Origin of the sequence: Mycobacterium sp. ST-F2 (genome assembly GCF_001905655.1) — a bacterium.
GTDB lineage: Bacteria > Actinomycetota > Actinomycetes > Mycobacteriales > Mycobacteriaceae > Mycobacterium.
Genome location: NZ_JMHT01000038.1, coordinates 55,478 through 109,701 on the forward strand (window position 1 = coordinate 55,478; position 54,224 = coordinate 109,701).

The following is a 54,224-nucleotide window of genomic DNA, read 5'->3' on the forward strand; positions in this document are numbered from 1 at the left end:
CCGACCGGACGAATCCGATGGGCTCCCCGGTCTTTTCTGCGACCACCCGGACGCACAACAGCCGCTTGCCGAGGCTCGAACCCGTAGTGCCCTGCAGATAGCCGTGATTCCACAGCATGAACAGCGTCGCGACCACGAGGCAGGCCACCCAGACCACGACGCCGGCCACCGAATTTCCGGTGGCGCAGTACGGACCGATGCTGTAGTCCGCTTGCTCGGCAAGGCATTTCGTCTCGCGCTGCGACCACTCGAACAGGGCGCCGCCGACCACGGCGAACACGGGCGGGACCCGGTCGATCAGACTGGCCGCCACGCGGGTCCACCAGGGTGCGTAGTTCACGTCGTCCTGTCACGTTCGATGCTGCCGTAAAACCGTTTGGGGGACGCGACCGACGGCCACGTCCCCCAATCAGGCTACGACGCTACGGCGTCAGCGGGGCGACCTGACCACCGCTGAGGCGACGGTAGGTGTACACCAGCATCAGCGAGGCAACCGGAGCCGAGACCAGAACACCCACACCACAGGCGAGCACGCCTGCCGCGGCGATGAGCCCGGCCACCAGCCAGACCAGGATGACCTGTCCGACATTGGCTTTCACGATCTCGATGCTGGCCTTCAGCGCGTCGATCGGTGGCAGATTGCGGTCGATGAGAGCCGCGTGCGAGAACATCGCGAACAATGCGACGATCAAACCGGGGATCACGCACAACACGTAGCCGATACCCACGAGCACGCCGACGATGAGCGTCAGCAGGATCATCGGGCCGATGTAGCGCGGCTTGAAGAACGAGCCGATGGTGGTCGGCTGTCCGTCAGCGATGCCGAGCAGGCCGACGTACTGGGCCGACGAGATCGCCGCTCCGACAACGAGTAGCACCAGATATCCGACGACCAGGATGGCGATGCTCGCCGCCCCGAGCGAGGTGACGCTGTAGGAGTAGCTGAAGCTCGAGTCGTCCGACGAGTAGCTCGACACCGAGGTGTCGGCCAGGCCGAAGGCGCTGAACTCCACGATGCCGGCGATCACCCCGACGATGAGACCGTAGACCAGCATCGACACGATCAGCGGTGCCGGATTCTTCGTGAACTTGTTCCACGCCCATGACACCGCGTCGCCGACGCTGAACGGGGCCGGACCGCCCGGTGCACCGTACTGGTACCCGGCCGGCGGGTACGCCCCGGGAGGCGGAGGCGCGAAACCACCCTGCGGCGGCGGAGGCGGCGGGTAGGCACCGCCCGGCGGTGGCGGCGGCGGCGCATATCCACCTTGAGGCGGCGGGTAGCCACCCTGCGGAGGGGGCGGGTAACCACCCTGCGGGGGCGGTGGGAAGCCTTGCCCCGGAGGGGGCGGGTAGCCACCCTGCGGAGGCGGCGGGAAACCTTGCCCCGGAGGGGGCGGCGGCGGGTAACCGCCCGGCGGGGACTGCGGGATGTACTCCGTCGGAGCGCCTCCCGGAGGCGGCGGGGGCGGAGCCCCTCCCGGAGGCGGCTGCGGGATGTACTCCGTCGGCTTGTTGGCGTCCGGCGGCGGAGTGCCGTCCGTCGGTTGGTCCGTCATGTTTCGTCCCTCCGAGCTATGTCGATGTGGCGTTTCTAGTTACAACCTGAACTACACGTACAACGAAATGAACGGCGCTATCGGCACATTGCGAATAACAAACCAAATGCACAGTACCGTCAAAACAACCGGAGCGGCCCAGCGACGATGCTGCCAACTGGTGATTTTTCGGCCCGCCACGCGACCGTAAGTCCATGCGCCGTATGACCAGACGAGCAGGATCAACGCCACCACGGCGACCGCGTTGAAGCGGAGCGCAGCCGAAATGTCGCCGTGCATAAGGGAATACAGCATTCGCATGCTGCCGCAGCCGGGACAGTCGGTGCCCAGCAACGCCTTCGTCGGACAGACCGGAATGGGGCCACCGGGCACCGTCGGATCGCTCAACCACACTGCACAGCACGCCACGCCGGCGACGGCTGCAACGCCGAGCGGCCCAAGGAGCGGGCCAACCGCTTTGGGCCGCTGCAGGTGTTGCATTGGTCTGCCTGGTCAGCCGGAATACGACGTCGAGAACGACACCGCGCCGATGAGCATCAGCAGGACGTAGATGACGGCCACGACGGCACCGGCGATGGCACCCCACATGGCCCACTTCTTGGCGTCGTCCGCCGCGGCTTGCGCGAGGTCGGGCCGGCCCTGCTGCCACAGTCCGGAGACCTGGGTGGCCTTGACGATCGACACGATGCCGAACGGCAGGCAGCAGAAGATGGTGACGAGGATGCCCCACACCAGGTTGTTGTCGGGCGGCCCGCCGGCGCCGGGATATCCACCGGGCGGCGGGTAACCGCCTGGCGGAGGCGGCGGGAAATTGCCCGGAGGCGGCGGCGGGAAATTCCCGGGCGGCGGAGGCGGGTACTCGGTCATTGTGGCCTTTCCAAAGGTGAACAGCGAGAAGCGAGCGGTCTCGCCCTACCGGAGAAGATAAGTCAATCCCCTCCCACTTACGCGGCTATTTACGCGAGCCGCCCTGCGACAGGAACCCGAGCAGATCGTGCCGCGTCAGCACGCCGACGGGCTTGCCGTCGTCGACGACCATCACGGCGTCGACCTCGCGCAGTTCCTTGGCCGCCGCGGAGGCCAGCTCGCCGGCACCGATGAGCGGCAGCGGCGGGCTCATGTGCTGCGCCACCGCGTCGGCCAGTTTGGCCCGGCCTTCGAAAACCGCTGAGAGCAGCTCACGTTCGGACACGCTGCCCGCGACCTCGCCGGCCATCACGGGTGGCTCGGCCCCGACGACGGGCATCTGCGAGACGCCGTACTCGCGCAGGATGCCGATGGCGTCGCGCACCGTCTCCGACGGGTGGGTGTGCACCAGGTCCGGCAGGGCGCCGGACTTGCCGCGCAGCACGTCGCCGACGGTGTGCTCCTCGGGCGTGCCGTCCAACCGGGTGCGCAGGAAGCCGTACGACGACATCCACTCGTCGTTGAAAACCTTTGACAGATAACCTCTTCCACCATCCGGCAGCAGGACGACGACGACGGCGTCGGGACCTTCGCGCTCGGCGACCTTGATCGCCGCGACGGCGGCCATGCCGCACGAGCCACCGACCAGCAGCGCCTCTTCGCGCGCCAGGCGCCGGGTCATCTCGAAAGAGTCGGCATCCGACACCGCGATGATCTCGTCGGGCACGCTCGGGTCGTAGGCCGACGGCCAGAAGTCCTCACCGACGCCCTCGACCAGGTACGGCCGGCCGGTGCCGCCCGAGTACACCGAACCCTCGGGGTCGACGCCGACGACCTTGACCCGGCCGTCCGAGACCTCCTTGAGGTAGCGGCCGGTGCCGGTGATGGTGCCGCCGGTACCCACGCCCGCGACGAAATGCGTGATCTTGCCGTCGGTGTCGGCCCAGATTTCCGGGCCGGTGGTCTCGTAGTGGCTTGCCGGGCCGTTCGGGTTGGAGTACTGGTCGGGCTTCCAGGCACCGTCGATCTCGGTGACCAGGCGGTTGGAGACGCTGTAGTAGCTGTCCGGGTGGTCGGGGGCCACGGCCGTCGGGCAGACGACGACGTCGGCGCCGTACGCGCGCAGCACGTTCTGCTTGTCCTCGCTGACCTTGTCCGGGCAGACGAAGATGCACTTGTAGCCGCGCTGCTGCGCGACGATGGCGAGCCCGACACCGGTGTTACCGGAGGTCGGTTCGACGATGGTCCCGCCCGGCTTGAGCAGCCCGGCCGCCTCGGCGGCGTCGATCATCTTGACCGCGATGCGGTCCTTCGCGCTGCCGCCGGGGTTGAGGTATTCGATCTTGGCCGCCACCACCCCCGACCCCGCCGGCACAACCGAGTTCAGTTGGACCAGAGGCGTATTGCCGATGAGTTCACTTACGTGGCGGGCGATGCGCATGGGTACATGTTGTCAGGCCGCTCCCGGGTTGCGCATGCGGGATTACCAGGTTGCCTCGCGGATGTACTCGCCGATCTGCTTCAGCGAGCGGTCGGCTTCCTTGACCAGCGGGGCAGCGAGTTGGAACACGTGCATCTGGCCGGGCCACACGTGCACCTCGACCGGCACGCCGCTGGCAGCCAGCATGTGCGCGGCCTTGCGGGCATCGTTGAGGAGGACCTCGGAACCCGAGACGTGGATCAGGGTGCGCGGCAGCCCGGGCTCGATGTGGTCCAGCGGCTCGTAGACCTCTTCGGGCTTTCCGTCGACGATGTGGCGCGACGCGGCATGCTCGATGAGCTCGATCAGCGCATCGAAGGCGTGCGCGGGGAACATCGCGTCGGACTTCATGTTCGGGTGCTGGGCCCGGCTGTCGTTGTCGATCTCGAACAGCGGAGACATGGTCGCCACGGCGGCCGGCAGCTCGCCGTCCTCCTGCAGCTTCTCGGCCAGGGCCAATGACAGGTAGCCGCCGGCCGAATCCCCGGCCAGCACGATCTGATCCGGCTCGTAGCCCTTCAGGCGCAGCCAGCGGTAGGCGTCGTAACAGTCCTCGATGGCCTGGCCGATCGAGTGCTTCGGGATCATCCGGTAGTCGACGACCAGGACGGGAGCGTCGGCGTACTTCGACAGCGCGCCGACCACGCGGCCGTGGGTGTGCACACCGCAGGTCAGGAATGCCCCGCCGTGCATGTAGAGGATGACGCTGCGCCTGCCGTCGGCCGGCAGCACGCCCTTGGCTCGAACGAGGTGCGCCGTACAGTTCGGCAAACCGATGGTCGCGCGGATGGTACCCGGCTCGGGCCTCATCACCCGGGCGACGAAGTCGACCATTCCCCACGGCCAGGGGGCCTTCGGAGCGTAGCTGCCGATGGTCAGAGTTGACTTGATGGCGAGGGTCGCGGCAACCGACATCAGCCGGCCGGCGAGGCTCGGACCGTCCTCGATGACCTCTACCGGCGCGCCGTCGCTGACCGGATAGCGGCGTGGTTTCCGCCCCTTAACAGGACTTATAGCAACACTATGGGTTCTGACAACCCTGCTCGGTGCGGTCATCGCCACCACTCCTACGCCTTTGTAGTTCCGGTGCACTTCGTTATTTACGTCACTTTTCAGACAACCCGCGTAACTTAGCTTGCCACTGGTACATAGATCAACAATCAAAGTCGCCGAATTGATGCCACAGTCGATATGTTTACGTAACCGAGGCGCCCGCGGTTCATCGACCTGCGAATCTCCGCAACCGACCTAAACTGAACGTCGTGGGCATACGTGCACCGCGCCGGACGACCATCGCTCTGGCGACCGCAGCCACCATTGCCTCGACGGGCTCGGCCTACGTCGGGGCACGAAACCTTTTGAGCGGCCAGGCGGCCAAGGCGCGCCGGGTCATCCCCAAGTCCTGGGAAGTCCCGCCCCGCGCCGACGGCGTCTACAGCCCCGCCGGCGGACCCGTCGAAAAGTGGCAGCGTGGCGTGCCTTTCGACCTCCACCTGATGATCTTCGGCGACTCGACCGCCACCGGCTACGGCTGCCGCGTCGCCGACGAGGTGCCCGGCGTGCTCTTGGCCCGCGGCCTGGCGCATCAGTCCGGCAAGCGCATCCGGCTGTCGACCAAGGCCATCGTCGGGGCCACGTCCAAGGGCCTGTCCGGCCAGATCGACGCCATGTTCGTGGCCGGTCCCCCGCCGGACGCCGCCGTCATCATGATCGGCGCCAACGACATCACCGCCGTCAACGGCATCGGCCAGTCGGCCCGCCGGCTCGGCAACGCGGTGCAGCGCCTGCATGCCAGCGGCGCGGTGGTCATCGTCGGCACCTGCCCGGATTTCGGCGCCATCGCGGCCATCCCCCAGCCGCTGCGTTTCGTCGCCCGCAATCGCGGCCTGCGCCTCGCCCGCGCGCAGGCAGGACAGGTCCGGTCGTACGGCGGCGTACCGGTGCCGTTCTCGGACCTGCTGGCGCCCGATTTCCTCAAGGCACCCGAGGTGCTGTTCTCCTCGGACATGTTCCATCCGTCGGCAGCCGGATACTCCCTGGCCGCCCAGCAGCTGCTGCCCGCCCTGTGTGAAGCGTTGGGCGAGTGGACAACTGACTCGCCTCCGGCATCCGCGCTGGTCTCCCGGACCGCGGACGTGACGAGCCTGCTGGCCCGGGTGGCCGGCGTGTCACGCCTGTGGCGGCGCACGACAGGCGTACCCGCGCCGATCGTCGCTCCCGTCACGGGATAAATTCGCCAGGAAGTATTTCCTGGATCCTTAGGAGCTCCGTCATGCCCGAAGCCGTCATCGTCTCCACCGCCCGCTCCCCCATCGGCCGTGCCGTCAAGGGCTCGCTGGCCACCATGCGGCCCGACGACCTCGCCGCCCAGATGGTGCGCGCCGCGCTGGACAAGGTGCCCGCGCTCGACCCGCGCGATGTCGCCGACCTGATGATCGGCTGCGGACAGCCCGGTGGTGAGGCCGCCTACAACATCGGCCGCGCGGTGGCCGTCGAGCTCGGCTACGACTTCATGCCGGGCACCACCGTCAACCGCTACTGCTCGTCGTCGCTGCAGACCACCCGGATGGCGTTCCACGCCATCAAGGCCGGCGAGGGCGACGTGTTCATCTCGGCCGGTGTCGAGACCGTGTCGCGCTTCGGCGTCGGCGCTGCCGACGGCGCCCCGAACAGCAAGAACTCGCTGTTCGACGACGCTCAGGCCCGCACCCTCAAGCAGGCCGAGGGCGCCACCGAGTGGCACGACCCCCGCGAAGACGGCGTCCTGCCCGACGTCTACATCGCCATGGGCCAGACCGCCGAGAACGTCGTGCTGCACACCGGCATCAGCCGTGAGGACCAGGACCACTGGGGCGTCCGCTCGCAGAACAAGGCCGAGGAAGCCATCAACGCCGGCTTCTTCGAGCGCGAGATCGTCCCGGTCACCCTGCCCGACGGCACCATCGTCTCCAAGGATGACGGCCCGCGCGCCGGCACCACCTACGAGAAGATCAGCCAGCTGCAGCCGGTGTTCCGCCCGAACGGCACCATCACCGCCGGTAACGCCTGCCCGCTGAACGACGGCGCCGCGGCCCTCGTGATCATGAGCGACGAGAAGGCCAAGGCCCTCGGCCTGACCCCGCTGGCGCGCATCGTCTCGACCGGGGTGTCGGGCCTGTCGCCGGAGATCATGGGTCTGGGCCCGATCGAGGCCGTCAAGCAGGCCCTCGGCCGTGCCAACATGGCCATCGGCGACGTCGACCTCTACGAGATCAACGAGGCCTTCGCCGTGCAGGTGCTGGGCTCGGCCCGTGCCCTGGGCATGGACGAAGACCGCCTGAACGTCTCCGGTGGCGCCATCGCCCTCGGCCACCCGTTCGGCATGACCGGCGCCCGCATCACCGCGACGCTGATCAACAACCTGCAGACCCACGACAAGCAGTTCGGCATCGAGACCATGTGTGTCGGTGGTGGCCAGGGTATGGCGATGATCATCGAGCGGCTTTCGTAAGTCTCTGGAGCAGTCTCTGAAGCGGCGTCCCGCCGCCTCGCGTTGACCCTGTACTCAGGGCGCAAAAGTTCAAGTGACTTGCGGCCCAGGTACAGGGTCAACGTGTTTCTGGGGGCGTCTTGCGTTCACCCTGAACCCACGGCTCAACTCAAGTCGGCGCAGGCAGAAATACCGCAGGGTTTCGTCGATAGAGTGCCCGCGCCCAGGCCCGATTCACCCACGCGATGATCTCCGCCCGGCGATGTCCGGCGGCCACTCTGACCACCGTCCACCCGACGCCGGCGATGTACTCGCTGCGCACGATGTCGTAGCCGATCTGGCCCGCATGCTGCTCGCCGTCGTACTCGACAGCCAGCATCATGTCCTCCCATCCCATGTCGAGGAAGTACTTGGCGCGGCCATCAGGGCCGGGCACCGGGATTTGAGTCTGAGGCCGTGGAAAGCCTTCCGCGATCAGCAATTGTCGAAGCCAGGATTCTTGCGGGGATTGGGCGCCCGGGTCGTAGAGATCCAGAGCCCGATCCAATTGGCGCAAACCCCGTGCGTGCCGGTGGCGCCCCGCCACCTCGAGCACTGCGTCGACATTGAATCCGGTGGCAGCACCGAGTGCGTCAAGTCGGGCAACCGCCTCAACGAACGACCCGCGTCGCCCGAGGTCGAACGCCGTACGGTGCGGCGTCGTCACCGGCAATCCGCCGAGCAACTGGCTCTCGTCGGCGAAGAGCAGGTCATCACGGGCGATGACGTTCCTGGGCGGCCTGGTATTGGCGTGGATGAGTTCTATCGGTGCGTCATCAGGCACCCACTTCGCCCCGTGAAGGGCGGCCGCGGCATGCCCGGCAATGGTGGCCTCGCGTCCAGACCACAGCCACGCGGCCTGGCTACGCTGGTAGAGCGACGGGTCAATTCGCTTGTCCACGTAGATGTTCGGCAGTATCGCCCGGTAGTAGCGGCGCAGCTCGTAGCGGGTGAGCGATCGACCTGCGAGCGCCTCGCTGCCGATGAATGGGTCCGATTCGGTGGTCATGACGCAACCGTCTGCCGCTCCGCTGACAGAAGTGTCTCGATAGCGCCGGCACCGCCATGGTGTGTGAATCAACTCCGAACTGTGGATAACTCACGTTGAGTCTGTATCCGCGGCGCATTCGTGCGAGTAGTTCGCGCCATCAGTACAGGGTCAATGCGCCGATGGGCCACCTGCAACTTGACCCTGAAACCACGGCGCAAAAGTACGAGAAACCTACACCCTCAGTACAGGATCAACGGGCCGGCGGACCACGACAGCGCCGACCTTGCGCAACTCAATTCGGACCCGAACCCATAGACTCTGCCCCCGATGATCACCATCGGAACCCCACTGTCGCCGAACGCGACCAAGGTAATGCTGCTCGGCTCCGGCGAACTCGGTCGCGAAGTGCTGATCGCACTGCAGCGCCTGGGCGTCGAGACCATTGCCGTCGACCGCTACGAGAACGCGCCGGGACACCAGGTGGCCCACCATGCGCGCACCATCTCGATGACCGACCCCGACCAGCTCAAGGCGCTCATCGAGGCCGAGAAACCGGACCTCGTGGTGCCGGAGATCGAGGCCATCGCGACGCCGACGCTGCAGGAACTCGAGGAGGCCGGCGTGGTGCGGGTGATCCCGACCGCCCGGGCCGCCCGCCTGACCATGGACCGCGAGGGCATCCGCCGGCTGGCCGCCGAGGAGCTCGGGGTGCCGACGAGCCCGTACAAGTTCTGCGATTCCCTCGAGGAACTGCAAGCAGCCATCGACGGTGGCATCGGCTACCCCTGCGTGGTGAAGCCTGTGATGAGCAGCTCGGGCAAGGGCCAGAGCAAGCTCGACGGACCGGACGACGTCGCGAAGGCCTGGGACTACGCCATGGGCGGGGCCCGCGTGACCAACACCCGCATCATCGTCGAGGGCTTCGTCGACTTCGATTACGAGATCACGCTGTTGACCGTCCGCGCTCGTGGCGCGAACGGCGAAGTCGAGACGCAGTTCTGCGAACCGATCGGGCACCGGCAGGTCTCCGGCGACTACGTGGAGAGCTGGCAGCCGCACCCGATGTCGGCCACCGCCCTGGCCAACGCGCAGCAGATCGCGCACAAGGTCACGGAAAACCTTGGCGGGCAGGGCGTTTTCGGCGTCGAGTTGTTCGTCAAGGGCGACCAGGTGTGGTTCAGCGAAGTCAGCCCGCGGCCGCACGACACCGGTATGACGACCATGATCACGCAGTGGCAGAACGAGTTCGAACTCCACGCCCGCGCCATCCTCGGACTGCCCGTGGACACGTCGCTCAAGAGCCCTGGTGCCAGCGCGGTGATCTACGGCGGCGTCGAGGCCGAGGGCATCGTCTTCGACGGTGTCGATGAGGCTCTGCAGGTGCCGGGCACCGACATTCGGCTGTTCGGCAAGCCGGAGAGCTTCCGCACCCGCCGGATGGGCGTGGCCCTGGCCCGAGCCGAGGACGTCGACACCGCACGCCGCAACGCTGCCGAAGCTGCCGGCCGGGTCAGGCCGCGCGCGGTCTGAGCACGACGCGAAGAAGGGGCGCCCGCCGAAGCGGACGCCCCTTCTCTGTCAACGGAGCTAGTCGTTGTTGAAGTAACTCAGCAGTTGCAGGATTTCCACGTACAGCCAGACCAGGGTGACGGTCAGGCCGAGCGCGACGCCCCACGCCGCCTTCGCAGGCGCACCGGCGCGGATCATCTGGTCGGCAGCGTCGAAGTCGAGCAGGAAGCTGAACGCCGCCAGCGCGATGCAGACCAGCGAGAAGATGATCGCGATGGTGCCACCGCTGCGCAGGCCCATGCCGGCGCCACCGTTGAAGAATCCGATGATCAGGTTGCCCAGCATCAGCGCCACGACACCGAACATGCCGGCGACGATCATGCGGGTGAACTTCGGGGTGACGCGGATGGCGCCGGTCTTGTAGACGACGAGCATGCCGAAGAACACGCCGAAGGTGCCGAGGATGGCCTGTCCGATCAGGGCACCGGCGTTGACGCCCGACACCGCGAAGTTGGCCATGATGAACGAGAAGGCACCGAGGAACAGGCCCTCGAGTACGGCGTAGGTGAGCACGATCGCCGGGTTGTCCTGCTTACGGCCGAACGTGGCGATGAGCACCGTCACCAGACCGCCGATCGCGCCGATCATGGCCAGCGGCCCGGCCAGCGCCAGGTTGCCCATGATCAGGAAGTACGAAATGGCCGCACTCGCCGTGACCGCCGCCAGCGTGATGCCGGTCTTGGTGACGACGTCATCGATGGTCAGCGACCGGGCGAACCCGGCCTGCTGCGGCGGGTACTCGGTGTATGGCTGGGCCATGGTCTGCTGGGCACCAAATGCGGCGGCGCCACTACCGAATTGCGCGTAACCGCCCTGCGACTTGGGCAGGGAACGAAATACCGGGTTGCTGCTCTCGCGCACCGTCGGGTTCCTCTCCTGAAGCTGTGGTCCGTCTGCTGACGAACACCCACACAACGTACGGCTTCGGGTGTTGGTTCCCGGCGAGACGGAAAAACTGGGAACTTACTGTGAAACGGTACCTGGTCGGCGCAGGCGACGCGCAACGATCTAGATTGCTTACCGTGGCGGAAAACGAGGATATCCTAGTAAATGTCGAGAACGGCGTCGGCGTCGTCACGCTGAACCGTCCGAAGGCCATCAATTCGCTCAACTATGCGATGGTCACGGGCCTCGCGGAGGCTCTCAACGCCTGGGAGGACGACGACAGCGTGCGCGCGGTCCTACTGACCGGGGCCGGCGAGCGCGGCCTGTGCGCGGGCGGCGACGTCATCGCGCTCTATCACAGCGCGAAGGCCCAAGACGACAACGCCAGGACGTTCTGGCACGACGAATATCTGCTCAACGCCCACATCGGCCGCTACCCCAAGCCGTACGTCGCTCTGATGGACGGCATCGTGATGGGCGGCGGTGTCGGCGTCGGTGCGCACGGCAACATCCGCGTCGTCACCGAGAAGACGAAGATGGGCATGCCGGAGGTGGGCATCGGCTTCGTCCCCGACGTCGGCGGCACGTACCTGCTGTCCCGCGCGCCCGGCCTGATCGGTCTGCACGCCGCCCTCACCGGCGCCCCGTTCTCCGGCGCGGACGCCATCGCCCTCGGCTTCGCCGACCACTTCGTCCCACAGGCCGACCTGCCCGCCTTCCGCGATCTGGTCATCAGCGATGGGCCCGACGCAGCGGTCAAGAAGTACGCTGTCGAGCCGCCCGCCAGTGAGCTTCTGGCGCAACAGCATTGGATCGACGAGTGCTACGCCGCCGACACCGTCGCCGAGATCCTGGCGAACCTGCGCAGCCGCGACGATGCCGCCGCCAACGCCGCGGCCGACCTGATCGCCACCAGGTCCCCCATCGCACTGTCCGCCACGCTGGAGGCCGTGCGCCGCGCCGCGAAACTGCCGACCCTCGAGGACGTCCTCGTTCAGGAATTCCGGGTCTCGATGGCGTCGCACAAATCCCACGACTTCGTCGAGGGCATCCGCGCCCAACTCGTCGACAAGGACCGCAACCCGCAGTGGTCGCCGGCCCATCTGTCGGACGTCACCACCACCGACGTCGATACGTACTTCGTCTCCGCCGACCCCGACCTCACCTTTTAGGATTCCCTGATGACTTTCGAAACCATCCTGGTCACCCGCGACGACCGCGTCGCCACCATCACCCTGAACCGCCCCAAGGCACTCAACGCGCTCAACAGCCAGGTGATGGCCGAAGTCACCACGGCCGCAGCCGAACTCGACGCCGACCCGGGCATCGGCGCCATCATCATCACCGGCAGCGAGAAGGCCTTTGCCGCGGGCGCCGACATCAAGGAGATGGCGAGCCTGACGTTCGCCGACGTGTTCTCGCAGGATTTCTTCGCGCTGTGGAACAAGTTCGCCGCGACGCGCACCCCCACCATCGCGGCCGTCGCCGGCTACGCGCTCGGTGGTGGTTGTGAGCTGGCCATGATGTGCGACCTGCTGATCGCCGCCGACACCGCGAAATTCGGCCAGCCCGAGATCAAGCTGGGTGTGCTGCCGGGCATGGGCGGCAGCCAGCGCCTGACCCGGGCGGTGGGCAAGGCCAAGGCAATGGACCTGATCCTCACCGGCCGCAACATGGACGCCGAGGAAGCCGAGCGCTGCGGCCTGGTGTCGCGCGTCGTCCCCGCCGACAAGCTGCTCGAAGAGGCCAACGCCGTTGCCAAAACCATTGCCGGCATGTCGCTTTCGGCGTCGCGCATGGCCAAGGAAGCGGTCAACCGCGCCTTCGAGAGCACGCTCGCCGAGGGTCTGCTCTACGAGCGCCGGCTCTTCCACTCGGCTTTCGCCACCGACGACCAGACCGAGGGCATGGCGGCCTTCACCGAGAAGCGCGCGCCGAACTTCACGCATCGGTAAAGTCGAGCGGTGGCCGACACCGTTCACGACGCCGATCCTGCCGACGACGACGGCACTGCCGTCGCGGTCGCCGAGCCGTCGAGTGAAGAGTCGCTCGTGGCGAAACTGGAAGAGCCACCGTCAGATTGGTGGGTTCGCCGCTACACGTTCTTCGGGACCGCGGTCGGCCTGACCTTCATCTGGCTGTCGATGACCCCGTCGCTGCTGCCGCGCGGGCCGCTGTTCCAGGGCATCGTCAGCGGCGCCGCCGGCGCCTGCGGCTACGGCCTCGGGGTCCTGGGTGTCTGGGCTGTGCGCTACATGCGGTCGAAGGACAGCAGCCCCAAGGCCCCACGCTGGGCGTGGCTGATCCTGATCGGGCTCGGCATCATCGGCCAAATCCTCGCGATCATCTGGTTCCACGTCTGGCAGGACGAGGTTCGCGACATGATGGGCGTGCCCCGGATGAAGTTCTGGGACCACCCGTTGACCGCGGTGTATTCGATCGTCTTCCTGTTCGGCTTCGTCGAAATCGGCCAGTTGGTCCGCAAATTGGTGCGTTTCCTGATGCGCCAACTGGAGCGGGTGGCACCGCCGCGGGTGTCGGGTGTGGTGGCCGTACTGCTGGTCGTCGCCGTGTCGGTGGAAGTGTTCAACGGCGTCGTGGGCAACTATGCGATGTCGTGGATCAACAACACCTTCGCCTCGGCCAACGATGAGGACGATCCCGACAACCCGCCTCCCACATCACCTTTGCGTTCTGGCGGGCCCGGCTCACTGACCAGCTGGTCCTCGCTGGGCCGGCAGGGCCGCATCTTCGTAGCCAACGGACCGAGCGTCGAGGAACTGTCGAAGTTCAACGGCAGCAAGGCAATCGAGCCCATCCGCACCTACGCGGGCCTGCATTCGGCGGACGGTATCCGGGCCACGGCCAAGCTGGCCGCGCAGGAACTCAAACGCACCGGTGGCCTCGAGCGCGCCGTCGTCGCCGTCGCCACCACCACGGGCACCGGGTGGATCAACGAGGCCGAAGCCGCGTCGCTGGAGTACATGTACAACGGCAACACGGCGATCGTGTCGATGCAGTATTCGTTCCTGCCCAGCTGGATTTCGTTCCTCGTGGACAAGGCCAACGCCCAGGAAGCCGGGCAGGATCTCTTCGAAGAAGTCGACGCGCTGGTGCGCCAGATGCCCGAGGCCAAGCGCCCGAAGCTGGTGGTGTTCGGCGAGAGCCTCGGTTCATTCGGCGGCGAGGCCCCGTTCCAGGCACTCAACAACCTGGTGGCCCGCACCAACGGCGCGTTGTTCTCCGGCCCCACGTTCAACAACCCCATCTGGACCGAACTCACGCGCTACCGGGACGCCGGTTCCCCCGAGAAGCTGCCGATCTACGACCACGGCCGCAACGCCCGGTTCGGTTCTCGCCCTGAGGATTTGAACCGTCCGGCGGATGCGCCCTGGGACCACCCGAGGGTCGTCTACCTGCAACACGCATCCGACCCGATCGCCTGGTGGAACCCCGACCTGCTGTTCGCCCGGCCGGACTGGCTGGAAGAGCCCCGCGGCCGCGACGTCTCACCGCGGATGGAGTGGATTCCCGTCGTGACGTTCCTGCAGGTGTCGGCCGACATGGCCGTCGCGGTAGACGTGCCCGACGGGCACGGCCACGTCTACATCAAGGACGTCGCGAACGCCTGGGCCGACGTACTGCAGCCGCCGGGTTGGACCCCGGAGAAGACGGAACGGTTGCGTCCGCTGCTACACCCAAGCGCCGGCACGTAGCAGCACCGCCGCGGCCGTCCCGCCCAGCAGGCCTTCGTCCACCAGCGCCCGGTACCCGCCGATGACGTCGGTGGCCCGGTACAGCCCCAGGTCCTGCAGCGCCGCCGCGGCCAGGCTCGAGGTGTAGCCCTGCGAGCACAGGATCACCCACTCGACGTCGTCGCCGGTGGCCTGGGGCAGGCGGGCGTCGCTGGTCGGATCGCAGCGCCATTCCAGGACGTTGCGTTCGACGATCAGCGCGCCGGGGAACTCGCCCTCGATGGCGCGCTGCGCGGCGGGCCTGATGTCCACGAGGACGGCGCCGCGGTTCAGTGCAGCGGGGATTTCGGCGGCGGACAGCCGGACCAGCCGCTCCCGCGCCGCGGCCAACAGGGCGTCGACTTTGCTGGTCACATTTCCCGTCGCTTCGCTCGCCCGGGTCACATTTCCCGTCGCTTCGCTCGCCCGGGTCACATTTCCCGTCGCTTCGCTCGCCTCGGCCGCCATCATTCCCCCTCGGGCTTGTCGGTGAGTTCGGTGTAGACGCGACGCAGCTTGTGACTGTCGGTGACGTCGTAGTACGACATGGCGGTCAGCGGCGGCGAGTACGCGTGCACGCTCAGGGTGGGCTGCGACACCGTCGCCTGATCGCCGGCCCGCACCACGTCGTGGACCCACCCCAACGGGAACGCCGCCTGGTCACCGGCCTCGAGCGTGCGCCGGCGCAGCCCGCGGCCGTCCCAGCGGGTTTCCTCCAGCGCCCCGGACACCACGGTCAGGGCACCCAGGGATCCACCATGGTCGTGCAGTTCGGTGCTGCGTTCCGGTACCCAGCTGATCAGCCAGAGATCGAGCTCATCGTCGCCGTACAACCGGCGGTACCAGCGTTCGTCGAGAGGCAGGCCATCGGCGGGTAACAGCCGGTCGTAGCGGCCGCTGAGCACATCGTCTGCGCACCGGTCGGTGGCGTGCAGGAGGTCGGGTAGACGCAATCGGGTCGGCGCGACCAAGGCAGGACCGGATACAGAAAAATCTGTCAGGACGGACATGACGGAACTCCAATGCAGAAACGAACGGTGGGCTTGGCGCCCTCACAGGGCCGGGCTCAAGCCCGACAACACTGCGCGTTCTGCATGTTCTGCACTGCCATGTTTCCCATCGTGACGGCGCCCCGGCCTGCAGGGAATGGTTAACGTCAGGGTGATCCTGAATGGCAACGCATCTAGATTGGCTGTCATGCAGACCGTCATCCGGGCAACGCTGCTCACCGCCACCGCTCTGACCGTGCTCACCGGCTGCGGGCCCGACAAACAGGCCGGCCCAGCGCAGACCCCCGCCGAGCTGCCGACGCAGGCGCAGGCGCAGACGAACGAAAAGCCGGCACCCGGCGGCGTCGCCGTCTCCCCGGGCGGCGTGACGACCGCCGTGGACGCCCCGTCGGCCGCGACGGAGTCCGAGTTCGGCCAGGCGTGCCACGCCGCGAAACTGTGGATGGACGCCCAGAAGACGGACCCGGCGACGCTCGTCGAGCCCTACCTGAGCATCCTGCAACAGCCGGAAACACGTGATCCCGGTAACTTCAACACCCCGTGGACCGAGCTCACAGCAGCCCAACAGGCCGGTGTGATCATGGCCGCGACCAGCGCATCCAGGGGTGAATGCGGCTGATCGCGGCCGTTCTCTGAGGATTCGCTGAGTCTGCGGCGTTGCCCTAAAATCGGGGTGCTGCCGTCCGGTCGCTGACGACGAATCCACGCGGGCCGCGGTGATACCGAACTCCGACCGCCGGATCCGACCGGCGGTCCTCACGTACCCGCGAGGCCGAAGCAACTGACCACGTCCGATCTCCAGCGCAGCGATTCCGCCCGCCACCGTCTTCCAGCCCGGCACCGCCGGAGCCGGCTGCAAAGCCTGCTTAGCGCCCGCGTGGGCTGGGACACCGTCGGCCGCGTGGTGCTCGCGCTGGTGACGGCCGTGGCGGTGGTGACGACGGGCCTGGGCTGGTGGACGGTGCGCGGCGCGCTGCACGGCATCACGGTCAGTGACGCGCTCGGGGCGGATGCACCCAAGTCGACCGGCGGGGCCATGAACATCCTGCTGATCGGCCTGGACTCGCGTAAGGACCAGCAGGGCAACGACCTGCCGCAGGCGCTGCTCGACAAGCTGCACGCCGGGGATTCCGACAACGGCGGCTACAACACCAACACGCTGATCCTGGCGCACATCACCACCGACAACCATGTGGTCGCGTTCTCCATCCCGCGTGACGACTACGTGCGGGTCACGGGCATCCCGGGCTACGACCACATCAAGATCAAAGAGGCGTACGGCCTGACCAAGGCCAACGCCATGCAGCACCTGATGGACAAGGGCGTCACCGATCAGGCCGAATTGGAGCGCAAGAGCCGTGAGGCCGGCCGCGCGGCGACGCTGGCCGCGGTCCGCAATCTGACCGGCGCGCCCATCGACTACTTCGCCGAGGTGAACCTCGCGGGCTTCTACGACATCGCCGAGAGCCTCGGCGGCGTCGAGATCTGCCTGAATCACCCCGTGTACGACGACTACTCGGGCGCCGATTTCCCGGCCGGCCGGCAGACGCTCGACGCCTCGCAGGCCGTCGCCTTCGTGCGGCAACGTCACGGCCTGGACAACGGCGATCTGGACCGGACGCACCGCCAGCAGGCCTTCCTGATCTCGGTGATGCACCAGCTGCAGAAGGACGGCTCGTTCAGCGACCTCGGCAAGCTGAACCAGCTGATCGGTGTGGCGCAGAAGGACGTCGTGCTGTCGGCCGGATGGGGCCAGGAGCAGTTCCAGCGCATGGGCGAGATCGCCGGCGGGGCCAACGTCCAGTACCGGACCCTGCCGGTGCTGCGCTACGACAACATCGACGGCCAGGACGTCAACATCGTCGACCCGCTGGCCATCAAGACCGAGGTCGCCAAGGCCTTCGGCCTGAAGCCGCCACCCGGGGCGACGTCGACGGCCACGCCCAGCAGCACGTCGACCGAACCGTCCACCCTGGACAAGGCCGCAGACACGACGGACACGACGGGCAGCACGACCAAGAGCTCCAAGACCGCCGTCATCGACGTCATCAACGGTTCGGACGTGATGGGCCTCGGCCGGCAGATGTCGCAGATCCTGGCCGACCTCAACTACAACATGGGCCAGACCCGGAGCTCGCAGGACGGCGAGCTGAGTTCGACGGCCATCGACTTCGGCGCCGGAGCCGACGCCGAGGCCAAGCACCTGGCGGAACTGCTCGGCATCGACGCGGTCCGCGCCGACTCGTCGGTGCCGGCCGGACGCATCCACATCACCCTGGGCCCGGGCTACCAGGTGCCCGACACCCTGGACAGCGTTTCCATGGCCGCGGCCAAGTCGTCCAGCTACGACAGCACACTGCCGAAGCCGGAATCGGGGGCGCCCGTGCGGGCCGACGGCGGGATCCCCTGCGTCAACTGACGCCCTCCCGACAGGCCGAGATCGACGCCTGCGCATCCAAAGCGTTTAAGTCGACTAATCAAATTGATTGAGACTTCCAGACTCTTCGGCGAATTATTTAGATTAGCGCAGCGAATTAATTTCGACGGCGATACAGCGCCCGAAAACGGGCCGAACGCCATTTCCAGAACACAAAGCACAACTAATAAAATTGCCCGCCGACCAGGCAAAACGCCGCACGAGCACTGAGATCAGCTAACGAATCCGGCGCATTTCCCAATTACTGGTCAGTAATTGTGCTTCCACTCACAGAATGGTGCACACTGTGGGTTGTCTCACTCACAGTCGAAGGGATGAGCCCGTGGTTGCTCGTCAGCACGTACCGGTCGCTCGCGCACACAACGGCGCGGTCAACGGCCGCCGAGTGCTCCTCATGGGCACCCTGCTGCTGCTCATCGCCGTCGCAGCCGTCAGTGGCATCCTCTTCGCCATGAGCAGCGGCCAGCCGCAGGTGGCACTGATCATCGGCCTGATCTCGGCGGCATTCTTCTCCCGCTGCCGCTGCTGACCCGGCCTCGTCTCGCCCGCGTCTGATCCGCACGCCAAAATAGGGCCATGCGGGTCGCACTGGTCCTTGGCAGCGGTGGTGCCCGGGGTTACGCACACATCGGGGTCATCGACGCGCTCCGCGAGCGCGGATTCGACATCGTCGGCATCTCCGGCTCATCCATGGGTGCACTCGTCGGCGCCCTGCAAGCCGCCGGCACCCTCGACGAATTCACGACCTGGGCCAGCGCCCTCACTCAGAGCGCGGTACTGCGCCTCCTCGATCCGTCACTGACCGCGGCCGGCGTGCTCCGGGCGGAGAAGATTCTGACGGCCGTCCGCGAGATCATCGGCCCGCGGACCATCGAGAGCCTGCCCATCCCTTTCACCGCCGTCTCGACCGATCTGATCGCCGGTAAGTCGGTCTGGCTGCAGCGCGGCCCCATCGATGCAGCCATCCGGGCCTCCATCGCGATCCCGGGCGTCATCGCCCCGTACCTGTTGGACGGCCGACTACTGGCCGACGGCGGCATCCTGGACCCGCTGCCCATGGCCCCGCTCGCGGCCGTCAACGCCGATCTGACCATCGCCGTCAGCCTCAATGCCAGCGACCCCACTCCCCCGGCGGATGCGCCGAGCGCCACCGCGGAACTGATGGCCCGAATGCGGCGCAGCACGACGTCGCTCATCGACCGGGCCGCGGCGAGCACGCTGCTCGACGGACCCACCGCGCGTTCGGTGCTGAGCCGCTTCAGCAACGCGGTGGACAGCGTCGACCACGTCGCCGACCCGGGCGCCGAGGCAGACGTCGAGGACACCCCCATGCCGAGGCTCGGCGGGTTCGAGGTCATGAACCGCACCATCGAAATCTCGCAGGCCGCGCTGATGCGGCACACCCTGGCGGCCTACCCACCCGATCTACTGATCGAGGTTCCGCGCACGGTGTGCCGCAGCCTGGAGTTCTACCGCGCCGACGAGGTCATCGAGATCGGGCACGAATTAGCTTGCGCCGCACTCGATTCCCTCAAACTCGGCGACTAGGCCAGGAACGCGGCGACGTCCGCGGCCACCCGGCGCCCTTGCGCCCGGCCGGCCTGCGCCGACGGGACGCGGCAGGCCGGATCGAGCGCGTCGGCGCCGAAGGCCGCGATGGATTCGTCGTCGGCGAAGACGCCGCAGACGCGGCCCGCGAAGCTCTTGACGTCGGCACCGGGGCCAGGCCCGAATACCGACACCGAGTCCGCGACGGCCGGCACCAACACGACGGCCTCGTCACAGTCCTTGACGGCGATCATGTTGACGCTGCTGCCCATGCCGCCGTCCATGTAGCGATGACCATCGATGGTCACGACCGGCCAGGCCGCCGGCACCGCGCAGCTGGCCTCGACAGCGTCCACGAGCGATACGCCCGAATCCCGGGTGAAGACCACCAACTCACCGCTGTCGATGTCTACGCCGGTGATGCGCAGGTCGTGTGCCGGCCATTCGTGCGATGGCAGCCGGCGCTCGATGACGTTGCGCCGCACGGCGGAGCTGACGGTGTCCGCAGCCGCCGCGGCAGCCCCGAGGCGCCGTAGTTTCTCTGCTTGCGTCGCCTCCGGGACACCCATGACCGCCTCGAACAACGCGATGACGGCTTCGAGCTTGATCCCCGGGCTCATCTCCGCCGATTCCGCGGCGACCTGGCGCTCGTACAGTTCCTCGATGGTCAGCGCGCTGCCGAGTTGAGCGCTGACCGCCGAGCCGGCCGATGTGCCCAACACCACGTCCGAATTGCGCAATGCCAGGGCGATTTCGGGGGCTTCGTCGGCGATTCCCTGCAGGATGCCGGTCTCCCATGCGATGCCGGCGATGCCGCCACCTGCTAAAACGAGTGCACGCTTAGTCATTAGTCCATCTAACATGAATTGGCGTGCACGGTGGGAATGTCATCCCACCAGCAGGTCAGAAAGATGTTCGAGTGACCGTCCCGCATATCCCTTCCACAACCGCCCGAACACCGGCAGCAGCGGCGCGCTCGCCGCACTGCGGCGGTGCAGCGTCCAGCGCCAGGTGATTTTGGTGCCGGTGCCCTGCAAATCAGGATCGGCCTCGAAAATCCACACTCCCTGTACCCCGCTGATCAAGGCGGCCATCGGTCCAGTGATGTCGGACAGCGTGTAGCCGAACGAGTGCGGCTCGTTGAACGACGTGAGCGTCTCGGCCATGCTGCCACCACCCTGGAGCAGGATGGTCCGCGTCTGCCCCACGGCATCCCAGATGCCGGTCTGGTCGCGGACGCCTTTGATCGGCGGGATCGGTCCGTACCAGCGACAGAACAACTCGTTCAGCGGCATCGGGACGGTGCCGCTGAACGCGTCAGCGACCGTGACGGGAACTGTTCGTGATTGCTCGACCACCAATGCCTGCGCCATGATGGCGATCGTAACCATCGATCCTGACCACTGGAGTGTCATGACCTCGACGATGCGGGCCCAACGGTTCTACTCCGATACCAAAAAGGTTGTGGTGGAAGATGTTCCGATTCCGGAACCGGGCCCCGGCGAGGTGCTGGTCAAGGTCGCGTACTGCGGCATATGCCACTCCGACCTCAGCCTGATCAACGGCACCTTCCCGGCGCAGCTCCCCGTGGTCACGCAAGGCCACGAGACCTCGGGCACCATCGCCAAGCTCGGGCCGGGCGTCACCGGCTGGGCCGAGGGCGACCGCGTCGTCGTCGCCGCCGGCAGGCCGTGCCTGGAGTGCGTGAACTGCCTGCGTGGCGACATGTCGAACTGTCTGCGCATCCGGCTCATGGCGTTCGCGTACGACGGCGGCTGGGCCGAGTACACCGTGGCTCAGGCCTTCGGGCTGACCCGCGTGCCCGACAACGTGCCGCTGGAGCAGGCCGCGATCCTGGCCGACGCGGTGTCGACGCCGTTCGGCGCCGTGGTTCGCACCGGTCAGGTGGGCATCGGCGAGTCCGTCGGGGTGTGGGGCGTGGGTGGACTCGGCACGCACATCGTGCAATTGGCCCGGTTGGTCGGCGCGGCACCGATCATCGCAGTCGACGTCAATCCGGCGGTGCTGGAACGAGCTTTGGCAGTCGGTGCGGACTACGCGTTCGACGCCCGCGACCCGGAGTTGTTGGCCCAGATCGGCACGGCCACCGGCGGCCGGATGCTCGACGTCGCGTTCGACGCGGTCGGCAAGGGGTCGACGTTCGATCAGGCGCTGGCGGCACTGACCGTGGGTGGACGGTTCGTCGGCGTCGGGATGAGCGCCGATGCCCCGTCGATCGGCCCGACGTCGTTCTTCAACCTGACCAAGAAACAGGTGCGCGGCCACCTCGGCTACCAGAACGCCGACATCGGCACGCTCGCCACACTGGTGTCCCGGGGCCGCCTCGACCTCACCCGGTCCATCAGCGAGATCGTGCCGCTCGAGGACGTCGCCGAGGGCATCGCGAAACTCGATCGGGCCGAAGGCAATCCGATCCGGATACTCGTGCAACCTTGACCGCGAGCGGCCGTGTCTGCACGCCGACACGCCGCCGCGGGCGTACAAAAACGTCGCGCTCACCTCAGTCGCGGCGCCGCCTTCGCGCTGAAGAGCGGCAGGTCCAGATAGGTGGCGATACCCGGTTCCGCGGCACACACCGCGGGCACGGAGTTGACGCAGTGGGCGGCGGTGCCGACGACGCCGGGTTCGGGGCCGTCCTCTCCGACCAGCCCCTGAAAGCCCTTGATCGACACGGTGAAGTCCGGATTTCCCTTGACCTCCATCTCGTAGCGCTGCCCTTCGGGGCCGAAATCCCATGCCGGGTCCAGGTTTTCCTCACCCATGAACCAGTTGACGGTGACGCGCACGACGACCTCGTCGCCGACGACCGCCTCCCAGTGAAACTTGCGCGCCGCCACCTGGCCCGGCTGAATCGGTCCCAGCGGCGAGTCGATGGGCGCTGTCGCCACGGCAACCTCTTGGAGCGCAACGATCTTCGGATCGGCGTTGAAGCCGAACTCATCGACGCACATCTTCACAGCCTGAATGAAGCCGCTGTCCAGCAGCTTCTGCATCGGACCGGTCAGCGCCTTGTCCGGGGTCTCACCGAATCCCATGACGTGCCGCAGTACGTCGGGTGCCTCGTAGGTGCGCAGGTCCGAGAACTCTTCGGCCCGAACGAAAGTCACTCCGGTAGACATCACCGAGAACAGCAGCGGGAACTTCTCGCTGATGCCGCCGGGCGCGATGCCGGTGCCGTGCAGCGTGACGCCGCCGGCCAGCGCGGCCTCGCGCATCGGCGCGCCCTGCTTCTCGCTCGGGTACACCCACCCGACGGGCGTCACCACGTTCTTGCCGGACCGCAGCAGCGCGGCGACCTCGTCGGGGTTGGCCATCAGCGGGGCGTAGATGACGGCGTCGGCCTCGAGCGCCAGGATGTCGTCGATGCTGTTGGTGGCGGTGACGCCGAGCGGCGCACCGCCGATGATCTCGCCAACGTCCTTGCCGTTCTTGGCTTCCGAGTGCACCCAACAGCCGGCCAGTTCCAGGTCCGGATGTTCCAGCACGCCTTTGATCGCGGCGACGCCGACTCCGCCGGTTGCCCACTGCACGACCCGCAACGCCATGAACCCTCCCGAGCACCGCCAGAACTAGAACACGTTCTAGGTTGTATACCACCGGCTCGGCACCGCGCACCAGAGTTCTGGGTCTTGACTAAAAGCGCCGGGCGTGACTGAACTACTTGCAGTAACGAAAGGAAACCCATGTCCAAGAATCGCGTGTTCGTCATCGGCGTCGGCATGACGAAATTCGAGAAGCCCGGCAGCCGCGAAGGCTGGGACTACCCGCAGATGGCCAACGAGTCCGGCACCAAGGCACTCGAGGACGCCGGAATCTCGTACGACCAGGTGGAGCAGGGCTATGTCGGCTACTGCTCGGGCGACTCGACCTCAGGCAACCGCGCGCTGTACGAACTGGGCATGACGGGCATCCCGATCGTCAACGTCAACAACAACTGTTCGACGGGCTCGACGGCGCTTTTCCTTGCCGCACAAGCGATCCGGGGTGGCCTCGCGGACTGCACCATCGCGCTGGGCTTCGAGAAGATGCAGCCGGGCTCGCTCGGTGGCGGCGCCCAGGACCGCGAATCGCCGCTGGGCCGGCACGTCAAGGCCCTGGCCGAGATCGATGAGTTCGCCTTCCCCGTCGCGCCGTGGATGTTCGGCGCGGCAGGCCGTGAGCACATGAAGAAGTACGGCACCACCGCCGAACACTTCGCCAAGATCGGCTACAAGAACCACAAGCACTCGGTCAACAACCCGTACGCCCAGTTCCAGGACGAGTACACGCTCGACGACATCCTGGCCGCCAAGATGATCTCCGACCCGCTGACCAAGCTGCAGTGCTCCCCCACCTCCGACGGGTCGGGCGCGGCGATTCTCGCCAGCGAGGCGTTCGTCGACAAGCACGGACTGGCATCGCAGGCCGTCGAGATCGTCGGCCAGGCCATGACCACCGACTTCGCCTCGACGTTCGACGGCAGCGCCGCCAACATCATCGGCTACGACATGAATGTCCAAGCGGCCCAGAAGGTTTACGACCAGTCAGGCCTGGGCCCCGAGGACTTCCAGGTCATCGAGCTGCACGACTGCTTCTCGGCCAACGAGCTCCTGTTGTACGAAGCCCTGGGCCTGTGCGGTGAGGGTGAAGCCCCGCGGCTGATCGACAACAACGACACCACCTACGGCGGCCGCTGGGTGGTCAACCCGTCGGGCGGACTGATCTCCAAGGGCCACCCGCTCGGCGCGACGGGCCTGGCCCAGTGCTCCGAGCCGACATGGCAGCTGCGCGGCACCGCCGACAAGCGCCAGGTCGACGGCGTCACCGCCGCCCTGCAGCACAACATCGGCCTGGGCGGCGCCGCCGTCGTGACGGCCTACCAGCGCGCCGAGCGCTAGAAGATTTGTGCACGTCCTGTCACGGTCGCCGTGACAGGACGTGCACAAATCACTCGAACATGGCGTCGACCAGGCGGCGCAATACCTGCCTGGTCTCGCGGCGCGTCTTCTTCGGGTCATCGGCCGTGGCGATGAGCATGGCCGCCTCGTCGAGCGCTCCGATCAACACATGCGCCAGTGCCCGCACGGGCTGGCGGGCCAGCTGGCCCGCCTTCATGGCCTCGCTGAGCAGCTGCTCGGTCATCCCCAGGCTGTAGCGCTGGGCCACATCACGGAAACCCGCCCACCCGAGCACGCTCGGGGCGTCCAGCAACACCAGCTGCCGCACCTCGGGGTCGCCGGAAACTTCCAGCCACGCGTCGACCGCGGCCCGGACCGCGTCGGCCGGCGTCGCGGCGCCGGAGGTCGCGACCATCGCGCCCATCCTGGCCATCACGTCCTGCTCCACCACTTCCACCACAGCCAGGAAAAGCGCTGCCTTGTCGGCGAATTGGTGATACATCGCACCCCGGGTCACCCCGGCGGTCGTCGCGATCTCGGGCGTCCCCACCTCTGCGTAACCACGCTCACCCCAGAGCTTTCGCGCAGCACCGATCAACGCCTCGCGGGTGGCCGCGGAACGCTCCTCTTGAGTACGTCTCTTGTTTTCCATACACCCTGTTGGTAAGTTGCGGACAGACTGTTTGTAAATGAGTATCGAGCTAGGAGCTATCCATGTCGATCATCGAGATTAACGCCGGAACCATCCATTACGAGGAATTCGGGCCGAAGGACGGCAGGCCCGTCGTCTTCGTCCACGGGTACATGATGGGTGGCCAGCTGTGGCGCGGGGTCGCCGCGCGACTGGCCGAACGCGGCCTGCGGTGCATCGCCCCGACCTGGCCCCTCGGCGCCCATCCCGAACCGCTACGCCCGGGCGCCGACCGGAGCATCCACGGCGTCGCGCGCATCGTCGCCGACACCCTGGCCGCGCTGGACCTAGATGACGTCGTGTTGGCCGGCAACGACACCGGCGGTGTCGTCACCCAACTGGTCGCGGTGCACCACCCGGAGCGCATCGGCGCCCTGGTGCTGACGAGCTGCGATGCGTTCGAGCACTTCCCGCCGCCGATCCTCAAGCCGCTGATCGTGGCATCGCAGTCAAAGGCGGTGTTCCGGGCCGGCACTCAGGTGTTCCGGGTCCCGTTGGTGCGCAAGCGCGCCTATGCCGGGCTCGCGTACACCGACCTCGACGCGCTGACCCGCGAGTGGGTACACAACACGCAGTCCAAACCTGCTGTCGCCGAGGACCTTCGGCAATTCACCAGCTCCCTGCGCACCGACGTCACCACCGGGGTGGCCGCGCGGCTGCACGAGTTCGACAAGCCGACGCTCATCGCGTGGTCGGCCGACGACCTGTTCTTCGAGGTCGAAGACGGCGAGAAGCTGGCGGAGATCATCCCCAACGCCCGCCTCGAAATCATCGACGGCGCACGGACGTTTTCGATGCTCGACCGACCGGACCGGCTCGCCGACCTGATGTCGGCCCTCGCGGTCCGCACCTGACGCGCTAGATGGTGACGACGTCGTAGCCGCCGTCGGCATACCGGGCGCGGATGGTCTTCTTGTCGTACTTGCCGACGCTGGTGCGCGGTACCTGATCGATGTAGGTCCACCGCTCGGGCAGCCACCAGCGAACCACCTTGTCCGCCAAGAAGTCTCGAAGTTCGGCAGGTGTGGCGGACGCGCCCTCGTGCAGCACCACGGCGACCAGTGGACGTTCCTGCCAGCGCTCGTCGGGCACGGCCACGACGGCGGCTTCCAGCACGGCGGGGTGCGCGATCAGGTGGTTCTCCAACTCGACCGAGGAGATCCACTCGCCGCCGGACTTGATGACGTCCTTGGCCCGGTCGGTCAGGGTGACGAACCCGCAGTCGTCGATGCGTCCGACATCGCCCGTGCGCAACCAACCACTGTCGAACTTGCTCGCGTCGTAGCCCAGGTAGTAGCTGCCGGTGATCCACGGACCGCGAATCTCGATCTCCCCCACCGCTTCTCCGTCGTGCGGCAGAGGCGCGCCGGCGTCGTCGACGATCCGGATCTCGACGCCGCACAGGGGACGCCCCGCGGTCGCGCGGGACGCCCAGTACTGCTCCTCGGACACGTTGGGTAGCGGCTTGGCGGTGGTGGCCAGCGGCGAGGTCTCGGTCATCCCCCACGCCTGCCGGATGTGCACGCCGTAGCGCTCCTGAAAGATCCGCATCATCGACAGCGGCACCGCCGAACCGCCGCAGCCGACAATCCGCAACGACGAAATGTCGTGTCCCGGATTCTTTTCCAGGCAGTTCAGGACGTCGTTCCAGATCGTCGGGACCGCGGCGGTGATGGTCGGGCGACAGGTCTCGATGAGGTCTATCAGCGACGCGCCGTCCAGGAACCGGTCCGGCATCACCATGTCCGCGCCGGCCATCAGCGCGGCGTAGGGCAGACCCCAAGCGTTGGCGTGGAACATGGGCACGACGGGCAGGGTCACGTCGTCACTGCCGACGTCCAGCGCGTTGCTGGTGCACGTCGCCAGGGTGTGCAGAAAACTCGAGCGATGGCTGTAGGCAACGCCTTTCGGGTTTCCGGTGGTGCCGCTCGTGTAGCACATCGCAGCCGCGGACCGCTCATCGATCTCCGGCCAGTCGAAGTCGACGGGCTGGGCGGCCAACAGCTCGTCGTACCGCAGCACGGTCTTGCCGGACGCTTCGAGCGGCCCCAAATCCCCTGCGCCGACGGCGATCACGGTGTGCACCGTGTTCATCTGCGGCAGCACCGGGGCGAGCTGGGCCGCCAGCGAAAGGTCCGCGATGACGACCTGGTCCTCGGCCTCGTTCGCGATGTAGGCGATCTGCTCGGGCGAGAGCCGGATGTTGAGGGTGTGCAGCACCGCGCCCATCGACGGAATGGCGAGGTACGCCACCACGTGTTCGGCGTTGTTCCACATGAACGTGGCCACCCGCTGATCACCGGTGATACCGAGACCGCGCAACGCGTTGGCCAATCGGCCCGCCTGCTCGCCGACTTCGCCGTAGGTCGTCGTGCGGTACTTGCCGTCGCCGAGCGCCGTCGTGACGGTTCGGCGGGCATTCTGGCCGGTCGCGTGCCGCATGATCGTGGTGATGGTGAGCGGGGCGTCCTGCATCGTACTGAGCATTGTGAATTTCGCCTCTGGGTTGCTGCCGCTGGGATGTCGAGATGCTAGCCGACCCTGCCAGGGAGGAGGATGATTAGCGTTGGCCGAACAGGAGAAAAACATGCGCAGGAATTGGACGCTCGCCGCAGCGATAACCGGGGCTGTGCTCACGATGGTCGCACCGGCAGGATTGGCTGCCGCCAAATCGGCGCAGGACACGATCAATCGGCTGCAGTCCGAGGGCTACATGGTCACGATCGACAAGCTCGGGACCGCACCGGTGTCCGAGTGCACGGTGACCAGTGTGCGCAATCCACAGCAGACGACGCAGTTGGTGCCGTGGGTCGGGCCCGGACTGGGCCGTAACAGCAACTCCATCCTGCTGCCGCAGACCAGCCGGACCATTTCGGTGTCGCTCGACTGCACGGGCAGGCAGTAGCCCGCCGAACGCGAAGAACGCCCCCGCCAACCGGCGGGGGCGTTCTTCGTGAATCGATCAGACGGTCGCGGGCTCCAGCGCGCGCACCTCGTTCATGGCGACGGACTTGGTCGCCATGAACTGCGAGTAGAGCAGCGGCTTCGGGGCCTCGACGGCGACGGCGGTGACGTCACCGGCGACGTCCGCGACGTACAGCGTCGATCCGTCGCGGCTGACGGTCACGCAGGACGGCTGGACGTCTGCGGCGATGGCGTCGACCACGGTATTGGTCTGGGTGCAGAACACCGAGACACGGTTGTAGTCGACGACGTAGGCGCGGGAGCCGTCGACGCCGAGCACCAGCTGGGTCGGAGCGTCACCGACAGCGAAACGTCCGGTCACGCGGCCGGCAGCCAGGTCGACGACGTGCACCTCACCGCGGGCGGTCAGGTCCGAGGTCAGCACGTAGGCGGTGTTGTCCGGGCCGAGCGCGAGGCTGCGGATCGGGGCGCCGATGACGATGGTGCTGCGGATGCGCGCGGTCTCGGTGTCGACGACGACCAGCTGGCTGCCCACCTCGTCGGTGGTGGCGACGTACAGCCGGCGACCGGTGTGGTCGACCGCGAGGGCGTCGATGCTGATGGCGGCACCGGTGGCGATCTCGATGGTGCCGACGCGATCGGCGGTGAGGTCGATGACGGCGACGTCGATGTAGGCGTCACCGGCGCGGCCCGCGAAAACACGCTTGCCGTCGGGGCTGACAGCCAGGGCGCTGACGCCGGAGGCCAGCGGGTAGGCGGCCAGCTCGGCACCGGTGGCGACGTCGATGACGGCGATGCCGTCGAACTCGGCACCGGACACTGCGACGTAGGCCCGGTCGTCGGTGGCGACGACCGCGAACGGCTCACCGTCGACGGCGATATCGCGGATGCTGCGGCTGCGCGGCTCGATCAGCGACACCATGTTGTCGGCGTAGCTGGTCGCGACCAACTGGCCCGCGCTCTCGGCGATGTCGGCAATGGTGCCGCGGCCAACCTGCGCAATGTCCTTGGTTCCGCGCAGCGCCCGGGCGCCGGCCCGCTTCGCTTTTGCACGAGCGTAATTATTTGCCACGATCTTCGGTACCTCCGCCAGCGCGGCAACGCGCCGGTAGTCGATTTCCCGTTCGGGTGCGCCCGGATGAGCGCTGCTTTCAAGAAGTGTAGTGACCGCCACCGACATTCCGGACAGCTTCAGCGACGCCACGTCACGAATTGATCAGAGGCTCTTAGGAGTTACTTATGTTGCGAATTGTTATGCACTTGTTATGAATGGTGATCGATGCTCCGACCTGCGAAAACAACGGAAAATTTGAATTTGAGCAAACAAAGGTCGGCCTCATTTCTGAGCGTTTCGAAACACGGATTCCGGACATTCCCGGACAAAGTGAGCTAAACATCACACCGCGACACGAACGCCTTCCATCCCATCCGTCTCATCTGCACGATAGAACCCAGGCTCCACTTCTGTTCATCAACATCTGGACAGCACGGGAGCCCGCCTGAAGCGGGCCCCCGATTCGCTGTTATCGACGAATTCACAATTTGTTCATGATGAGACGGCCGTCACACCGACGTTGCCGACGGGCTCGCCGTCTCAGCGTCGACCATCGTCAGTTCGTCGAACGGATCACCGCCGCTGAGCACCCCGTCGGCCTTTGCCCGGTCGAGCGTCCCGGTCCAGGCCCCGATCAACACGGTGGCAACCGCGTTGCCCGAGAAGTTGGTGACGGCCCGGGCCTCTGACATGAACCGGTCGATGCCCACGATCAGGCCGACCCCGTCCAACAGGTCCGGGCGGTGACTCTGCAGGCCACCGGCCAGCGTCGCCAGGCCCGCGCCGGTGACTCCCGCGGCCCCCTTGGAGGCGACGATCATGAAGACCAGCAACGCCAACTGCTCTCCGATCGCCATCGGCCGCCCCATGGCGTCGGCGATGAACAGCGCGGCCATGGTCAGCTAGATCGCGGTGCCGTCGAGATTGAACGAGTAGCCGGTCGGCACCACGACACCGACGGTGCTGCGGTCCACGCCGAGGTGCTCCATCTTGGCGATCAGCCGGGGCAGCGCCGACTCCGACGACGACGTCGAGAAGATCAGCAGGTACTCGCGGGCAAGGTAGCGGACCAGCCGGAAGATCGACATCCGCGTGACCGACCACAGCAGCACGCCGAGCACGCCGAAGACGAACACCACGCAGGTCACGTAGAAGCCGAGCATCAGCGTCAGCAATTGGGTGACCGCGCGCCAACCGGTCTGGCCGACGACGCCCGCCATGGCGCCGAAAGCGCCGATCGGGGCCAGCCACAGGATCATGATCAGCACCCGGAACACCAGCTTCTGGAGGCTGACCACGCCGCGCAGAATCGGTTCGCCGGCGGTCCCCATGGCCTGCACGGCAAACCCGACGAGCAGCGCGATGAAGAGCGCCTGCAGAACGTTTCCGCTGGTCAGCGCGGAGAGCATGGTCTCAGGAATGATGTGGGCGACGAAGTCCATGAGGCCGCCGGCCTCGTGCGCCTTCTGGGCGAGTTTCGCGCCCTGACCCGTCGCCTGCGCGGACAGGTGCAGGCCCGAGCCGGGGCTCAGCAGGTTTCCGACGACCAGACCGATGGCCAGCGCCACCGTCGACATCACCAGGAAGTACCCCAGCGCCAGACCGCCGATCTTGCCGACGGTCGCGGCCTTGCGCACCGAACCGATGCCCAACACGATGGTGCAGAAGATGACCGGCGCGATCATCATCTTGATCAGGCTGACGAACAGGGTGCCGAGGACCGCGATGTCCTTGCCCACCCCGGGCGCGATGAGACCGACGGCCACACCGCCGACGACGGCGACGAGCACGGCGATATAGAGCCAGTGGGTTCGGTCGCGACGGGGCGCGAGAGCTGTCATGTCGGCAATCCTCCGGGCTTGAATTCGAAACACTTCTGCAAGGATGTTGAGCCAGAACGTGAGGCACGTCACGCATATGTTCATTTCGTTCACGGCATTTCACAGAAGGGCGCAGTGATGCGCAGTTGGCCGGCCGCGCCGCGCTGGTCCCTGGCCGGCCAGATCGTCGCGCTGCAGATCGCCATCGTCATCGTGGTGGTGGCGGCCGGTAGCGCGCTGGCACTGGTGCAATCGCGCCGCACCAACGACGCGGCGGCCAAACAGCTGCTCACCGGCATCGTCACGGCACTGGCCGACGCCCCGTCGACGGCTGCCGCCATCCGGGCCGGCAACGCGACGGAAGTCCTGCAGCCCGTCACCGAAACCGTTCGGGCGCAGACCGGCATCGCGTTCATCACCGTCATGGCGCCCGACGGCACCCGGTTCACCCACACCGACCCGCGCCAGATCGGCGGCCACTATCTGGGCACCACGGAGCCGGCCCTGAAAGGCCAGACGTACACCGAGTTCTACACCGGGACGCTGGGCCGGTCGGTGCGCACCATCGCCCCGGTCCGGGACGCCTCCGGGCGGGTTCTGGGCCTGGTCGCCGCGGGCATCACCGAGGCCACCCTGACCGCGCAGTGGCGCCACCAGATTCCGGTGATTGCGGCCATCAGCCTTGCCGCCCTTGCCCTTTCACTCGCCGGGACCTGGCTGATCCGGCGCCGGCTGCTCCGGCAAACCCACGGCCTGCGGCCCGAGGAGCTGCGGGTGATGTACGAGCACCACGATGCCGTCCTGCATTCGGTGTCGGAAGGCCTGCTGGTCCTGGAGAAGGGCCGGGTGGCACTGGCCAACGACGAGGCGCGCCGCCTGCTGGCCCTGCCGCCGGGCGCGGTGTCACTGTCCGATCTGCCGGAGTTCCTGCAGGACGCCGGTCCGGGCGTGCGCGACGAGGTGCACGTCACCGACGATCGGGTGCTGGTGGTGAGCCGGTCACCGGTCGCCGGCACCACGGCGTCGGAGGTCGTGACGACCGGGACCGTACCGAATTACAAGGCACCCTGGGCGAACTCAGCTCATTGAAGGTACTCACCGACTCGTTGCGGGCGCAGGCTCACGAAGCGGCCAACAAGCTGCACACGGTGATCACCATGGTCGAGATGGGCCGCCCCAGCGACGCCGTCGCCTTCGCCACCGATGAGCTGGAGCTGTCCCAGCGCCTCGTCGACCGACTGTCCAACGAAGTCCGGGAACCCGCGCTGGTGGCGCTGTTGCTGGGCAAGAGCGCGCAAGCGCATGAGCGCGGCATCGAGTTCACCGTCACCGTGGACTCTCAATTACCTTCGGACACTTCGCATCTACCGCTGACGGGGCAGGAGATGGTGACGGTGCTGGGCAACCTGATCGACAACGCGATGGACGCGTGCGACCGCGACGATCCGTGGATCGAGGTGACGGTGCGCTGCGAGCCGGGCGCCGAACTGCTGCTGCGGGTGGCTGACAGCGGCGCCGGCATGGACCCCGAAACGTTCGAAAATGCCCGGCGCCGAGGCTATTCGACGAAATCGACGCCCGGCCACGGGCTGGGGCTGGCACTGGTGGCGCAGGTGGTCAAGCGGCACGAGGGCACCCTGACGTCAGACGTCAGCTACGGGTCGGTGGTGTCGGTGACGATTCCGGCGGTGCCCGCATGATCACGGTGCTGATCGTCGACGACGAACCACTGATCGCCGAGGCGCACCGCGCGTACGTCGAACGGCTGGAGGGCTTTTCCGTCGCGGCAGTGGCCCACACCGCCCGCGAGGCGATGCAGGTGGCCACCCAGGCGACCACCACAGACCACCCCGTCGACCTGGTGCTGTTGGACCTCGGATTGCCCGATGCCAGCGGCATCAGTTTGGCGTCGGCGCTTTCCGGACTGCGGCCGGCGCCGGACATCATCGCCATCACCTCCGAGCGTGATCTCGAGATGGTCCGGGCCGCCGTCGCGCACGGCGCCCTCGCGTACCTGCTCAAGCCGTTCACCTTCGCGGCGTTCCGCGACCGGCTGGAGCGCTATCAGCGGTACCGCACGGCGCTGCCGGCCGGGGTGGACGCGGCCAGCCAGGCCGAGGTGGACCGCGCCCTCGCCGAATTGCGCACCGGCGCAGACAAATCCGCGGCCCCGAAGGGTGCCGCGGTCCTGACGAACGATGACATCGCCCGCGCGGTGCGGGACAGTCCCGACGGGCTCACCGCCGACGAGGCGAAGGCGGTCGGGGTGGCGCGGGTGACGGCGTGGCGCTACCTGGAGCGGTTGGCCGAGGACGGAACCTTCACGCGCCGAAGCGAATACGGCGGGACCGGCCGCCCGAAGACGCGCTATCAATGGCGTTGAGCGGCCCCGCCGGGTGTGACAGCATCGGAACATGAGTCGCGACGACGATCCAGAGGCCCGCATCCGCGAGCTCGAGCGCGCGATGAACGAGCAAGCCCGGGCCTCCGAGTTGACGGAACCCGGCCAGCAGTGGGCCACACACGCGCCCACGCCTGCGCCGGTGGTCAGTCAGCCGTACGCCGCCCAGTACAACCGGCCCCAGAGGACGTGGCCGCCACAGCCATCGATGCCGCTGCCGTCCGGGGTGCCGACAACAGCCGCCCGGCGGATGATTCTGGGTGCCATCGTCCTCGCCTTCTTGGTCGGCCCGGTGGTCGCCGGAATCATCTTCGTCGCCAACATCACCGGCAAGAAGCACACGACGTTCCTTCCGTCCTCTCCCAGCCGCCAATCCAGCATCTCGGTCGCCGCCCCGGCCCCTCCCGGTGACGAGTCCTCAGTAGTCGTCAACGGCACCACGGTGCAGGCCGGGCCCGGGCTGGTTGAACTACCGCCGCAATCCGACGACCCGGGCAGGCCCATCCAGATCGCGGGTGTCCGCGGCACCCGGACCCTGGCGTGCAACGACCGGCCGGTCAGCATCAGCGGGGTGTCCAACCACGTCACCATCACCGGGCACTGCGCGACCATCGATGTGTCTGGAATCGACAACACCGTCACGGTCGACTCCGCCGACAAGATCCTCACGTCCGGCATGGACAACCACGTGATCTACCACTCCGGGACGCCGGAGGTTCCCACTCCGAGCGGGTCCAATACCGTCAGCCGCGGCTGAACAGCCGGCGCGTCAATTTCCCCCGAATCGGGGGACGACGGGTCCCCGCCGCGCTCATAATCTCGTTGCCATGGCACACAACGGAAACCACGACTGGACCCAGCCCGCAGCTCTGGCCATCCCGAAGGAGGGCTACTTCGAGCTGACCCGCGGCCGCTACGGACCGGTCTACCCGCAGACCCCCGCGTGCTACGGCTTCAACATCATCGCGAAGGTTCTCGACGGGCACGAGCAGGCGATCCGGGACTACGGCAAGCAACTCGAGGCCGCCGTAGCTGCCCAGCCTGATGTCCTGGCTCCCCTGAAATTGCACTACCTGCGCTGGCAGTTGTTCGACGTCGGCTCCGGCCTGCATTTCCAGTACCAGGGCATCTTCGACACCGACTTCGACAAGTACACCGAGGACGCCGTCAAGCTGTTCAGCTCAACTGGCATCACCACGGCATTCACGCACCTGGTGGGCTTCCCGGAGGACTGGAAGACCAATCCGGAAGCATTCATCAAGTTCGTCCGCGACCACCAGGTGCCCAGCTTCCTGGAGTACGGCGAGTACCCGTATGTGACGTCGGTCGAGATCAAGAAGGCCCTGCGGCTCAAGGCCGCGTTCTCCGACATGCTGGACCAGATGCAGTGACAGCACTCGAATTCGACGACATCCAGCACATCATGCTGACCGGGACGCCCCACCTCACCGGTCGGTACGAGTTCCTGTCGTTCGACACCCCCGAAGCCGGGCAGGCGTGGCTGGCCGAGATGGTGCCCCTCGTACAGTCGGCGACCGACGTGCGCAAGACCGTCAACATCTTCAAGCGCTGGGTCAACCTGGCGTTCACCTGGAACGGCTTGCGCGCGTTGGGACTTGACGAGGAGACGCTGGCGACGTTCCCGGCCGAGTTCCGGGAGGGCATGGCCGCCCGTGCCGACATCCTCGGCGACACCGGTGCGGCCGCGCCGGAGCACTGGACCGGTGGGCTCGCGGGCGACGACCTGCATGCCATCGTCATCCTGTTCGCACGGGACGAGGACGAGCGGGTGCGGTGCGTCGGCGAACACGACGCCCTGTTGGCCCGATGCCCCGGGGTGCGGACGCTGTCGCATCTGGATCTGGCGGCCACCGCGCCGTTCGAGTACGACCACGATCACTTCGGGTACCGCGATCCGGTGTCGCAACCGCAGATGGCCGGTTCCGGGGAGACGCTGATCCCGGGTGGCGGTGGGGCGCTGGCCCCGGGCGAGTTCCTCCTCGGCTATCCGGACGAAGAGGGCCTGGTGTCGAATCAGCCTGCCCTCGAGGTGCTTTCACGCAACGGCAGCTTCATGGCGTACCGGCGGCTGGAGGAGCATGTCGGAACCTTCCGCGACTACCTGAAGCAGAACGCCGCAGACGCCGAAGGCGAGGAGCTGCTGGCCGCCAAGTTCATGGGCCGCTGGCGCAGCGGCGCACCGTTGGTCTTGGCGCCCGAGCACGACGATCCGGAGCTCGGCGCGGATCCGATGCGCAACAACGATTTCGACTACGCCACCATGGATCCGCACGGGTACAGGTGCCCGGTCGGCTCGCACGCACGTCGGCTCAACCCGCGTGACACCGAACCGAATCCCAATCGGCGCAGGATGATCCGGCGCAGTGGCACCTACGGCCCGGCGTTGCCCGAAGGCGCCGCCGACGACGGTGTCGAACGCGGTGTGGGGATGTTCCTGATCTGCGCCAGCCTGGTGCGGCAGTTCGAGTTCGCCCAGAACGTATGGATCAACGACACCGCGTTCCAGGAGCTCGGCAACGAACACGACCCCATCTGCGGCACGCAGGACGGCACGCTGGATTTCACGATCCCCAAGCGGCCGATCCGCAAGGTACACAAGGGGTTACCAGCATTCACCACGCTGCGCGGCGGGGCATACTTCTTCCTGCCCGGCCTGAACGCGCTGCGTCATCTCTCCACCCTCGGACACCAAGGAGCATCATGAGTTCGTACGCCCGCACCTACAACCAGGCCCACATCACCCGTCCCCACAACGGCAACCGCCGCGTGTCCATCTACTGGTCGTGGAGCTACCCGTGGGAGGCCCAGCGCGATCCGGCGTTGCTCTACAACCGGTTCTCCACCATGACGGAGGTGCGCGCCGCAACATGGCCTGCGTACGAAGGTGTCGAATACAGCGCGCGGGAGTTCCTACAGGGGGTCGACGGCACCCTGGAGCTCTTCCACCGCTCCTCGCTGTCATTCCAGGACGTGGCCGGTGCGGCGACCGGCCATCCCGTGGCGGTGTTCCAGCGGGTCGATCAGGCCGGCTACCGGCTGCCGATCGACGAACGCATCCTGAACGACACCGACACCCTGATGATCTTCGGGCTGGACCACCTGCTCGGCGACGAGGAGGCCACCCCGGAAGAGGTGGCCGCGATCCAGCAGTGGCTGAAGCGCGAGGGCACCTGCCTGATGCTGGCCCCGCACCACGACGTCGGCTTCACCGACGACAAAGAGCAGCAGCAGATGGAGTACCTGCACCACGGCGACCCGCTGACCCCGCGCGTCCAGAACTTCAGCGGATTCGCGCGGTCCCTGCTGAAGGGACTGAACATCCCCGTGCACAACACCTGGGGTCTGCGCCCGGCGACGGTCGAGGGCACCAAACAGATTGTGCCGCTTACCGCTTTCCGCGATCTGGATTCGGCCGGCCTGCTGCGCGACGTCACGACGCTCGCCCTGCATCCGCACCTGCCGCACTACCAGCTGACGGCGCCGGAAGGACCGAACCTGCGCGTGCTCGGCCGGCAGCTGATCGACCAGACCCGACCCCACCCGTTCACTCTGGCGGGCAACACCGAGTTCAACGCCCTGATCCACATGCCGCCGACCGGGGACCGTGCCGGTGACATCGTGCTGGTCGACTCGACACATTTCACGACGTTGTTCGGCGCCAGCGACAGCCTGAAGTCGTTCTGGCGCAACCTGGTGACGATGTGACGGTAACCGAGCTGGCGGTTCGCGGTTCCAACATCGCGGTCGTCATCTTCGTGGTGGCCAGCACCCTGGGTGTCGGGCTGAGCCTGACTCCGGCTCAGATCCTGGCTCCACTCAAGGACGTTCGGGTGGTGAGCCTGACCTTGGTCGCCAATTTCGTTGCGGCGCCACTGGTTGCGCTCGGGCTCTGGCATCTCTTCGGTCTCGACGAACCGCTGGGTGTCGGCCTGCTGCTGTGCGGGCTGGCGGCGGGCGCGCCGTTCCTGATCAAGCTCGCCGAATTCGCCAAGGCCGACACGGCTTTGACGGTGGGCCTGATGGTGCTGTTGATGATCACCACGGTGGTGTACGTGCCGATCGTGCTGCCGATCTTCCTCAAGGGATCGGCGGTCGATCCGCTCGCCATCGCGTCCTCGTTGGTGATCCTGATGCTCATTCCGCTGGCCATCGGCCTGCTCGGGCGCAGCCGCGCTCCGGACCTCGCCGCCCGGATCCGGCCCGCGGTTGGGCTGATCAGCACCGTCGGCATGGTCCTGGTGGTCGTCTTGACCATCGTCGCCAATTTCCGGGAGGTGCTGTCGATCTACGGCACCCGGGGCCTGCTGGCGGCTGTCGTGTACACCGCGATCTGCGCCGGAATCGGTTGGGGGCTGGTGTTTTTCAGCACCGCAGCCCGGCCGGTCCTGGCCCTGGGTACGGCACAGCGCAACGCCGCAGCCGCGTTCGTGGTGGCCGGGCAGAACTTCAGCGACCCACGCGTCACGGTGATGATCACGGTGGTGCTGATCGCGGAGTTCTCGATGCTGATCCCGTTCTCACGGTTCCTGGCCCGGAGGGCCTGACGGGTCAGTGCTGGTCGAGCAGGCCGAGACGAGCGGCTTCGGTCACAGCCGCGGCGCGGGACGACACCGACAACTTGCGGTAGATCGATGTGGCCTGGCTCTTCACGGTCTCCCGGCCCAGGTGTAATTCACCGGCGATCTTCTGCAGCGACAAATGGGTGGCCAGGTGCGGTAGCAGTCGCAGTTCGGCGGCGGTCAGCGACGGCCGCGCGCCGTGCTGCGCATGTGCCGCAAGCAGTTCCCGTACCCGGTCCAACCGCACCTGCACCGCGGCGGCATCCGGCTCGCGACGGGAGGCCGACTGACCCGCATCGAGGTGCCGACGGCACAGTTCCGGGTCGTCGATCTCGAGGGCCGTGGCGGCGGTGAACGCGTGGCCCAACGCCGCGGTACGTGCCGCCAGGTCACCGAGACGGCCCAGCAGCCGTTCGGTGCCCTGCACCGCGTCCCGTGCCCCGGCGACGTCACCTCGGTGACCGCGTACCAATCCGTCGACGCCATACACGACGACCATGGGCACCAGATCGCACAAGTCACGGGAGTCGACGATGCTGCGGGCCTGCGCGCTGCGCTGCGCCGCCGACAGCAGGGCGCCGTCGTCGAGGTCCAGCAGGGCCAGATGAGCCAGCGCGACGGCCCGGAATCCGGGCAGATCGTCAATGACCGGAAGCGACGCTTCCAATGTGGCCCTGGCATTTTCCGCATCGCCGATCATTGCCAGCGCCGCGCCCTTGACCGAGGCGGCCGCACCCCACCACGGGTTGGTCAGGTTGTCACCGGCGGCGCACACCGTGTCGGCGTGCCGCACCATCTCCGCCAGACCGCCGATGCCGATGACGGAACCGACCAGGGCCGCAGCCACTTTCACCGATGCCGTGCCATCGGCCAGCGCCTCGCCGCGGTCTCCCGCCGTGGCCAGTAGTAGGGACCGCTGGATCAGATCAGCATCCCCGAGCGTCACGCCCAGCCAGGCTCGCGCGATCGCGGCGTCGGGGTACTCGGTGAAGACGTGCTTATCGAGCAGGCTCAGCCGGCGCTCCAAAGTGCCGGCGCGACCGTCGAATCCGAGGCGGACGGCGTCCCGCTCGACGAGCGCCGCGGCACGGGCCGGGTCGTCGGCCGCCAAGGCCTGCAGCAGGGCCCCGTCGATGTCACCGGCTCGTTCCAGGTGTTCCGCCGCCCGGGAGGCCACCGCGCGGAACCGCGCCGGGTCCCGGTTGCGCAGCCGCGCGCGCAGTTGATCGGCGAACAGCCGGTGGTACCGGTACTCGATGCCCTCGTCGTCCAGCGAGACCAGGAACAGATTGCCCGAGGCGTCGATCCCGCCGAGCATGTCAGCTGAATCATCGCGCTGTAGAACGTTGTTCAGATCGTCGGCGGTGAAGTGGTCGAGCACCGCCGATTCGACGAGGAATGTCTCGACCGCCGGGTCCAGCCGGTCCAGAACTTCTTCGACCAGATAATCCGCGACCAGCCGGTGGCGACCGGTGATGGCTTCACCAGGTGCCCCGTCGCGCAGAGCCATCGCCGCCATGACCACGCCGGCCGCCCAGCCCTCGCAGCGCTCGATCACCGACGCAGCCGTCGGACCAACCGGACCGCCCACGGAATCGAGTGCCGATTCCGCCTCTGCGACAGAGAGTTTCAACTGCTCGGTACCGACCTCCAGCACGCCGCCCTGCAACCTGCGGCGCGCCAGGTCCAACGGCGGTGCGTGCCGACCGGTCAACGTGAGCGTCGTCGATTCCGGGGCCAGTTGGACCAGCGCGCGCAATGTCGCGACAGCGGCGTCGTGCGTCAGCTCATGAACGTCGTCCAGCACCAACACAATCGGCCCGGCGGCTTCCAGTGCCGCCACCACTGCCGGCACCAGCTGGGTTTCGACGGACCGTCCGGCTCCGCGCAGGTACTGGAACGTCGCGGCGTCCACCGGAGCGACCTGGTCCACCGCGGTCATCAGGTGCAGCAGTAGATGTGCGGGGTCGTTGTCCAGATGGTCCAGCCGCGCCCAGGCAAACGGCCGGGTGTCGGCGTCATCCCACAGGGCCACCGCGGTCGTCTTGCCATAACCGGCGGGTGCCGTCACGACGATCAACCCAGCGTGCGAAGCAGACAAGGCACCGGTGATCGCCGGCCGCGCGATGACGGCGCCGCCGAGCCGGGGCGGACCGTAGGTAGCCGTCGGGATGTGCGCTTCCCAGCCGTCCGACACCACGATCGCATCGTAGGTGCGTTGCCCTGCGCCGCCCAACCACGCCGTTTTTGACCGCTGCGTCGAATACGTTGATACGGTGCGCTCGACGAGGGGAGCGATCATGGCAAACGCAATTCGTTCGGTGGCAGTCGCAGCGGCGGCGATCGGCCTCGTGGCGGGCTGCAGCAGCGGGTCTGATTCCAGCACCAAGAGCAGCACCTCGTCGGCAGCCTCCGCAAGCCCCGCACAGCTGCAGGCGCTGGTGCCGACACCCGGTGGCGCCGCCCAGGCCTGGGGCCCGGACACCATCGCGGACAACGGGATTCACCTCAGTTTCAAGGTGACGGGCTCCCCCACCGATGTCGTCGCGGCCTACAAGACAGCGCTCGAAGGCAAGGGCTGGGCCGTCACCACCATCGTGTCGTCCGACGGAGGACCGGGCGGTGGCGGCGGCGCCACCTACACCGGTACTCACGGCGACAACTACGGCGTGTTCGACGGCGGCGGGTTCGGCACCGAGACGTTCCTCAACGTATGTGCCTGGCCGACCAAACCCGCCCAGCCGAACTGCAGCCGCAAGCGCTAGCTCTTGACCGCCTTCGGCGCCTTCCAGGCGCCGTCGAGGGCTTCCTGCTTGGGCCAGTACAGCCGCATGATGATCTGGAACGGACCCTCGGGGGCCGGCAGCCAGTTGGCTTCCTTGTCCGCGCCGGGCGACTGGTTCTGCACGTAGATCGTGATGCCGCCGTCAGCATCCTTGATCAAGTTGGGCACCATCGGCGAGTTGATCAGGTACCGGTTGATGGGGTTGGCCACCAGCAGGCTCTGCGGCATCTTGTACATGGTCAGCGACCAGAACGAGTTCACCGGCGGCAGCTGCCCCGGCGCAAAGTGCAGCGTGTACTTGTCGGCGCCGGTCAGCGGAGCCCCCGTCGAATCGACGGACACCACCGGGTAGATGGCCTCGGCAGCGGTGTTCCCGTAAATGCCGAGCACCGCGGCGGCCATCCGGTACAGGTAGTTGCCACCCAGGAATTCACGCGTGCCGAACAGCTGAGCCGACGTCACCTGCCCGGTGGCGAGCTTGTCCTTCTTGAAGGCATCGGCTTCGGCCCACGCGTCGGCGATACCGGCCTTCACTGCCTCGAGCTTTTCCTTGCTCAGCTTCTCGGCGTTGAAGTCGCCGTCGGGGCCGATGCCGATCTTGGCGAAGCGGGCGCGCACGTCCTGCTCGCCCGGCAGCACCGGCGCGTACTTCAGGACGAAGTTGAGGGTCTCGAAGAACTTGGGTGAGGTCTTCTCATCCTCGGCCGACTGCGGCACAGCGAAATCGACTGGCGGAGCGGTCTTTGCCGGCTGGTGTTCGAATGCCGACAGCGGCTCGACGGTGTAGCCGGCCTGAATCTTCCTGACGTTGTCCAGGTCTGCGGGGTCGAACAGCTGGGTGCGGTAGATGACCTGCGCGAACTGGGTGCCCGAGCGAATCACCTCGGTGATCCCGGCCGGCTTCTCACCTTTCCAATCCGGGCCTGCCAGAAGGTATTTGCCGCCGCCGTTGCCGGTGGTCCGGCTGCCGACGTAGGCGAAGTTGAAGGTGTAGCCGTCGATGAACTGCAGCGAGAAGTACCGGTTCGCCTCGATCGGCGGAACGGTCAGAACCAGCGGTTCGGCGCGCAGGTCGGCCCCGAGCATGGTGTACGGCGTGTCCGAGTTGGGTGTCTGGATCGCCGTGTCCTCGGGCGTGAAGACCCGGGCGATGCTGTGGGGCTTGTTCCACTCACCCTTGTACTGCGGGTTGGCCTTGTCGACGAAGTAGGCGTACTGGATGCGGTAGGAGTCGACCATCGGAAAGCCGTACACGTAGGCGTCTTTCGCGATCGCGCGCACATCGTCCTGGCTGGCCGCTGCCGGAGTCGACGGGCCGGTGCCACGTGGCTCGTCCCCCTTCCCGCAGCCGGTCATCGCTCCCATCAGAAGGACTGCCAACCCGGCAACCCAGAACTTCATCCACAACTCCTGCTCTTCGAGTATTCATGTCGCCACAGGCAACGCACAGCAAATCCGTTTCTACCACGCTCCCGGGCAAAGTGACGGCACCGTCAACGTCGGTTTCACTTCCCCGACACCGGGTAGCACACCACCGAGGTCGCTATGCCATGGCTCGACCTCATCGAAATCCCGTGAAAGAACTAGACTGAACGCACCGACGCTGGAAGTGGGTGGGCGTAATGGCCGACCGGAACCGATTGCGCGGCGTTGTCGCCGTCGGCGCTTCCGCCGGTGGTGTCGAAGCCCTCAGTCAGATGGCCGCGCAACTGCCCGCCGATCTGCCACTCGCTGTCCTGGTCGTTCTCCACATGCCGACAGGCGTGCCCAGCGTTCTGGCCCGCATCCTGGATCGCGCCGGTCCTCTCGACGCCGTGGCCGCTACCAACGGCGACGTGTTGCGGCCACGAACGCTCTATGCCTGTGTCCCCAACCGCCATCTGCTCATCGACGACCACCACACCCTGTTGACACGGGGGCCCACCGAGAACGGACACCGGCCGGCCATCAACGCACTGTTCCGCTCCGCCGCCATCACGTTCGGGCCTCGTGCCATCGGCGTCCTGCTGTCCGGTGTCCTCGACGACGGGGTGTTGGGGCTCAAGGCAATTCAAGCGCGCGGCGGTGCCACCATCGCCCAGTCCCCCCGCGATGCGGTGTTCTCGGCGCTGCCATCCGCCGCATTGGCCTCCGGGGCAGCCGACCATCAGGTACCTGCGACCGGTATCGGCGTGCTCCTCAAGCAACTGACGGAGCAAGTCGACGACGAACCGATCGTGGAACCGCAGGCCAGTCTTCTCCTGGAGAACCGGATCGCCATGGCCGAACCGTTCGCCACCGACTTCGACGCCGGCGCACTCGGCCCACCATCGGGATATAACTGCCCGGACTGCAACGGGTCCCTGTCGACCATCAGCGACGGGAACTACCGATGCCACGTCGGCCACGCCTGGTCAGCAGAAGCGCTACTGCAGGCCCGGGACAACGAGGTGGACGGCGCACTGTGGGTCGCGGTCCGCAGCCTCCAGGAGAAGGCCCGACTGGCCAGACGGATGGCCGGCACCGTCAGCTCCGGCATGCTCCAGGAGCGGTTCACCGACCAGGCCGACGAAGCCGAACACGCGTTGCGCGTGCTCACCGAACGACTCACGGTGGCAGGAACCGGTGACTGAGCCCATCCATATCAGCGCGCCCGTCTACGGCGGGAGCGGTGAATACACATTGATCTGCACCGGTGTACTCAACGGACTGTCCTACCGGACAGTGCGTGACAGCGTGGTCAAGGCGGCGCTCGAAGAACCCCGCGTGGTGATCGTCGACGTCAACGAACTGCGGGTGCCGGAAGCCTCGGCATGGTCGGTGTTCACCAGTGCCCGTTGGCATGTCAGCACCTGGCCCGACGTGCCGATCTTGCTGGTTTGTGCCAGCGACGAGGTCCGGGCCGTCATCGGCCGCCGCGGCATCACGCGCTGGGTACCGGTGTTCCCCACCATGCAGGAAGCGATGCAATCGGCGGGCAGCTCGCGCCCCCGACAGCGGCGCCGCGCACGCGCGGACCTGCCGCCGCACGTCAGCAGCATCATCGACGCACAACGGTTGGTCGGCGGCTGGCTGTCCGGCTGGTCCTGCTCGGACATGATCCCCGTGGCCGCGGTGATCGCAACAGCGTTGGTCGAAAACGTGTTGCGGCACACGGAATCTTCACCCATCCTGCGCGTGGAGTACGACGGCCGATTGGTCACCGTGGCTGTCGAGGACACCAGCCCCGCGCTGGCACAGCGCAAGGAAGACGCCGCACACAGCACCGGCCGGGCATCCGGCCTGGCCATCGTGACATCGCTGACCCGGGTGTGGGGAAACCTCCCGACTTCGGCGGGCAAGACCGTCTGGGCCGTCGTGGGGCCGGAGAACGTGCTGTAGCCGCGAGTAATGTTTCGGTGCGTCGCATGACCTACGGACAGGACATCATGGACGCCGGCACCGACGACTCCTTCGAGGCCTTGCTGCGCTATCTGCGGGACTCGCGTGGATTCGACTTCACCGGCTACAAGCGGACCTCGCTGATGCGGCGGGTCCGGCACCGGATGGATCAGGCCGGGTATACGACCTTCGATGAATATCTCGATGTCCTGCAAGCGAGTTCGGACGAGTTCGCGGCGCTGTTCAACACCATCCTGATCAACGTGACGGCCTTCTTCCGTGACCGGGAAGCCTGGCAGTCGATCAGGGACGAGGTGATCCCGTCGATCCTCGCCGAGCGCGGGCCGGAGGATCCGATCCGGGTGTGGAGCGCCGGGTGCGCCTCCGGCCAGGAGGCGTACACGCTCGCGATTCTGCTGGCCGAGGCGCTCGGCTTCGATGCGTTCCGGCAGCGGGTGAAGATCTACGCCACCGACGTCGACGACCTCGCCCTGAACGAGGCGCGCGCCGCGTCGTACGACGCGCGCGCCGTCGAGTCGGTGCCGCCCGATCTGTTGCCGGTCTACTTCGAACAGATCAACGGGCGCTACGTCTTCAACAAGGACCTGCGGCGCGGCGTGATCTTCGGCCGCAACGACCTGGTGCGTGACGCACCGATATCGCGCGTCGACCTGCTGGTGTGCCGTAACACGCTGATGTACCTCAACGCCGAGACCCAGCGCGGAGTCTTGAGCCGGTTGCATTTCGCCCTCGCCCCGAAGGGCGCGCTGTTCCTCGGACACGCCGAGATGCTGCTGAGCCACGGTGACCGGTTCACCCCGGTGGACCTGAAGAACCGCATCTTCCGCAAGGCGGTGGGCTCCCACACGTCGCTCGATCGGTACGACCCCGCGGCCGCACTGTATGAACGCCACGGTGGACTGAACGGGTTGACGACGGTCCGCGACCTCGCGTTCCGGGCCAGCCCGGTCGCTCAGATCGTCGTCACCGGCGACGACACCGTCGCCATGATCAACCAGCAGGCCGAGACCAGCTTCGGACTGTCGGCGCGCGACATCGGGCGTCTGCTGCGTGACCTCGAAATCTCTTATCGCCCAGTCGAATTGCGGTCCTATATCGAGCAGGCGAAGGTCGAGCGGCGGTCGGCGCGGATTCAGGATGTGCAGTGGCAGCGCTCCGGCGTGGAAACCGTGTGGTTCGAGATCCACATCAATCCCCTCGTCGACGCCGACAACGGCCTGCTCGGCGTCTCGATCGTCTTCTTCGACGTCACCGCGATGCGGGCACTGCTGGACAAGGTCGTCCAGACCAACCGGCAGCTCGAGACGGCGTACGAGGAATTGCAGTCCACCAAAGAAGAACTCGAAACCACCAACGAGGAACTGCAGTCCACGGTGGAGGAGCTCGAAACCACCAACGAAGAGCTCCAGTCCACCAACGAAGAACTCGAAACCATGAACGAGGAGCTGCAGTCCACCAACGACGAACTGCACACCATCAACGACGCATTGCGGGAACGCAGTGCCGAACTCGACGATTCCCGAACCTTCATCAGCGCCCTGGTCAACTCGATCCGGCTGGGTGTCGTGGTGGTGGACCGGGAGATGCGGGTGGTCATGTGGAACCGCGGTTCGGAAGAACTGTGGGGGCTGCGCTCCGATGAGACGCAGGGCGTGAGCATCACGTCGCTCGACATCGGCCTGCCGCTCGATGACGTCCGCCCGCTCATCGGTCATGCCTTCGTCGACCCCCACAGCTCGGGCCAGGTGATCGTCGAGGCGGTCAATCGGCGGGGCCGTGCCACGCGGGTGCGGGTGACGTGTTCGTCGTTCACCTCACCCGACGACAGTCTTCGGGGTGCGCTCCTGCTGATGGAGGCGATCGACTAGAGCTGAGTGGCCTTGTCGATCACCTGTTGCGAAAGTCCGAGCAGGTCGGCGCTACTACTGAGCGACAGGCGTTTCAGCATTTGGAAGGCTTCCGAACTACCGACCTGAAACCGTTCCATCAGAACCGATTTCGCTTCCCCCACCACGTCCCAGTTGTCCAGCACGTGGCGAACCAGGTCGCGCGGGGGCGCGCCGCCGACCCCCAGCGCGGTATGCGTGGCCACCACGTACCCGATCTCCGCGGCGTGCCGGTCGAACGCGCTGGGCTCGTTCGCGTAGACCATCAGGGCGCCGACCGAGCGTGCCGTGGTGAACAGCCGGAACGACAGCACCGAGCGAATGGGGGTCGACCTGAGCACATCTCGTCGATAGGCCGGCCAGCGATCGTCGGACTCCAGATCGTTCACCCGTAGGACGTCGCGCTTCCACGCCGCGCTCAGGAATGGACCCTGGCGCTGGTACTGCTGGATGGCATCCACCACCGCGGCATACGGATGGGTCATCGCGACGGTATCCAACTGGGCGGGAAAGCCTGCGGTCGTCACACCGGCGTACTTCGCGGCAGGTATCTCGCGGACGGCATGGTCGACCATGCGCTGCAATATCGCTTCATGGGTGTCGGCACATATGGGTGAGCCACCGGCGGCTTCAACGAGCCGCTGGCCACGCCCACTGCCGAAACCGGATGCCGTACCTGTCACGTCGTACACCTCTTGCACAAGGCTAGCTCTGCCCCGGTTCGCCATCAACGCTCACGGGTTGATGGTGTTCTCGCCGTCCTGGCGACCCCAGACGTACTCGGACGCGAACGGCGAACCGAGACCGAAATGGTTGTACGGCGCGATCGACGCGCCGGTGTCCATGACCATGTACGGCATCGGCCAGATGTCTCTGGTGACCGTCCAACACCCCGGCCGACCCATGGGCCCTCCCCTGGCGTTGATGCGGGGCAGGTTGTCGGGGTAGACGTATTGGTTCGCCGAGCCGACGAGCGCGGTGTGGGAGATCAGCGAGTACCCATTGCCGCCCACGGCGAAGGAGGTGGCCTGCACGGCGCGTGGGAGAGCCCTTATTCCACAATCGATCTCGGGGCTGTACCTGTCCAGCACTTGAGCCGTCGGCAGCAGATCCTGCGCACCCCGGACCAGATAGGGCCCGCCGCGCTCGAAGATGTCGCCTCCGGTGTTGCCGAACCCGACCGAGGCCATGAGCGCCTGATCGACCGTCTCGCGCTGGTCGTTCAAGGTGCGTTCGGTGGTCACCGCGTTCTTCAGGCCGTCCCACAGATCCGGCGACGCCTGCGCATAGACCTCGGCCAGATCGGCGAGGGCACGGTTGTCATGCCGGATCGATGGCATGCGCTGATTCAGGTCGGCGAGGATGACGTTGCCGTTGACCAGCGACTGCCCGAACTTGTCACCCAACCCGTCCAGGGCCTGTGCCGCGGCGGTCAGTGTCGCGTTCAGCTTCACAGGGTCGACCTGCTCGGAGATGGCGGTGATGGTCTCGAAGAGCGTGTTGAACTCCGTGGTGACGCTGACGGCGTTCACCGTGTCGCCGGCCTTGAGGCGCTGTGGCGTCGGATTGGACGGCGAGGTCATCGAGATGTACTTGTTACCGAAAACCGTTGTGGCGAGCAGCTTCACATCCACGTTGCGCGGCAGCACGGCGAGATACTGCGGACCGACGTCGAGGATCAGTTTGGCTTCGGCCTTCTCGCCAGGGGCCGTCACCACTTCAGTGCCCGTCAACCGGCCGATCGGCACCCCGTTGTAGGTGACCTTCGAGCCGTTGTCCATCGACAATCCGGCCCGACTCGCCAGCACATACACCTTGGCCTTGGTGTCGAAGGCGCCGCGGAACTGCAGCCACGTGAGCGTCATCCCGGCGGCGACGACCAGAGCCACGATGAGGCCGACGATCTTGTAGGGCGGAGTGCGGTCCTTGTTCAGCGGCGCATGCACCTGGCCCGCAGCGACGGGCGGTAACGGCTGCAGGGGCGGCCGCGGTTTGGTCATGGCATTCCACCGTCAGATCGAAGTGGGACCGAACGCCGTTGTCCAGCCGTGATCGATGTCGACTGATGTGCAGGGTACGACCGCCGGTGACGAATCGGGGGCCTTTAGGCAAACCTCTAGCAAAGCAATAATTGACGCTTGCGTTCACAATCAGTGGGGGTTGTGGTGCCAAAGGGAATTTCGCGTGACAGGCTCCGCGACCGAAATTTCAGTTTGGAAACAGGGCGGCTTCAGTCTGCCTACGCCGCCTGTGAGGCTGCGTGTCAATCGTCGCCGGTCGTGTAACTGTGAAGCCGTTATGGCAATCATGCGGATACAAAGGAAGCCCAGCGCACAGCACGCGGGGCACTATCGGCGAACAGTCAAACGACTGAGCCTGGTCACCGTGACGTCCGTCGTCTGCATGCTTTTCTTCGGCGGCAACGTGCCGACCGACCATCACCGTCTCGAATCACCGCGCATCGTCAATCTCGCGGCCCCCGGTCTGACACTGGGACTTGCTGATTCACAAATCTTCCTCGAGACCCCTGACATTGCCGCGCAAACGGCGCAGCGCTGGATTGCGAACAATATCCGCACGGTCCGGATCGGGATTCCGTGGGCAGGCGTCGAACCCCTGCAGGGCCGAATGGACTGGAGCCGCGCCGATCAGGTTGTCGCGGCAGCCGCAACGGCGAACGCTTCCATCATCTGCGTCATAACCACCTCACCGTTGTGGGCGAAGGCCGACGGCGGTATCCCACCGAACAGTCGACCGGCTTCATTCGACCAGTACGCCGACTTCACCGCGAAGGTCGCCGACCGCTACCGGGGAAAGATCGCGGCCTACGAAGTCTGGAACGAGCCGAACGGGATCACCGGCTACTCTCCGAAGCCGGATCCGAATGGCTACACCGCGATGCTCATGGCGGCCTACCCGAAGATCAAAGCCGCTGACCCCAACGCCATCGTGCTGGGCGGCGTGCTGGGTTCAGGCAAAACCTGGGGCGACTGGACCATCAATCCGGTCGACTACCTCACCCGCATGTACGCCGCAGGCGCCCAACCGTATTTCGATGCGCTGTCGTACCACCCCTATAGCTACAGCCAGAAATTCTCCGCCGGCATGGCAACCACCGATTCACCGGTCGACCAGCTGGTGCGCATGCGCAAGCTGATGATCAGCAGGGGTGATTCCGGCAAGAAGATCTGGGCGACCGAATTCGGCGTGCCGACCAACCGAGCCAGCGAAGCCGTGCAGGCAACCTACATAGCGGATGTGATCAGCACGTGGCAGGAATTGCCCTACGCCGGACCATTGATGATCTACACCACCCGAGATCGCAACTCCTCCAGCTCACAGGACGACGACCGGTTCGGCATCTACCGCTCCGACTGGACCCCGAAGCCTGCGCAGCAGGTAGTGGCGAACCCGCCGGGTACGTCGGCGATGTATCAACAGTTCTCGGCCATCAACGACCCCAGCCTGGGTGAGGTGCTGAGTCCGGTCTTCAAGCTGCCCGCGCAGAAAGACGCATACGTACAACAGCGCACCGCCTCCGTGGTGTGGCTGGTCGGGTCACAGTTCGCGTCGTCGCCGTTGCCGGTCGGAGAATTGGCGATCAAACGGAACGTGGTACCAAAGACCGTGTTCGCCAATGGACGTCAGGACTCCGGCGGCAGCACACCGATCACGATCTGGTACTCACCGGCCACCGGCGCCCACTGGGGCAGTGCGGTGTTCGGGAAGGCCTGGGTACCCCAGCTCGGGCTGGCCACCAGCGACGAAACCGGGTTCGGCACCACCCGGGTGAACTTCGAGCACGGCTACATCGTCTGGCGGCCGTTCCTGGGCACGAAGGTGACGCTGACGACGCCGTAGCTCGTCGGACACGCCGCCCTCGCTGCCGACACACCGCAACCGGCGATCGGTGCTGGTGGGCCGCCCCCGAGAGGTCGTTTGCCATAACTGACGCGGGTGGTCATTTTTCGCCGGACGCCGGCACCCCGCCCGACTCTCGCCGGTTGCGCTCGATTCGTCGGAGCGGAACAAATTCCCAGATAGCACCATCCGCGGATCGCAAGACAATGATTGCTGGCCGGGCGCCGGCGCAGGCCACCGAGGATTCAATTCAGGGGAATTCGAAATTCAAGATCGCAACGCCAATTGTTGCCAGAGTCAGCACCTGTCGAGCTATTATAAATGACGTAGGCGTGAATATAAATAGGTGTACTAGAAATCATGGTTTTGACATATCCGAAGTGTTAACTTCAAATCGTTATCCGTATTTGCGACAGGGGAGCCGATACATGACGAATGAACTTTCACCCACGCCTTCTCGTCTGCTGCGATTGGTAGGCATGGGTTGCTGCGCAGCAACGGCAGTTGTCGGGATCTCAATCGCCGGCGCCGGCGTCGCATCAGCGAAGCCAACGGCACCGAAGAAGCCGTCACCGACGGCCGCGACCACGTCGGTCGTGAAGCCTTCACTGGCACCGACTCCGGGCAACTTCCTCACGAATCTGACCCAGAACATCGGGAAATTCGGCACCAACCTGCAGCACAACACGGGTGTCGTCGGCACCAACCTGAGCCAGAACCTGGGCACCGTCGGAACCAACGTGCTGATCAACGGCGGCACCGTCGGGTCCAACCTGCAGAAAAACCTCGGCACCGTCGGGACCAATCTGCTGAAGAACTTCCCGCTGCACTAATCCGTTTCACCACCAGCATCGCCGCGACACCGACATACGGTTGTCGCGGCGATTCTGCGTGGCCAGCTAATCGCTGATTCGCAATCGGCGGCTCGGCCAATTGCCTCCCCCGGAACCCGGGAAATAGGCAATTCGTGCACTTGCGTTTTGTTCGCGGGTCGGCATCACGGAATGTGCACCGATCGCCTGTGGACAGGTAGTACGCCATTCGACGTATGGCCGCATTGATTTTCCGCGCCCAATGCGACAAATGGCGAGCGGATTGTGCGCCGGGCACAAAAGACGGGTCCCACCGAGCTCCCACCCGCGGACCTCATCAGTGGCGGCCGTGGACCACGGCCTACCGCGACGGCCGAAACAGCTGGTTCATCGCTTTGCCACCGGACCCAGCCAGCAACGATATATCCGCCACCATGCATCGCCCTGTCGGGTTTCCTGGATTTGCAGGAACACCCACCCAGCGGAGCGTCGACCAGATTCACCCGCCCGATCAGCCGGTTCACCACCCAGCATAAAAACTCGCTTGACATGCATAAACTCCGGCCACGCGCCTCACCCCGGCCAGACCAGTCAGACTCGAACGTAGCACCGGCAGGCTCACGAGCAACGTCGCCAATAGATAACTATTGGCAAGAAAAATCCCCGATGGTCGACAAACAGTGCTAACTTTCTGACCGGGTCGGCAATTAGCTACTAGGAGGCGACATGAATCGACAGAGCATGAAATTGGTGGCTGCCGCCGCACTGGCAGGCAGCGGCATGGCCGTGGCCATGTTCGCGACCGCAGGGACCGCGTCGGCAGATTTCACCTCGCAGGTAGGAACCGTCGGCAGCAACTTCCAGCAGAACCTGGGCACCGTCGGCACCAACTTCTCCCAGATCACGGCCGGTGGCACGGGCACCAACTTCCAGCAGAACCTCGGCACCTTCGGCACCAACCTCACCCAGTTCGGCGCTGGAGTCACCGGTTCCAACTTCCAGACCAACCTCGGCACCGTCGGCAGCAACTTCCAGACCAACCTGGGCACCGTCGGCACCAACTTCTCGAACAACCTCGGCAGCGCACTGGGCGGGTAGTAACAACGACGAATCACACGTGGCCGGCTCTGGACTCCAGAGCCGGCCACTTTGTTTTCCTGGTTGGCGTTGGCTACGGGACCGCCTGCGGCGTCACCAGGAATTTCTCGCCGGTTGCCTTCTTGAGGTAGCTGTTGAACGCCTCGGGCTTGAGCAGGCCCGCCAGTGAGACTTCCTGGGTGTAGGTGCTCGCGAACGTCGTGGTGAGCTCCGCGGCCACGCGTGCCCGCAGCCTGCCGATGACCTCGGCCCCGGCACTGGCGAGGAACGGGGTGAGCAGCCAGCCACCGACACTCCACGACATGCCGAAGCTTCGCGTGAGGACTGTGGGGCTGGTGTCGAGGCTGCCGTAGATATAGACCTGCTTGTGGACGGCCGAGCCGTAGCGGGAGTACTGCGTCGCGCTCGCGTTGATCGCCTGTTCCATGCCATTGAGGATTTGGCTTGCCAGCGTGCCGCCGCCGGTCGCGTCGAAGGCCAGCGTCGCCGATGTCGCTTTGAGCGCGTCGAGCAGGTCCTGTTCGAATGTCGGTGCCGCAGAGTTGCAGACGCAGGTCGCGCCCAGGTTGCGCAGGATCTCCTCCTGTTCGGCCTTGCGGACGATGTTGACCAGTGGCACCCCGTCAGTGAGGCAGATCTTCACCAGCATCTGACCCAGGTTCGACGCCGCGGCCGTGTGCACCAGGGCCGAATGTCCTTCTCGGCGCATGGTTTCCACCATTCCCAGCGCCGTGAGCGGATTGACGAACGACGACGCCCCGTCCCTAGCCGTCGCGCCATCGGGCAGGACCAGACAGGCCGCGGCGTTGACAACGCGATACTGCGAGTACATGGCGCCGCCGGCGGTGCCCACCGTCTTGCCGAGAAGTGCCTGCGCCGCCGGCGACTCCCCCGCCGCTACGACGGTGCCCGCACCTTCGTTGCCGACGGGTAGCGATTCACCGACCCGAACGGCCAGATGTGCCAGGGCCCCTGGCGGCAACGGCGCGGTGACGACGGGGCGCTCCGGGGTGCCGGTGACCGTCGCGGCGGACATGTCGGCGCCGGGAATCAGCAGTCCGAGATCCGACGGATTGACCGGCGATGCCTCGACCCGGACGACGACCTGGTCGGCGGCCGGCGCGGGTACGTCGACGTCATGCAGCGAGAGTTCGAGCATGCCGTCCGGTGTCACCAAGGACCGCAGTTCCAGCGCGGTCGCAGGTGGTGCTTGGGTCATTCGGGTATCTCCGATCTAGAGTCGGCTGGCCGCGAAATCGGCTGCCTGCGTGACTTTTCCGGACTGGACATAGGAACCGTGGGCGCCGACGTCGAACCCACCGTCGACCCAGCAGATCGGGTCGCCCACTGCGCACTGATCGATGGAATTGGCGGCGTACTGCGGCGCCAACTCCGGCAGCGGGCCGCCGGCGAGCATGCCCGCAAAGCCGGTGCGCGGCGCACCGAACAGTGCGGTGGCGGCCACGCGACTGGCGAGCTGCGGTGCCGCGTTGGTGGCCCCTTCGATCACCGCCGCACCCTGCGAGTAGCCGCCGAGCACCATCTTGGTCTTCGGACAGTTCGCCGCGGTGGATTGCATTACCGCCTGCGCCGCGTCGATGCCGGCTGGGGTGCTCACGACGAAGTCGTTGCTCGCCGGGTAGTCGACGGGCGTCGCCTCAACCGTGCGCGGCGCCACCCGGACCCGTAGGTCCTCGACGAACGGGCGGCCGACACTGCCCAGTCCCGGCCCCTCGCTGGTGCCGCGGGCGAACACGACCTGGACATCGGGGCAGGGCGCTGCGGTTGCCGGTGTGGCGGCGATCGTGGGGACTGTCGGCGCCAAGAATGCGAATGCCAAGAACACAATGGGCTTGCGGGTCATACCAACCGATCGTAGGGCTGCGGCACTGCTTCGCAACGGGTTTAGGCCGTCATCACAGTGGTTCCGAGGTGATCTCCAGCCAGGCTTGGAATTCTTTTCGCTCGCGGCGTTTCTGCTCCCGCTTGGCATGCGAGCGCTCGATGGCCAGCCGCAGACCCGTTGAACCGCCCGAGGCGCCGGTCCGGTAACCCCTTGGCGCCGAATGTGTTCGATGGGTTTTTGCTATCGGCGGTGCCGCCTCGGCCGATATGCGCTTGGGGCGGATGCGGCGCAGGCGGGACACCATGGCGCACCCGGCGCCGGCTAGTGTCACCAGAAGCAGTGCCAACAATCCATACGCTGCGTCCATCATGATCGCGCCTTCTCTCAGGGCAGCACCGCCTCAGCCTTCGTCCGGCCGGGAACGTGATTACTTGATGCCCACTACGATCGCCGGGCAAACGGCGCAGCACCATCGCCCGAAGATCGATCTTTAGACCGCGATGGATCGAGGAGGAATTGTCAATACCTGTGGATCGGCTTGTTTCAGGCGACCTCCGTT

50 protein-coding genes and 2 pseudogenes (1 of these 52 cut by a window edge) are annotated in these 54,224 nt (G+C 66.4%); 28 read left to right on the forward strand and 24 right to left on the reverse strand.

Annotated features, from left to right (window positions below):
* From EB75_RS15550 to EB75_RS15575, 6 genes are all read right to left on the reverse strand, one after another.
* Positions 1-340, reverse strand: the 5' portion of a protein-coding gene (locus EB75_RS15550) for an RDD family protein (RefSeq protein ID WP_073696264.1). The gene continues 152 nt to the left of window position 1, outside the view; only the first 340 of its 492 coding nucleotides appear in the window; it begins with the start codon at positions 338-340; its stop codon lies beyond the left edge, outside the window.
* 82 nt (positions 341-422) lie between these two features.
* Positions 423-1,559, reverse strand: a complete 1,137-nt coding sequence (locus EB75_RS15555) for a YciC family protein (RefSeq protein WP_083612303.1) — start codon at positions 1,557-1,559, stop codon at positions 423-425.
* A gap of 51 nt (positions 1,560-1,610) precedes the next feature.
* Positions 1,611-2,039 carry a DUF2752 domain-containing protein gene (locus EB75_RS15560; RefSeq protein ID WP_073696265.1) on the reverse strand — a complete coding sequence of 143 codons (429 nt, stop codon included), beginning with the start codon at positions 2,037-2,039 and terminating at the stop codon, positions 1,611-1,613.
* Positions 2,040-2,051: 12 nt separating this feature from the next.
* A complete protein-coding gene (locus EB75_RS15565) occupies positions 2,052-2,426 on the reverse strand; it encodes a CD225/dispanin family protein (RefSeq protein WP_073696266.1) in 375 nt (124 codons plus the stop codon).
* Positions 2,427-2,511: 85 nt separating this feature from the next.
* Positions 2,512-3,906 (reverse strand): cystathionine beta-synthase, encoded by a 1,395-nt coding sequence (locus EB75_RS15570; RefSeq protein ID WP_073696267.1) that lies wholly within the window; start codon positions 3,904-3,906, stop codon positions 2,512-2,514.
* A 42-nt stretch (positions 3,907-3,948) separates the two neighbouring features.
* Positions 3,949-5,001, reverse strand: coding sequence for an alpha/beta hydrolase (locus tag EB75_RS15575; RefSeq protein ID WP_073696305.1), 1,053 nt, complete (start codon positions 4,999-5,001; stop codon positions 3,949-3,951).
* 206 nt (positions 5,002-5,207) lie between these two features.
* Between EB75_RS15575 and EB75_RS15580 the strand changes: the two genes are divergently transcribed.
* Together EB75_RS15580 and EB75_RS15585 are read left to right on the forward strand one after the other, a co-directional pair.
* On the forward strand, positions 5,208-6,176 hold the full coding sequence (locus EB75_RS15580) for an SGNH/GDSL hydrolase family protein (RefSeq protein WP_073696268.1): 969 nt from the start codon (positions 5,208-5,210) through the stop codon (positions 6,174-6,176).
* 41 nt (positions 6,177-6,217) lie between these two features.
* Positions 6,218-7,435, forward strand: coding sequence for an acetyl-CoA C-acetyltransferase (locus tag EB75_RS15585; protein ID WP_073696269.1), 1,218 nt, complete (start codon positions 6,218-6,220; stop codon positions 7,433-7,435).
* 148 nt (positions 7,436-7,583) lie between these two features.
* Here the strand turns inward: EB75_RS15585 and EB75_RS15590 are convergent, their stop codons facing one another.
* Positions 7,584-8,462, reverse strand: coding sequence for an endonuclease domain-containing protein (locus EB75_RS15590; RefSeq protein WP_073696270.1), 879 nt, complete (start codon positions 8,460-8,462; stop codon positions 7,584-7,586).
* 309 nt (positions 8,463-8,771) lie between these two features.
* Between EB75_RS15590 and purT the strand changes: the two genes are divergently transcribed.
* Positions 8,772-9,974, forward strand: coding sequence for a formate-dependent phosphoribosylglycinamide formyltransferase (purT, locus tag EB75_RS15595; protein ID WP_073696271.1), 1,203 nt, complete (start codon positions 8,772-8,774; stop codon positions 9,972-9,974).
* A gap of 57 nt (positions 9,975-10,031) precedes the next feature.
* On the opposite strand, the gene EB75_RS15600 is transcribed toward purT, so the two are convergent.
* Positions 10,032-10,874, reverse strand: coding sequence for a Bax inhibitor-1/YccA family protein (locus EB75_RS15600; RefSeq protein ID WP_073696272.1), 843 nt, complete (start codon positions 10,872-10,874; stop codon positions 10,032-10,034).
* 161 nt (positions 10,875-11,035) lie between these two features.
* On the opposite strand from EB75_RS15600, the gene EB75_RS15605 reads away from it, so the two are divergent.
* Genes EB75_RS15605 through EB75_RS15615 form a run of 3 tightly spaced genes read left to right on the forward strand, consistent with a single transcriptional unit; the run spans position 11,036 to position 14,614 of the window.
* Positions 11,036-12,070, forward strand: a complete 1,035-nt coding sequence (locus EB75_RS15605) for an enoyl-CoA hydratase/isomerase family protein (RefSeq protein WP_073696273.1) — start codon at positions 11,036-11,038, stop codon at positions 12,068-12,070.
* A 9-nt stretch (positions 12,071-12,079) separates the two neighbouring features.
* The gene (locus EB75_RS15610) at positions 12,080-12,853 is read left to right on the forward strand and encodes an enoyl-CoA hydratase (RefSeq protein ID WP_020099179.1); all 774 of its coding nucleotides are present in this window, start codon (positions 12,080-12,082) and stop codon (positions 12,851-12,853) included.
* A 9-nt stretch (positions 12,854-12,862) separates the two neighbouring features.
* Entirely contained in the window at positions 12,863-14,614 is a 1,752-nt protein-coding gene (locus EB75_RS15615; RefSeq protein ID WP_142239624.1) for an alpha/beta hydrolase, read from the forward strand.
* On the opposite strand, the gene EB75_RS15620 is transcribed toward EB75_RS15615, so the two are convergent.
* Entirely contained in the window at positions 14,591-15,007 is a 417-nt protein-coding gene (locus EB75_RS15620; RefSeq protein ID WP_073696307.1) for a rhodanese-like domain-containing protein, read from the reverse strand. The genes EB75_RS15615 and EB75_RS15620 overlap by 24 nt on opposite strands.
* Positions 15,008-15,099: 92 nt before the next feature.
* Entirely contained in the window at positions 15,100-15,642 is a 543-nt protein-coding gene (locus EB75_RS15625; RefSeq protein WP_073696274.1) for a cysteine dioxygenase, read from the reverse strand.
* Positions 15,643-15,829: 187 nt separating this feature from the next.
* Between EB75_RS15625 and lpqV the strand changes: the two genes are divergently transcribed.
* From lpqV to EB75_RS15645, 4 genes are all read left to right on the forward strand, one after another.
* Complete coding sequence (lpqV, locus tag EB75_RS15630; protein ID WP_073696275.1) at positions 15,830-16,261, forward strand: lipoprotein LpqV; 432 nt, start codon at positions 15,830-15,832, stop codon at positions 16,259-16,261.
* Between the two features lie 162 nt (positions 16,262-16,423).
* Entirely contained in the window at positions 16,424-18,061 is a 1,638-nt protein-coding gene (locus EB75_RS15635) for an LCP family protein (RefSeq protein WP_073696276.1), read from the forward strand.
* A 340-nt stretch (positions 18,062-18,401) separates the two neighbouring features.
* Positions 18,402-18,608 (forward strand): hypothetical protein, encoded by a 207-nt coding sequence (locus tag EB75_RS15640; RefSeq protein ID WP_073696277.1) that lies wholly within the window; start codon positions 18,402-18,404, stop codon positions 18,606-18,608.
* Positions 18,609-18,655: 47 nt separating this feature from the next.
* The gene (locus tag EB75_RS15645) at positions 18,656-19,627 is read left to right on the forward strand and encodes a patatin-like phospholipase family protein (protein WP_073696278.1); all 972 of its coding nucleotides are present in this window, start codon (positions 18,656-18,658) and stop codon (positions 19,625-19,627) included.
* Here EB75_RS15645 and EB75_RS15650 read toward each other — a convergent pair.
* Both EB75_RS15650 and EB75_RS15655 read right to left on the reverse strand, forming a co-directional pair.
* Positions 19,624-20,475, reverse strand: coding sequence for a patatin-like phospholipase family protein (locus EB75_RS15650; RefSeq protein ID WP_083612307.1), 852 nt, complete (start codon positions 20,473-20,475; stop codon positions 19,624-19,626). The two genes, EB75_RS15645 and EB75_RS15650, sit on opposite strands and share 4 nt — an antisense overlap.
* Before the next feature lie 39 nt (positions 20,476-20,514).
* A complete protein-coding gene (locus EB75_RS15655) occupies positions 20,515-21,000 on the reverse strand; it encodes an SRPBCC family protein (RefSeq protein WP_073696280.1) in 486 nt (161 codons plus the stop codon).
* Between the two features lie 40 nt (positions 21,001-21,040).
* On the opposite strand from EB75_RS15655, the gene EB75_RS15660 reads away from it, so the two are divergent.
* On the forward strand, positions 21,041-22,084 hold the full coding sequence (locus EB75_RS15660) for a zinc-binding dehydrogenase (RefSeq protein ID WP_073696308.1): 1,044 nt from the start codon (positions 21,041-21,043) through the stop codon (positions 22,082-22,084).
* A gap of 59 nt (positions 22,085-22,143) precedes the next feature.
* Here the strand turns inward: EB75_RS15660 and EB75_RS15665 are convergent, their stop codons facing one another.
* Positions 22,144-23,193 (reverse strand): NAD(P)H-dependent amine dehydrogenase family protein, encoded by a 1,050-nt coding sequence (locus EB75_RS15665; protein WP_073696281.1) that lies wholly within the window; start codon positions 23,191-23,193, stop codon positions 22,144-22,146.
* A 138-nt stretch (positions 23,194-23,331) separates the two neighbouring features.
* Between EB75_RS15665 and EB75_RS15670 the strand changes: the two genes are divergently transcribed.
* Entirely contained in the window at positions 23,332-24,525 is a 1,194-nt protein-coding gene (locus EB75_RS15670; protein WP_073696282.1) for a lipid-transfer protein, read from the forward strand.
* 49 nt (positions 24,526-24,574) lie between these two features.
* On the opposite strand, the gene EB75_RS15675 is transcribed toward EB75_RS15670, so the two are convergent.
* Positions 24,575-25,177: a TetR/AcrR family transcriptional regulator gene (locus tag EB75_RS15675; RefSeq protein WP_073696283.1), complete on the reverse strand. Its 603-nt coding sequence runs from the start codon at positions 25,175-25,177 to the stop codon at positions 24,575-24,577.
* Positions 25,178-25,239: 62 nt separating this feature from the next.
* Between EB75_RS15675 and EB75_RS15680 the strand changes: the two genes are divergently transcribed.
* Positions 25,240-26,070, forward strand: a complete 831-nt coding sequence (locus EB75_RS15680; protein ID WP_073696284.1) for an alpha/beta fold hydrolase — start codon at positions 25,240-25,242, stop codon at positions 26,068-26,070.
* A 4-nt stretch (positions 26,071-26,074) separates the two neighbouring features.
* Here EB75_RS15680 and EB75_RS15685 read toward each other — a convergent pair whose 3' ends face one another.
* Positions 26,075-27,703 carry a fatty acid--CoA ligase gene (locus EB75_RS15685; protein ID WP_073696285.1) on the reverse strand — a complete coding sequence of 543 codons (1,629 nt, stop codon included), beginning with the start codon at positions 27,701-27,703 and terminating at the stop codon, positions 26,075-26,077.
* Positions 27,704-27,803: 100 nt separating this feature from the next.
* Between EB75_RS15685 and EB75_RS15690 the strand changes: the two genes are divergently transcribed.
* Positions 27,804-28,121 (forward strand): hypothetical protein, encoded by a 318-nt coding sequence (locus EB75_RS15690; RefSeq protein WP_073696309.1) that lies wholly within the window; start codon positions 27,804-27,806, stop codon positions 28,119-28,121.
* A gap of 57 nt (positions 28,122-28,178) precedes the next feature.
* Here EB75_RS15690 and EB75_RS15695 read toward each other — a convergent pair whose 3' ends face one another.
* Positions 28,179-29,345, reverse strand: a complete 1,167-nt coding sequence (locus EB75_RS15695; protein WP_286150209.1) for an MmpL3/TtfA transport complex stabilizer — start codon at positions 29,343-29,345, stop codon at positions 28,179-28,181.
* Between the two features lie 359 nt (positions 29,346-29,704).
* Positions 29,705-31,036 (reverse strand): annotated as a pseudogene (locus tag EB75_RS15700) (cation:dicarboxylate symporter family transporter).
* 117 nt (positions 31,037-31,153) lie between these two features.
* Between EB75_RS15700 and EB75_RS15705 the strand changes: the two are divergent.
* The 7 genes and pseudogenes from EB75_RS15705 to EB75_RS15735 all read left to right on the forward strand — a co-directional run bounded on the left by EB75_RS15705 (position 31,154) and on the right by EB75_RS15735 (position 37,981).
* Positions 31,154-32,715: pseudogene (locus tag EB75_RS15705) on the forward strand (sensor histidine kinase).
* Positions 32,712-33,398, forward strand: a complete 687-nt coding sequence (locus tag EB75_RS15710) for a response regulator (RefSeq protein ID WP_073696286.1) — start codon at positions 32,712-32,714, stop codon at positions 33,396-33,398. The pseudogene EB75_RS15705 and the gene EB75_RS15710 overlap by 4 nt, the downstream one beginning before the upstream one ends.
* Before the next feature lie 31 nt (positions 33,399-33,429).
* Positions 33,430-34,173, forward strand: a complete 744-nt coding sequence (locus EB75_RS15715; RefSeq protein WP_073696287.1) for a DUF3060 domain-containing protein — start codon at positions 33,430-33,432, stop codon at positions 34,171-34,173.
* 70 nt (positions 34,174-34,243) lie between these two features.
* Entirely contained in the window at positions 34,244-34,807 is a 564-nt protein-coding gene (locus EB75_RS15720) for a hypothetical protein (protein WP_073696288.1), read from the forward strand.
* Positions 34,804-36,141 carry a Dyp-type peroxidase gene (locus EB75_RS15725; RefSeq protein ID WP_353651653.1) on the forward strand — a complete coding sequence of 446 codons (1,338 nt, stop codon included), beginning with the start codon at positions 34,804-34,806 and terminating at the stop codon, positions 36,139-36,141. The genes EB75_RS15720 and EB75_RS15725 overlap by 4 nt, the downstream gene beginning before the upstream one ends.
* A complete protein-coding gene (locus EB75_RS15730) occupies positions 36,138-37,142 on the forward strand; it encodes a hypothetical protein (protein WP_073696289.1) in 1,005 nt (334 codons plus the stop codon). The genes EB75_RS15725 and EB75_RS15730 overlap by 4 nt, the downstream gene beginning before the upstream one ends.
* The gene (locus EB75_RS15735; RefSeq protein ID WP_073696290.1) at positions 37,139-37,981 is read left to right on the forward strand and encodes a bile acid:sodium symporter family protein; all 843 of its coding nucleotides are present in this window, start codon (positions 37,139-37,141) and stop codon (positions 37,979-37,981) included. The genes EB75_RS15730 and EB75_RS15735 overlap by 4 nt, the downstream gene beginning before the upstream one ends.
* A gap of 4 nt (positions 37,982-37,985) precedes the next feature.
* Here the strand turns inward: EB75_RS15735 and EB75_RS15740 are convergent, their stop codons facing one another.
* Positions 37,986-40,298 (reverse strand): winged helix-turn-helix domain-containing protein, encoded by a 2,313-nt coding sequence (locus EB75_RS15740; RefSeq protein ID WP_083612309.1) that lies wholly within the window; start codon positions 40,296-40,298, stop codon positions 37,986-37,988.
* Here EB75_RS15740 and EB75_RS15745 point away from each other — a divergent pair.
* Positions 40,297-40,761, forward strand: a complete 465-nt coding sequence (locus EB75_RS15745; protein ID WP_073696291.1) for a hypothetical protein — start codon at positions 40,297-40,299, stop codon at positions 40,759-40,761. The two genes, EB75_RS15740 and EB75_RS15745, sit on opposite strands and share 2 nt — an antisense overlap.
* Here EB75_RS15745 and EB75_RS15750 read toward each other — a convergent pair.
* Complete coding sequence (locus EB75_RS15750; RefSeq protein ID WP_073696292.1) at positions 40,758-42,182, reverse strand: DUF1254 domain-containing protein; 1,425 nt, start codon at positions 42,180-42,182, stop codon at positions 40,758-40,760. The genes EB75_RS15745 and EB75_RS15750 overlap by 4 nt on opposite strands.
* 221 nt (positions 42,183-42,403) lie before the next feature.
* Between EB75_RS15750 and EB75_RS15755 the strand changes: the two genes are divergently transcribed.
* From EB75_RS15755 to EB75_RS15765, 3 genes are read left to right on the forward strand one after another with little or no spacing between them, the layout of a single operon-like run.
* Complete coding sequence (locus EB75_RS15755; protein ID WP_073696293.1) at positions 42,404-43,393, forward strand: chemotaxis protein CheB; 990 nt, start codon at positions 42,404-42,406, stop codon at positions 43,391-43,393.
* Positions 43,386-44,141 carry an STAS domain-containing protein gene (locus tag EB75_RS15760; protein WP_083612311.1) on the forward strand — a complete coding sequence of 252 codons (756 nt, stop codon included), beginning with the start codon at positions 43,386-43,388 and terminating at the stop codon, positions 44,139-44,141. Before EB75_RS15755 ends, EB75_RS15760 begins: the two co-directional genes overlap by 8 nt.
* 47 nt (positions 44,142-44,188) lie before the next feature.
* Entirely contained in the window at positions 44,189-46,030 is a 1,842-nt protein-coding gene (locus EB75_RS15765; RefSeq protein WP_073696313.1) for a CheR family methyltransferase, read from the forward strand.
* Here the strand turns inward: EB75_RS15765 and EB75_RS15770 are convergent.
* Positions 46,027-46,731, reverse strand: coding sequence for a GAF domain-containing protein (locus EB75_RS15770; protein WP_073696315.1), 705 nt, complete (start codon positions 46,729-46,731; stop codon positions 46,027-46,029). The genes EB75_RS15765 and EB75_RS15770 overlap by 4 nt on opposite strands.
* A 51-nt stretch (positions 46,732-46,782) precedes the next feature.
* The gene (locus EB75_RS15775; RefSeq protein WP_083612315.1) at positions 46,783-48,048 is read right to left on the reverse strand and encodes an MCE family protein; all 1,266 of its coding nucleotides are present in this window, start codon (positions 48,046-48,048) and stop codon (positions 46,783-46,785) included.
* Positions 48,049-48,103: 55 nt separating this feature from the next.
* Between EB75_RS15775 and EB75_RS15780 the strand changes: the two genes are divergently transcribed.
* The 3 genes from EB75_RS15780 to EB75_RS15790 all read left to right on the forward strand — a co-directional run bounded on the left by EB75_RS15780 (position 48,104) and on the right by EB75_RS15790 (position 51,819).
* On the forward strand, positions 48,104-49,909 hold the full coding sequence (locus EB75_RS15780) for a cellulase family glycosylhydrolase (protein ID WP_286150210.1): 1,806 nt from the start codon (positions 48,104-48,106) through the stop codon (positions 49,907-49,909).
* Positions 49,910-50,505: 596 nt separating this feature from the next.
* A complete protein-coding gene (locus tag EB75_RS15785) occupies positions 50,506-50,742 on the forward strand; it encodes a hypothetical protein (protein ID WP_142239627.1) in 237 nt (78 codons plus the stop codon).
* A 705-nt stretch (positions 50,743-51,447) separates the two neighbouring features.
* On the forward strand, positions 51,448-51,819 hold the full coding sequence (locus EB75_RS15790) for a hypothetical protein (RefSeq protein ID WP_142239628.1): 372 nt from the start codon (positions 51,448-51,450) through the stop codon (positions 51,817-51,819).
* A 73-nt stretch (positions 51,820-51,892) separates the two neighbouring features.
* Here EB75_RS15790 and EB75_RS15795 read toward each other — a convergent pair whose 3' ends face one another.
* The 3 genes from EB75_RS15795 to EB75_RS28825 are packed head-to-tail and all read right to left on the reverse strand — an operon-like array spanning position 51,893 to position 54,035.
* On the reverse strand, positions 51,893-53,038 hold the full coding sequence (locus EB75_RS15795; RefSeq protein ID WP_073696296.1) for a zinc-binding dehydrogenase: 1,146 nt from the start codon (positions 53,036-53,038) through the stop codon (positions 51,893-51,895).
* 15 nt (positions 53,039-53,053) lie between these two features.
* Positions 53,054-53,683 (reverse strand): cutinase family protein, encoded by a 630-nt coding sequence (locus tag EB75_RS15800; protein WP_073696297.1) that lies wholly within the window; start codon positions 53,681-53,683, stop codon positions 53,054-53,056.
* Positions 53,684-53,735: 52 nt separating this feature from the next.
* Positions 53,736-54,035 (reverse strand): hypothetical protein, encoded by a 300-nt coding sequence (locus tag EB75_RS28825; RefSeq protein ID WP_142239629.1) that lies wholly within the window; start codon positions 54,033-54,035, stop codon positions 53,736-53,738.
* Positions 54,036-54,224: the final 189 nt, after the last annotated feature.

Coding starts and splice junctions, on each gene's coding strand:
- EB75_RS15660 (WP_073696308.1), top strand. CDS start 21,041: ATGACCTCGACGATGCGGGCCCAACGGTTCTACTCCGATACCAAAAAG.
- EB75_RS15675 (WP_073696283.1), bottom strand. CDS start 25,177: ATGGAAAACAAGAGACGTACTCAAGAGGAGCGTTCCGCGGCCACCCGC.
- EB75_RS15690 (WP_073696309.1), top strand. CDS start 27,804: ATGCGCAGGAATTGGACGCTCGCCGCAGCGATAACCGGGGCTGTGCTC.
- EB75_RS15720 (WP_073696288.1), top strand. CDS start 34,244: ATGGCACACAACGGAAACCACGACTGGACCCAGCCCGCAGCTCTGGCC.
- EB75_RS15560 (WP_073696265.1), bottom strand. CDS start 2,039: ATGCAACACCTGCAGCGGCCCAAAGCGGTTGGCCCGCTCCTTGGGCCG.
- EB75_RS15740 (WP_083612309.1), bottom strand. CDS start 40,298: ATGATCGCTCCCCTCGTCGAGCGCACCGTATCAACGTATTCGACGCAG.
- EB75_RS15745 (WP_073696291.1), top strand. CDS start 40,297: ATGGCAAACGCAATTCGTTCGGTGGCAGTCGCAGCGGCGGCGATCGGC.
- EB75_RS15650 (WP_083612307.1), bottom strand. CDS start 20,475: ATGACTAAGCGTGCACTCGTTTTAGCAGGTGGCGGCATCGCCGGCATC.
- EB75_RS15590 (WP_073696270.1), bottom strand. CDS start 8,462: ATGACCACCGAATCGGACCCATTCATCGGCAGCGAGGCGCTCGCAGGT.
- EB75_RS15645 (WP_073696278.1), top strand. CDS start 18,656: ATGCGGGTCGCACTGGTCCTTGGCAGCGGTGGTGCCCGGGGTTACGCA.
- EB75_RS15655 (WP_073696280.1), bottom strand. CDS start 21,000: ATGGCGCAGGCATTGGTGGTCGAGCAATCACGAACAGTTCCCGTCACG.
- EB75_RS15795 (WP_073696296.1), bottom strand. CDS start 53,038: ATGACCCAAGCACCACCTGCGACCGCGCTGGAACTGCGGTCCTTGGTG.
- EB75_RS15730 (WP_073696289.1), top strand. CDS start 36,138: ATGAGTTCGTACGCCCGCACCTACAACCAGGCCCACATCACCCGTCCC.
- EB75_RS15585 (WP_073696269.1), top strand. CDS start 6,218: ATGCCCGAAGCCGTCATCGTCTCCACCGCCCGCTCCCCCATCGGCCGT.
- EB75_RS15680 (WP_073696284.1), top strand. CDS start 25,240: ATGTCGATCATCGAGATTAACGCCGGAACCATCCATTACGAGGAATTC.
- EB75_RS15765 (WP_073696313.1), top strand. CDS start 44,189: ATGGACGCCGGCACCGACGACTCCTTCGAGGCCTTGCTGCGCTATCTG.
- EB75_RS15610 (WP_020099179.1), top strand. CDS start 12,080: ATGACTTTCGAAACCATCCTGGTCACCCGCGACGACCGCGTCGCCACC.
- EB75_RS15570 (WP_073696267.1), bottom strand. CDS start 3,906: ATGCGCATCGCCCGCCACGTAAGTGAACTCATCGGCAATACGCCTCTG.
- EB75_RS15670 (WP_073696282.1), top strand. CDS start 23,332: ATGTCCAAGAATCGCGTGTTCGTCATCGGCGTCGGCATGACGAAATTC.
- EB75_RS15710 (WP_073696286.1), top strand. CDS start 32,712: ATGATCACGGTGCTGATCGTCGACGACGAACCACTGATCGCCGAGGCG.
- EB75_RS15685 (WP_073696285.1), bottom strand. CDS start 27,703: ATGCTCAGTACGATGCAGGACGCCCCGCTCACCATCACCACGATCATG.
- EB75_RS15575 (WP_073696305.1), bottom strand. CDS start 5,001: ATGACCGCACCGAGCAGGGTTGTCAGAACCCATAGTGTTGCTATAAGT.
- EB75_RS28825 (WP_142239629.1), bottom strand. CDS start 54,035: ATGATGGACGCAGCGTATGGATTGTTGGCACTGCTTCTGGTGACACTA.
- EB75_RS15790 (WP_142239628.1), top strand. CDS start 51,448: ATGAATCGACAGAGCATGAAATTGGTGGCTGCCGCCGCACTGGCAGGC.
- EB75_RS15715 (WP_073696287.1), top strand. CDS start 33,430: ATGAGTCGCGACGACGATCCAGAGGCCCGCATCCGCGAGCTCGAGCGC.
- EB75_RS15555 (WP_083612303.1), bottom strand. CDS start 1,559: ATGACGGACCAACCGACGGACGGCACTCCGCCGCCGGACGCCAACAAG.
- EB75_RS15755 (WP_073696293.1), top strand. CDS start 42,404: ATGGCCGACCGGAACCGATTGCGCGGCGTTGTCGCCGTCGGCGCTTCC.
- lpqV (WP_073696275.1), top strand. CDS start 15,830: ATGCAGACCGTCATCCGGGCAACGCTGCTCACCGCCACCGCTCTGACC.
- EB75_RS15800 (WP_073696297.1), bottom strand. CDS start 53,683: ATGACCCGCAAGCCCATTGTGTTCTTGGCATTCGCATTCTTGGCGCCG.
- EB75_RS15565 (WP_073696266.1), bottom strand. CDS start 2,426: ATGACCGAGTACCCGCCTCCGCCGCCCGGGAATTTCCCGCCGCCGCCT.
- EB75_RS15750 (WP_073696292.1), bottom strand. CDS start 42,182: ATGAAGTTCTGGGTTGCCGGGTTGGCAGTCCTTCTGATGGGAGCGATG.
- EB75_RS15625 (WP_073696274.1), bottom strand. CDS start 15,642: ATGTCCGTCCTGACAGATTTTTCTGTATCCGGTCCTGCCTTGGTCGCG.
- EB75_RS15665 (WP_073696281.1), bottom strand. CDS start 23,193: ATGGCGTTGCGGGTCGTGCAGTGGGCAACCGGCGGAGTCGGCGTCGCC.
- EB75_RS15780 (WP_286150210.1), top strand. CDS start 48,104: ATGTCGACTGATGTGCAGGGTACGACCGCCGGTGACGAATCGGGGGCC.
- purT (WP_073696271.1), top strand. CDS start 8,772: ATGATCACCATCGGAACCCCACTGTCGCCGAACGCGACCAAGGTAATG.
- EB75_RS15775 (WP_083612315.1), bottom strand. CDS start 48,048: ATGACCAAACCGCGGCCGCCCCTGCAGCCGTTACCGCCCGTCGCTGCG.